Source organism: Bradyrhizobium sp. C9, from assembly GCF_002532045.1.
Lineage (GTDB): Bacteria > Pseudomonadota > Alphaproteobacteria > Rhizobiales > Xanthobacteraceae > Bradyrhizobium.
The window spans coordinates 113209-170879 of the sequence record NZ_NWTG01000015.1; the positions used below are offsets into that span (position 1 = coordinate 113209).

Annotated in this window: 31 protein-coding genes and 3 pseudogenes (2 of these 34 only partly in view); 24 read left to right on the forward strand and 10 right to left on the reverse strand. The window is 63.1% G+C overall.

The features are described from left to right. The 7 genes from CO675_RS26315 to CO675_RS26345 form a co-directional block, all read left to right on the forward strand. Positions 1 to 25156 carry the 3' portion of an LEPR-XLL domain-containing protein gene (locus CO675_RS26315; protein ID WP_158231306.1) on the forward strand. Its footprint begins 5159 nt before the window's first position, so only the last 25156 of its 30315 coding nucleotides appear in the window; its start codon lies off the left edge, out of view; it ends in the stop codon at positions 25154 to 25156. A gap of 30 nt (positions 25157 to 25186) precedes the next feature. Next, positions 25187 to 25984: a SapC family protein gene (locus CO675_RS26320; RefSeq protein WP_097674744.1), complete on the forward strand. Its 798-nt coding sequence runs from the start codon at positions 25187 to 25189 to the stop codon at positions 25982 to 25984. 124 nt (positions 25985 to 26108) lie between these two features. After that, positions 26109 to 27953, forward strand: coding sequence for a GAF domain-containing protein (locus tag CO675_RS26325; protein ID WP_097674745.1), 1845 nt, complete (start codon positions 26109 to 26111; stop codon positions 27951 to 27953). A 13-nt stretch (positions 27954 to 27966) separates the two neighbouring features. Next, positions 27967 to 30114 carry an efflux RND transporter periplasmic adaptor subunit gene (locus tag CO675_RS26330; protein ID WP_143279115.1) on the forward strand — a complete coding sequence of 716 codons (2148 nt, stop codon included), beginning with the start codon at positions 27967 to 27969 and terminating at the stop codon, positions 30112 to 30114. Next, positions 30107 to 32122, forward strand: coding sequence for a preprotein translocase subunit SecA (locus tag CO675_RS26335; RefSeq protein WP_097674747.1), 2016 nt, complete (start codon positions 30107 to 30109; stop codon positions 32120 to 32122). The genes CO675_RS26330 and CO675_RS26335 overlap by 8 nt, the downstream gene beginning before the upstream one ends. Further along, complete coding sequence (locus CO675_RS26340; RefSeq protein WP_198964744.1) at positions 32119 to 32967, forward strand: efflux RND transporter periplasmic adaptor subunit; 849 nt, start codon at positions 32119 to 32121, stop codon at positions 32965 to 32967. Before CO675_RS26335 ends, CO675_RS26340 begins: the two co-directional genes overlap by 4 nt. An 82-nt stretch (positions 32968 to 33049) precedes the next feature. Beyond that, positions 33050 to 33319 (forward strand): cold-shock protein, encoded by a 270-nt coding sequence (locus CO675_RS26345; protein ID WP_097674749.1) that lies wholly within the window; start codon positions 33050 to 33052, stop codon positions 33317 to 33319. 395 nt (positions 33320 to 33714) lie between these two features. Here the strand turns inward: CO675_RS26345 and CO675_RS26350 are convergent, their stop codons facing one another. Genes CO675_RS26350 through CO675_RS26365 form a run of 4 tightly spaced genes read right to left on the reverse strand, consistent with a single transcriptional unit; the run spans position 33715 to position 37397 of the window. Beyond that, a complete protein-coding gene (locus CO675_RS26350) occupies positions 33715 to 35010 on the reverse strand; it encodes a TRAP transporter large permease (RefSeq protein ID WP_097674750.1) in 1296 nt (431 codons plus the stop codon). A gap of 15 nt (positions 35011 to 35025) precedes the next feature. Beyond that, positions 35026 to 35538 carry a TRAP transporter small permease gene (locus tag CO675_RS26355; protein WP_097674751.1) on the reverse strand — a complete coding sequence of 171 codons (513 nt, stop codon included), beginning with the start codon at positions 35536 to 35538 and terminating at the stop codon, positions 35026 to 35028. Between the two features lie 42 nt (positions 35539 to 35580). Further along, positions 35581 to 36612, reverse strand: coding sequence for a TRAP transporter substrate-binding protein (locus CO675_RS26360; RefSeq protein ID WP_097674752.1), 1032 nt, complete (start codon positions 36610 to 36612; stop codon positions 35581 to 35583). A gap of 41 nt (positions 36613 to 36653) precedes the next feature. Further along, complete coding sequence (locus tag CO675_RS26365) at positions 36654 to 37397, reverse strand: GntR family transcriptional regulator (RefSeq protein ID WP_097674753.1); 744 nt, start codon at positions 37395 to 37397, stop codon at positions 36654 to 36656. Positions 37398 to 37495: 98 nt separating this feature from the next. Between CO675_RS26365 and CO675_RS26370 the strand changes: the two are divergent. Next, positions 37496 to 37765 (forward strand): annotated as a pseudogene (locus tag CO675_RS26370) (SDR family oxidoreductase); the annotation flags it as partial. Positions 37766 to 37808: 43 nt separating this feature from the next. Here CO675_RS26370 and CO675_RS26375 read toward each other — a convergent pair. From CO675_RS26375 to CO675_RS26390, 4 genes are all read right to left on the reverse strand, one after another. Beyond that, positions 37809 to 38147, reverse strand: coding sequence for a ketopantoate reductase family protein (locus tag CO675_RS26375; RefSeq protein ID WP_097674754.1), 339 nt, complete (start codon positions 38145 to 38147; stop codon positions 37809 to 37811). A 29-nt stretch (positions 38148 to 38176) separates the two neighbouring features. Continuing rightward, positions 38177 to 38782, reverse strand: a complete 606-nt coding sequence (locus CO675_RS26380) for a ketopantoate reductase family protein (protein ID WP_097674755.1) — start codon at positions 38780 to 38782, stop codon at positions 38177 to 38179. A 99-nt stretch (positions 38783 to 38881) separates the two neighbouring features. Further along, positions 38882 to 39592: a molybdate ABC transporter substrate-binding protein gene (locus CO675_RS26385; RefSeq protein ID WP_097674785.1), complete on the reverse strand. Its 711-nt coding sequence runs from the start codon at positions 39590 to 39592 to the stop codon at positions 38882 to 38884. 40 nt (positions 39593 to 39632) lie between these two features. Further along, on the reverse strand, positions 39633 to 40583 hold the full coding sequence (locus CO675_RS26390) for a tripartite tricarboxylate transporter substrate binding protein (RefSeq protein WP_502693409.1): 951 nt from the start codon (positions 40581 to 40583) through the stop codon (positions 39633 to 39635). Between the two features lie 175 nt (positions 40584 to 40758). Between CO675_RS26390 and CO675_RS26395 the strand changes: the two genes are divergently transcribed. The 3 genes from CO675_RS26395 (at position 40759) to CO675_RS26405 (ending at position 44911) form a co-directional block, all read left to right on the forward strand. Then, on the forward strand, positions 40759 to 41829 hold the full coding sequence (locus tag CO675_RS26395; protein ID WP_198964745.1) for an ABC transporter substrate-binding protein: 1071 nt from the start codon (positions 40759 to 40761) through the stop codon (positions 41827 to 41829). Between the two features lie 123 nt (positions 41830 to 41952). Next, positions 41953 to 44052, forward strand: coding sequence for a molybdopterin oxidoreductase family protein (locus CO675_RS26400; protein ID WP_097674758.1), 2100 nt, complete (start codon positions 41953 to 41955; stop codon positions 44050 to 44052). Between the two features lie 79 nt (positions 44053 to 44131). Continuing rightward, entirely contained in the window at positions 44132 to 44911 is a 780-nt protein-coding gene (locus tag CO675_RS26405) for an enoyl-CoA hydratase/isomerase family protein (RefSeq protein ID WP_097674786.1), read from the forward strand. Positions 44912 to 44971: 60 nt separating this feature from the next. On the opposite strand, the gene CO675_RS26410 is transcribed toward CO675_RS26405, so the two are convergent. Next, complete coding sequence (locus CO675_RS26410; protein ID WP_143279116.1) at positions 44972 to 46270, reverse strand: hypothetical protein; 1299 nt, start codon at positions 46268 to 46270, stop codon at positions 44972 to 44974. Between the two features lie 1210 nt (positions 46271 to 47480). On the opposite strand from CO675_RS26410, the gene CO675_RS26415 reads away from it, so the two are divergent. The 4 genes from CO675_RS26415 (at position 47481) to CO675_RS26435 (ending at position 52195) form a co-directional block, all read left to right on the forward strand. Continuing rightward, complete coding sequence (locus CO675_RS26415) at positions 47481 to 48455, forward strand: ArdC family protein (RefSeq protein WP_097674760.1); 975 nt, start codon at positions 47481 to 47483, stop codon at positions 48453 to 48455. Between the two features lie 87 nt (positions 48456 to 48542). Next, on the forward strand, positions 48543 to 49649 hold the full coding sequence (locus CO675_RS26420; RefSeq protein WP_097674761.1) for a DUF7146 domain-containing protein: 1107 nt from the start codon (positions 48543 to 48545) through the stop codon (positions 49647 to 49649). Between the two features lie 317 nt (positions 49650 to 49966). Further along, positions 49967 to 50899 (forward strand): DUF2493 domain-containing protein, encoded by a 933-nt coding sequence (locus tag CO675_RS26425; protein ID WP_097674762.1) that lies wholly within the window; start codon positions 49967 to 49969, stop codon positions 50897 to 50899. Between the two features lie 984 nt (positions 50900 to 51883). Next, entirely contained in the window at positions 51884 to 52195 is a 312-nt protein-coding gene (locus CO675_RS26435) for a DUF736 domain-containing protein (RefSeq protein ID WP_097674764.1), read from the forward strand. Between the two features lie 210 nt (positions 52196 to 52405). Here CO675_RS26435 and CO675_RS26440 read toward each other — a convergent pair whose 3' ends face one another. Next, positions 52406 to 52636 (reverse strand): helix-turn-helix domain-containing protein, encoded by a 231-nt coding sequence (locus CO675_RS26440; RefSeq protein ID WP_097674765.1) that lies wholly within the window; start codon positions 52634 to 52636, stop codon positions 52406 to 52408. Positions 52637 to 52734: 98 nt separating this feature from the next. Here CO675_RS26440 and CO675_RS41545 point away from each other — a divergent pair, with 98 nt between their 5' ends. The 9 genes and pseudogenes from CO675_RS41545 to CO675_RS26485 form a co-directional block, all read left to right on the forward strand. Continuing rightward, positions 52735 to 53010, forward strand: coding sequence for a DUF2285 domain-containing protein (locus CO675_RS41545; RefSeq protein ID WP_097674787.1), 276 nt, complete (start codon positions 52735 to 52737; stop codon positions 53008 to 53010). 76 nt (positions 53011 to 53086) lie between these two features. After that, positions 53087 to 53548: a DUF2285 domain-containing protein gene (locus CO675_RS26450; protein ID WP_097674766.1), complete on the forward strand. Its 462-nt coding sequence runs from the start codon at positions 53087 to 53089 to the stop codon at positions 53546 to 53548. 119 nt (positions 53549 to 53667) lie between these two features. Then, positions 53668 to 53949, forward strand: coding sequence for a helix-turn-helix transcriptional regulator (locus CO675_RS26455; protein WP_097674767.1), 282 nt, complete (start codon positions 53668 to 53670; stop codon positions 53947 to 53949). A gap of 22 nt (positions 53950 to 53971) precedes the next feature. Further along, positions 53972 to 54538 (forward strand): annotated as a pseudogene (locus CO675_RS26460) (replication initiator protein A); the annotation flags it as partial. A 104-nt stretch (positions 54539 to 54642) separates the two neighbouring features. Further along, positions 54643 to 55107 (forward strand): DUF2840 domain-containing protein, encoded by a 465-nt coding sequence (locus tag CO675_RS26465; protein WP_097674768.1) that lies wholly within the window; start codon positions 54643 to 54645, stop codon positions 55105 to 55107. Beyond that, positions 55104 to 55616 carry a S26 family signal peptidase gene (locus tag CO675_RS26470; RefSeq protein WP_097674769.1) on the forward strand — a complete coding sequence of 171 codons (513 nt, stop codon included), beginning with the start codon at positions 55104 to 55106 and terminating at the stop codon, positions 55614 to 55616. The genes CO675_RS26465 and CO675_RS26470 overlap by 4 nt, the downstream gene beginning before the upstream one ends. Before the next feature lie 194 nt (positions 55617 to 55810). After that, positions 55811 to 56512 carry a lytic transglycosylase domain-containing protein gene (locus CO675_RS26475; protein WP_245452923.1) on the forward strand — a complete coding sequence of 234 codons (702 nt, stop codon included), beginning with the start codon at positions 55811 to 55813 and terminating at the stop codon, positions 56510 to 56512. Positions 56513 to 56762: 250 nt separating this feature from the next. After that, on the forward strand, positions 56763 to 57467 hold the full coding sequence (locus tag CO675_RS40670) for a hypothetical protein (protein ID WP_158231307.1): 705 nt from the start codon (positions 56763 to 56765) through the stop codon (positions 57465 to 57467). Next, positions 57464 to 57671 (forward strand): annotated as a pseudogene (locus CO675_RS26485) (relaxase/mobilization nuclease domain-containing protein); it runs 1556 nt beyond the window's last position. The gene CO675_RS40670 and the pseudogene CO675_RS26485 overlap by 4 nt, the downstream one beginning before the upstream one ends.

Sequence of the window (57671 nt, forward strand, 5' to 3'; positions counted from 1 at the left end):
CACCGCCTCGGTCGCCGGATCGGTCGGCATCAACGTCATCCACAAGTTCGAAACCGAGGCCTCGACGGCCGTCGGATCACACCTGGAGTCGGGCGCGAATACCGACGTCACCGCCAAGGCGAACTTCGATCTGCAGACCGTGGCTGCGGCTGCGGCGTTCTCCGAGGGCGGCAGCGGCTTCGGTGCGACCATCAATGTCGCGGTGATGAACGACGTCACGACCAAGGCGTTCATCGCCGGCGATGCCGACGAAGCCGGCGCCCTGACGGTCGATGCAGAAAGCACCCTCAACCCGACGCCCATCGCCATTCCGCACGCCCCGAGCGGCGCCGATCTGACCCTGACCTCGGTGGCCGTGGCGGGCTCGGCCAGCGGCGGCGACGCTGCGGTCAGCGGCTCGTTCATCGTCAATGTCCTCGATATCGACGTCGACGCGCATATCGGCAGCGGGAGCCACATCAATAAGGGCGGGCTCTATACGGCAAATGCCGGGCAAACCGTCACGGTCAAGGCGATCAATGAGACCGAGATTCGCAGCGTTGCGGGCGCGCTTGGCGTCACGACCGGCTCGACCGGTATCGGTATTGGTCTTGATGTCGAGATCTTGACCAAGCATACCTTGGCCTACATAGGCAGCCAGGCCATGGTGCAGGCCGGCGGCGCAGTCAGCGTGACGGCGACCTCGACCGAGACGATGCTGTCGATCGCCGGGACGCTCGGGGTGGGGGACGATGTCGGCGTTACCGCCTCGGTGGCGATCGCAGACATCCATGGAGACACCGAAGCCTATATCGACGGCGGCGCCCATGTCGACGCCGGCGCCGGCGTGACGGTCGACGCCTCCAGCAGCTTCACCACGACCATGATCGCAGGAGCCGTCGGTGGCGGCGGTGATGCCGGCATCGGCGTGGCGAACACGACTTTGGTGCACTCGGATACTGTGCTGGCCTATGTCGGCCAGTCCGCGAAGGTGAATGCCGGCGGCGATGTCGATATTGCGGCCTCGGCAGGCGAGGATATCATCACGATCGCGGCCGGTATTGCGGTCGGCGGCGATGCCGGGGTCGCCGGCTCGGCGGCAGTCAACGTGCTCGACGAGACGACCAAGGCCTATGTCGGCCCAGGCGCGACCGTCACCACGAGCGTCGGCAGCGGCGGCAACCTGCAGATCAGCGCCAGCGATCCGACCTCGATCGTGTCGGTGGCGGGTTCGCTGGGCATTTCGGGCGGCGTTGCGGCCGGTGTTGGCGCCGATGTCGGCGACATGACCAAGCACACCTATGCCTATATCGACTCGGGCGTGACCGCGTCCATCGACGGCAACATCATCGTCGACGCCGAAGCGAGCGAAAGCCTGATCTCGGTGGCAGCCGGCATCGGCGTGGGTGACGTCGGAGTCGCCGCCGACGCGGGCGTCCACGTGTTCGATCTGCATACCCGCGCCTTCATCGGCGATGATCCGGCCAATCCGTCCGGCTTCGGACCGGGCGACGTGCACGCGACCGGCAGCATCTCGTTTGCGGCCAATGATGCCTCGGACATCAATGAGGTCGTCGGCGTGCTGGCGGCCGGGTCGGTCGGCGTGGCCGCCGGCGTCGGCGTCGACGTCTTCACCAAGGACACCGAGGCCTTCATCGGCGCCGGCGCCAACGTCACTGCCGACGGATTTGGCACCGGTCTGTCGGTCAATACGGGCAGGTTCGATCCCCAATTCGACACCAACGCGCCGACCTTCGACCCGCAGGGCGGGTCGGCCGGCGTCAAGTCAGGTGACGCTTCGACCTTCAGCGACGCGACCAGCAACGATCCCAATGTCAGGGCGAACCTGAAATCGCAGGGGCAGGTCAATACGCCGCAACTCGGCGACATGGATCTGAACAACAATAACAACAAGACGCAGATGAAAACCGAGGACCCGTCGCTGAGCGGCCGACGGTCTGCACCGGTCCACCTCGCGCCGGGCTTCCATGGTCTCGCCGTCGCGGCGACCAACACGGACGCGATCCGAACCTTCACCATCTCATTTGCGGCCGGTTCCGTCGGCGTTGGCGTTTCCGCCGGCGTCGACGTCGTTCACGCCACCACGAAGGCCTATATCGGCGACAACGCGACCATCAACACCGACACGCCGAATGCGGGGCTCGGACCCAGGGCCCAATCCGTGCTGGTTGGCGCCGGCGACGATTTCTATCACCTCGCGATCGGCGTCGGCGTCGGCGTCGGCGGCGTGGGCGTGGCGCCGAACGTCGGCGTCAACGTGGTCGGTGATCCCGCATCGAACCCATCGCCTTCATCTACGGAAGCCTTCATCGGCAAGTCGGCTATCGTCAACGCACTCAACGATGTCGTCGTCGAGGCGACCGCATCGGAAGACACGGTCCTGGTCGGGATCGCGGTGGGCGGTGGCGGGGTCGGCGTCGGCGCCAATGTCGGCGTGATGGTCATCAACGACATCACCAAGGCGTTCATCAATGATGGCGCACATGTCACGGCCCACGGCGACGTCCTCGTTTCGGCGGTCGACGACAGCCATGTCTTCATCTTGTCCGGAGCGCTTGGCGTCGGCGGATCGGCTGGTATCGGCGCCGCGGTCGGCGTGATGGTGTTCGACAAGGACACGCAGGCTTTCATCGGTAACGGCGCGCATGTGGATGCGTTCGGCGGCGGCGGACAAGATGGCGTGTTCACCGGTGACATCACGTCCGGAAGCTTCGACAAGGCGACCAAGAGCGGGGTCATCGTCCAGGCAGAGTCGAGCGAGAACATCCTGCACATCGTGGCTGCGGGCGGCGGCGGCTTCGTCGGCGTGTCCGGCGCCGTCGGCGTCACCTTGATGAATACGGACACCGATGCGATCATTGGCCAGAATGCCGTCATCAACGGGGACCAGGTGGATGCGCATCCGGGTCAGAACGTCTACGTCAGCGCTGCCGATGCGGTGTCGGTACAAACCTTCGTCATAGGCATCGCGGCCGGATTCGCGGGAATTTCCGGTGCGATCGACGTCGGCACGCTGAATGCGAACGTCAGGGCGGATGTCGAGCCCAACGCGGACGTGCATGCCAGTGGCGACATCCATGTCGATGCCCTCAGCCTGAAGAACTTCAGCGGGTTCGACGCCAGCGGCGCGTTCGGTGCGGTCGGAGTCGGCGGGACGGTGAGCGTCTGGTCGATCGGCACGCAGATTCAGAAGACCACGACCGACAATACCGGCACCCAGACCAAGAGTGCGCTGGATGGCGGCGGCAACTCCGCGGACAGTTATGCGACGGGTCAGGTCGACAGCGGCACCGGGCTGGCGACCGGAAGCAGCGGCAAGGGCGGCGGGTTCGGCAATTTCTCGTCGGATGCGACGGGCAACCAGAACACCAATACCAACCGCGTGCATCAGGGCACGCAAAAAGCGATGACCGACCTGGGCAGCAGCGTGCCCACGGGGAGTGCGATCTCGGGCGAGGAAGACGCTGCCCCGCAGCCGAAGAATCAGAATCCCGCAGCGGTGCCGCTGGGAACCACGGCGGTGGTGGAAGGCGGCGCGAACCTGACGGCCGGCGGTGCGATCGGCGTCACCGCGAACGAATCCGACACCATCACCGTCGCCGCCGGCCAGATCGCGGCCGGCATCGTCGGCGCCGGCGCGTCGGTCGCCCTGCTGTCGGTGGCCGACAACGTCGCCGCCTTTGCCAACGGCAACCTCAGTGCGGGCGGCAACATCGATGTCAACGCCTTCCTCAACGAAGGGCTGAACCTGACCGCCATCGACGGCTCGGCGGGCTTCGTCGGGATCGGCGCAGCGGTCGTCGTGATCAACGACAACAGCCTGACCCAGGTGAGCCTCGGCAACGTCACGCAGGCGGGCGACGTCACCGTCAATGCCAGCGATACCCGTAACATCCAACAGCTCACGGGCGAGGTCGCCGCCGGCGGCGTGGCCGCGGGCGTTTCCTTCACCAACCTCAACGTCACCGGTGGCGCGAATGCGATCGTCGCCAACAACGCCCAGATCGGTCAGTCGGCTGGGAAGACGGTCCATTCGCTGAAACTGACGTCGAGTTCGACGGACACAGCGCAAACCGAGACGGTCGCCGTCTCGGCCGGCATCGGGGCGTTTAGCGTCAATTTCGCCGAGGACACCATGTCGCCGTCGGTCGATGCCCAGATCGGCGACGGTGCGAACATCAAGACGACCGGCGACGTCACCATCGATGCCGCCGCGGTCGAAAAGCTCGACACGAACATTGTCGGCGTGGCCGCCGGCGGTCTCGCGGTCGGCGCCTCGATCGCCAAGGCGGACGTCGAACCGCATGTGACCGCCAGCATCGGCAACGGCACGACGGCAGCCAACAACATCTCCGTCACCGCGTCGACCAATCAGGGTGTCGATCCGCATGGCGGCTTTGGCGCCAATGCGGATGGTGCGTCATCGGCGGGCGCCGTGGTCGCGGTGGCCGGCGCCTCGACGACCGCCATCATGAGCCCCGTGATCGAATCGGCGATCAAGGGCCGGGTGAACGCCTCTGGTAGCGTGCAGATCAGGGCGATCGGCAACAATCGCGCCGCCGCCACATCGCACGGCATCGGCGGCGGGCTGGTCGGTGTCGGCGCGAGCATTTCGGAGGCCGATATCAAGGGTTCGACCACGGCGCATCTGGACGGCGAGGTCCGCGACGATACGGGCGGCCCCGGTGCGGTCAACCTGACGATCCAGGCGCTCGACACCGACACGGCGAGCGCGTACTCGCAGGCCGTGGGCGGCGGTCTCATCGCCGGCACGGATAACAGCGCCACGGTCAGCATGACGCCGACCGTGCACGGATACATCTCCACCAACGGTCTGATCAGCACGAGCGGCAACATCAATGTGACCGCAACGGAGAACCCCGAGGGTGATGCCGTCACCAAGGGTGTCACGGGCGGCCTGATCGGCGTCGGCGCATCAAGCGGCACCACCACGATCAACCCGGACGTGCTGGCCTACATCTCCGCCGGGACCGTGCACGCCGGCACGCTCGGCACAAACCAGATCAACGTGAAGGCGACCGCCGCGCCGCCAAGCGTCAATGTGCCGACCTACACGATCACGTCGATCAATTCGGCCAACGACACGCTGCATGTGGTGGGCAACGGGCTCAGCACCGGCGACGTCGTCACCTACGACAACGAAGGTCACACGCTGATCGGTGCCACAGCGACCGGGACCGGTACGGGCAGCCTGGAGACCACCTTCACCGATCCGACGACGATCGACAAGAATACCGGCAAGCCGTCGATCGTCATCCGCCCATACAACGTCATCAGCATCGGCGTCGACGACCTGGCGCTCGGATCGATTTTCGACGGCGCCGCCGTCAACGCGGATACCGACACGATCACATTCCAGACGCCGCACAATTTCCAGAGCGGCGACGCCGTGGTTTACGAGCCGGGCGCCGGTTCGCCGGTCATCGGCGGCCTCACGGCCGGCACCACGTATTACGTGCGCGTGATCGATGGCTTCCGCATCAAGCTCGAGACGACACAGGACCGCGCCCTCAATCCGCAAAATTACCTGACGACGTTCAATCCCTCGCTGATCACCGGCGGCAACACGATCAACGTCGCCAACAACTTCACGGATAAGGAAGCGGTCACCTACGAAGCGCCGCCGGCCGAGACGTTCAGCAGCAAGCAGGTCGACAGCGGCACCAGCACGATCAAGTTCCTCAACGACGACGGGACGCCGCAGAACCCGTTCACCAATGGCGAGGTCGTCAGTTACGACAACAGCTCGTCGACCACGACGGGCGTGATTTTCGACAACTCGACCACGCTCAGCGTCACGTTCAACCAGACTGCGACGCTCGGCGTCACGTTCGGCAACAACGGTACGCACGACACGATCACGCGCACTGACGGCAAGAACTGGGTCGATTTCGGCTTCATCCCGGGCGAGCAGATCACCATCACCGGCGCCGGCAACAACAACGGCACCTTCACGATTGCCGACAACGGCGTCACCAATTCGACACTGCAGCTGACCAGCAACGGCTCGTTCGCACACAAGGTCAGCACGACGTTCACGTTCAGCAACAACGGTACGCACGATACGATCCAGCGCAACGACGGCGGTAACTGGCAGACCAGCGGCTATCAGCCGGGTCAGATCATCACGGTCGCCGGAAGCGGCAACGACGACGGGACCTACACCATCGCGGCCGGCGGCGTCGGTGCTTCCACGCTGGTGTTGACGTCGAACGGCTCCTTCGCCCACGCCAACACCGCGCAGCTCAGCCTGGGCAACAGCGGCAGCCACGATACGATCACGCGTGCAGACGGCGTGAATTGGCTCAATCTCGGCTATGCCGCCGGGCAGCAGATTCATCTCGCCGGGGCGGGCCTCAACAACGCTACCTACACGATCGACGCGAGCTATACGGGCGGCGCGATGTTGGTGCTGACGACCAACGGCGCCTTTGCGCAGGTCGACACGGTCAGCGTCACCTTCGGCAACAACGGGACCAACGATACCATCAAGCGTGCCGATGGGCTGGACTGGTCGACCCTCGGCTATGCCGTCGGGCAGCAGATCGTCATCAGCGGCAACGGCGACAACAACGGCACCTACACGATCGACGCCGGTTTCGCGGGCGGCGACACGCTGGTGTTGACGTCGAACGGCACGGTCGTTGCGGAAGGTCCCGAAACGAAGACGTTCGCAAAGCCCGACACGGTCAGCATCACGTCCGAAACCTTCGCGAGCCCGGTCAGTCCGCCCCTCGTGGCGAAGTCGATCTCGGTGGTCTCGCAGCCGGTCGAGACCAAGACGATCGGCTTGGGCCTCGCCACCATCACCCGCGCGGACGGCGCCAGCTGGCTCGACGCAGGCTTCTCGGCCGGGCAGCAGATCCACATCTCCGGCGCAGGCAGCAACGACAATACCTACACCATCGCCGACCATGGGGTGACCGCGTCGACGATCGTGCTGACGGCATCGGCCGGCTCCGTGACGGCGGAAGGGCCGGAATTCAAGACGATCAACATCGTGAAGGACGCCAAAGGCAATCCGGTGCCCGACACGATCACGCGCACCGATGGCGGCAGCTGGCTGTCGGCGGGCTATGCGCCCGGTCAGCAGATAACGGTGTCGGGCGCCGGCAACAACAACGGCACCTACACGATCGCCGCGAACGGTGTCAGCGCCTCCACGCTGGTGCTGACGGTGAGCGGATCGCTGATCCCGGAAGGTCCTGATGTCAAGACCATCAGCTCGCAGGGCGCAGCCATCGGCGGCCTGGCTGCCGGCAAGGATTATGTGGTGGCCAACGTCAACACCGGCACCGGCACGCTGCAGCTGTTGTCGACCGAGGTGGTGGCCGTCAACTTCACCCGCCACGACGCGCAAAACGACAATGGCAACGATACGATCGATCGAACCGATGGCGGCAGCTGGATCAACGACGGGTTCTTCGCCGGCGAGACCATTTCGATCACCAACACCGCCGGCAACAACACGAATTACACGATCGCTGCCGGCGGGGTCGGGACGACATCGCTGACGCTGACGGTGAAGGACACCGTCACGGTCGAACACGATGCGGCCGCGAGGATCGACAACACCACGCCGATCACCTTGTCCCAGCCGGCGGCAGGCGGCAGCGTTACGCATACCCTCGTCAAGGCCGGCGACCTGCCGATCGGCGGGCTCACCAGCGGCCAGACCTATTACGTCATCAATCCTGGCAACAGCACGACCTCATTCCAGTTGGCGTTGACGCCGGGTGGCGGCGCGATTGGCCTCACCGTGGCACCGGGAGCGTCGAACAACCACAGGATCGGCCCGGAAGGCATCGACCTCAATGCGTCCTCGGGATTGCAGGAGCTGCGCATCGATATCACCGGCGGGCCCGGCGTGGACGGCCAGCAGCAGCTGCTCGGTCCCGGCGGCGTGCCCTTGAATGTCGTCTCGCCGCCCTCCGGTGACGGCATCTCTTCGGCGGTCGGTAACGGATCCGGCGGCGGCTTCGTCGGCGTCAACACGAACCACGGAACGCTGACCGAGAATCCCACCGTCACCGCGTATGTCTCGGCCGGAATCGCCACCGTGGGCGGCGACATTTCGATCATCGGCAGCTCGATCACCAACTCGACCGCCAGCGCCAAGAACGACACCGGCGGCTTTGTGGGCGTCGGCGACTCCACGAGCGAGAACGACCAGGCTCCCACCACGATCGCCTACGTCGACACCGGGACGCACATCGTGGCCGGCGGCAACTTCACGCTGACGGCGAATTCGTTGTCGCAGGCGACTGCCGCGACGCGATCGATCACCGGCGGTTTTGTCGGCGTGGCCAATGCCACGGCGAATTCGACTATCGATTACACGACAAGCGCGACCGTCAAGGCGAACGCCGACGTCCTCGCGGGCAACACGATCAATGTGGCCGCCGACACCAAGATCGGAGATCCGAATACCGGCAGCGGCCAGTCGACCAACGCCTATGCCAGCGGTATCGGCCTCGGCGGCGATGGACACGCCCATGCCAACAACACGATCGGGCACCTCAACCCCGATAACTCGATCAGTCCGAGCAACACGACGGCCGACGTTGCTGATGCGGCCTCCCTGTCTGCCCGCGCCGTCCGGGTAGCGGCGACGGTGTCACGGATCAAGTCCGTCGCGCACAGCGAAGGTTATGGCGCCGGTTTCATCGCCATCGGCTCCGGCAACTCGAACATCAATATCGTCACAGCGAACAAGGTGTCATTGGACACTGCAGCTGCCGTGACCGGCTATGAAGGCGTCGATTTCATCGCCAACTACGATCACGTCTACACCGAGGCAAATGCATTCGGGCGCGCCACCGGGCTGTTCGGCGACGTGCACGGCGATTCCTTCAACAACACGCGTTTCGATTCGCAGATCTTCGGCGCGAAGGGCAGCCAGCCCGGCGTGACCGGAGCGATCGTCACGGCCGGGCCGCGCGATCCCAGCGACCCGCTGCTTCCGGGAGATGGCGGTTACACCGATCATCTGGCGTTCCGGGTCACGACCGCCAACGGCACCGATATCAAGGTCACCGCACCGCATGACAGCAGCAAGCGGTCGCTCGCGACCGGCGGCGACAGCGGACACGGCGGTCCGGACAACGACGGTGAGCGGCCGTCCATCGACAACGACTTGATCGATTTCAGTTCCGACGTCGTGATCCTGTCGGGCCGCTCGCCGGAACTGACGGTCACCGACAACGGCGCCGGCGGCGTCACGGTAACCCGTGACGTGAACGTCCCCGTCACGATCGACGACGCCGGCAAGAAGATCATCGTCGGCAATATCGTCAACAAGGACCCGGGGCAGGTATTCTTCAGCACCGGAAAGGATACGACCGGCGCCTTGGCGGGGTCGATCAAGCACAGCGCAGGCACCGGCCTCTGGACATTCGTCGACACCTTCGATCACGTGCGCCTGCTCAATCTCTCGCAGTATACGCTGCAGGTCGGCGGCATCAGGGTCGTCAACACGACGGTCGAGCCTTTGGTCGATATCCAGAACACCAGCTCGCTCGGGCTGAGCTTCAACATCAAGCGGACGGTGAAGCCGACGCTCGTCGATGTCGAGAGCTCCAGCGCCGCCGCCCCCGCGATCGTGCTCGACGGCCAGATCGAAAACCCGATCGGTACCACGCGCATCGTCAGCCTACACGGCGACATCCGCTCGACCGCCAGCCGTACCGACGCGGACAACGATCCGAGCCACCCGAACACCGCCGATCTTCTCGGGCAGCTGATCCGCACCAACATCCTCGATCTCGAGACGCCGGACGGCAACATCGGGCAGGATCCGGGCGATCTGTTCGGCCAGACACCGGTTGCCGCGAACCATCGCATCAACGTCGATATGGTCGACAGCGCGAACGTGCCGGCGGCGACCGACTTCCTGTCGGCGCGCGTCAGCAGCGCCGATGGCTCGATCTATCTCGGTCTCAACCAGTTCTTCACCGGCGAGCTGGTGCAGTACAGGACCGTAGGCGGCGCGACGGCGCTCAATGGACTGTCGAGCGGCGACTACTACTACGTCATCGCGTCCGACCTGCAGCACGTCCAGCTTGCCAGCATCAACGATCCGCACACCGCCCTGAAGATCAGCGCGGCCGGCCCGTTGACTGATACGCAGTCACTGACCCCGGCGCAGCGCTTCACCGTCGTGGCCGGCAATGCCGCGAACGGCAATGCGCGCGACGATTTCGCGTATCTCGACGTCAAGGCTCGCTTCCGCGACAATAACACGAGCGTGATCATCGACGCCGTCAACACCACCGGCGACGCCAACCTGAAGCTGTGGGGCAGCGTCAAGGAGACCGACGTCAGCGGCGTGGACGTCGGCAACGGAGGCGGCAAGATCGACGGCATCGACGTCGTCTATGGGGGCCACATTCCGCCGCCGCTCGCGAACGCCGAAGATCACTTCACGTTCTTCAACACGCCGGACACCACCGACGGCGGTCCGCTCGACGTCGGCATGTTCGCGCTTGCCAAGGCGAACGCCACGCATATCGACAGCATTTACGTCGTCAAGGCGCTGACCCAGGACGGTCATCTCTACCGGCCGGGCATCTCCTCGGGCCACAACATCATCGTCACGGCGGCGGAGCCGACCGCGGGTAGCCCGAAACTGATCTATGTCGAGGCGATCACCAACCTGGCCGGCGGACCTTATGATCCGGTTCCGGTACCGGCCGGCGGCGACCAGCATCACATCGACATCCTGACCAACGCCTCGATCGCCGAGGCCGAAAAGACCGGCGATCTCCGCGTCGGCCGCATCATGTCGACCGGCAAGGATGCGTTGCTGCCGAACCTCGATCCGCTGCTGCCGACCGGCAATTACGTGACCCTGAAGTCGCCCGGACGGATCATCGACGCGGTCAACGACGGGCTCGGCGCGGATGCCGATGTCGGCGGCATCAACATCACGCTGATCGCCGGCGACAGCGAGATCACCGGCGATCCCGCTCAGGACAAGTCGGGCCAGGGCGGCATCGGTACGCCTGACAATTTCCTCGAGATCAATGTCAACGAATTGCACGGTGCGCCGCTCGGCGTGCTGACTGCTTTCGATACGGATTCCGGCAGCAACACGCAGGGAATTTTCATCACCGACGTGGTGCGCGGAGCAGAAGCGAAGACGCTTCTCGGCGGCGTGGAACTGGTCAGCGACCTCGAGGTCGGCCTCGTCGAGACCAAGGGCGACGTGTCCCTGGCGACCCAGAGCGGCTCAATTCTCGATGCGCGCGCAGGCGGCGTCGGCGGCGACACCGCCAGCATTGTCGGCAATACGATCGACCTGTTCGCCGACGGCGGCAATATTGGCAACGCGAACGGCGGCAACGATCTCGAGATCGACTCGCAGGCCTATGTCGCGGGCGGCACGATCGGTGCGCGCGCGACCGGGGCCATCTACCTGACCGAAAGCAACATCGTCGATCCGGCGCTGCGGGACGCGACGCCGCCCAATCCGGCGCTCAGCGCCAATGTGGTACTGCTGCAGGCGCTGGGCCTGGGTCTCGGCGACGGCACCGCCAGCACGGGCGGGGTCGACCTGCGCTTCACCGTGCGGGAGACGCCGGCGCAGGGTGAGGATCTCAACCTGCTCGGGTCGGGCACGGTGCTGTTCCTCGAAAACGCACCCGAGTCGATCGGCCATGGGTTGATCAACACCCCGAACGGCTCGATTCTGCTGCGGGTCGCCGACGACGTCACGACCGACGCGAACTCGCAGATCCTCGCGGCGAAGAACATCGACATCTACGGCGACTTCTTCCGCACCGGCGAGATCTCGAGTGGCATTGCGGAGTTCGATGCAACCGACCCCGGCGACGGCACCGTCATGCACCTGCGGGGCGTGATCGCCCATGGTGCGGTGACGTTCGCCGCCGACGGCACGCCGGCCGGCAACCTGACACGCGTCTTCGGCAATACCGACAGCGATCAGATCTACTTCGACCAGACCTTCCTGGGCGGGCAGAGCGGCGACGCCGCATCGCAGATGCCGGGCACCCAGAGCCAGATCATCCATGACGGTCCAGGGCAAGGGTTCGGCACCGCCGCGGTACTGTCGGTCAAGTATTCGAGCGGCATGACCCGCGTTTACGGCAGCAACCTGCCGACACCGGCCGGCCAGTTTGCTCCGCCGGCCATCACGGTGGCTGCAACCGCGACGAACAACCTCACGTTCACTCCGAACAGCAATGGCGACACGATCGCGCGGTCGGACGGCAAGAACTGGAGCGACGACGGCTTTGCGGTCGGCGATGCCATTTCTATCATCGGCTCGCTGATCGACAGCACGGGCAACAACAGCCACACCTACGTCATCACCGCTCTCACCGGGGCACTGATGACGCTGAGTGCCAAGAACGTGCTGCAGAAGCAGACCCTCCACGACGACGTGAAGATCGAGAAGGACGACGGAGAGGACTTCTTCGTCGTCAACCAGCTGCAGTCGATGAAGATCACGCAGGAGACGGCGGCCGGCGTCACGACTGGCGACACCTTGACCTTCGACGGCCAGGGCGGCAGCGACACCTACGTCATCAATACGACCGGCTCGCATGGCGGCGACGCCACCGGCGATCTGCGCAACTACGTCATCAACGTGCTTGACAGCGGCGATCCGACCGACGGCGTCGACAATCTGGCGGTCTACGGCAAGGATAATCCGGGGTATGTCGGGACCGACGACGTCTTCCTGCTGCGGCGCACGACGGGAATCGCCCAGGAAAGCCCGGCCCTGCCGTCGCTCTACAAGGACGACACGGCGTTTGTCGCGGTGCTGGACTATGATCCGAGCCTGCTGACCGGCACGCTGGACCAGGCGCAGGCGTCCGACCCGAATGCCAATGCTGCCGTGCGCTCGCAATCAGTGCAGCGCGTCAACTACGACAGCGCCATCAACGGCCGCCTGGCGGTCTATGGACTCGGCGGCAACGACTACTTCGCGGTGGACGATAACGCGGCACCCACGACGCTCGACGGCGGCGCGGGCGACGACACCTTCCAGATCGGCCAGATCTACGGCTTGCAGCGTGATGGCAGCCAGCCGCAGACCCCGCAGCCGGTCGGCGACACGTATGGCGGTTCGGTGGTCGGGGCAGCGATGCCGCCGCCATTGACGGGAACGGCGGGGCTCGATGGCTTCCCGCAACTCGCCAATTCGCTGACGCCGCAGAGCATCTACGGCACGGTGGCGACGACGCGCGGCTGGCTCAGCGCCGGCGCGACATCGCCGCTGGTGGCGGAAGGCGGCACCGGCAACGACACGTTCACGGTCTACAGCAACCAGGCGCCGCTGCGGCTCGAGGGCGACGAGGGCAACGATCTGTTCACGGTGCGCGCGTTTGCGCTGGCCGAGACCGACCCGATCAGCCACGACATCGTCTGGGTCGACCCGGTCCAGATGATCGCCAAACCGCTCTTGACCAAGGGCTTCTCGACTGCCGCCGAAACCGACATTCGTACCGGCGGCGGCGACAACCAGGTCCAATACAACATCAACGCGCCGGTCTCCGTGGATGGCGGCAGCGGCTTCAACAAGCTGGTCATCCTCGGCACCGAGTTCGCCGACCATATCGTTGTGACGGACAAGGGTATCTTCGGTGCCGGCCTGACCGTCACCTACCAGAACATTCAGGTGCTGGAGGTCAATACGCTCGAAGGCGACGATACAATCGACGTGCTGAGCACGGCGCCCGGCATGGCGGTGCGCGTCGTCGGCGGGCTCGGCAACGACACGATCAACGTTGCGGGCGATGTGGCGGGCGATGTCGTCTCGCGCGACATCAACGGCACCAGCAGCATGATCAACAACCGCGTCACGTCCGCCGATCTGGCCTATAACGGCCTGGTGGCCGATGGCATCAGCCTCAGCGTGGCGCGGCCGGAGCAGGGCCAGGTCATCATCGACCAGAACGTGACCGGCGACCAAAGCCCTGGCACCACCGAAGTGACCGAAGGCCAGACTGACGACATCTACGGCATTCGCCTCGGCCACGCGCCGGTGTTCGGAGCGCATGTCTACGTCACCGTCTCGGCAGCGATGGCGGAGCAGGAGGCTCATGGCAACAACGGTTACCTGGGCGCGGGCGACATCATCGACAATCAAGGCAGCGGCGAGAGCGTGTGGCTTGCGACCAGCCAGGTCGGTCCGGGTGTACTGGTGGCGCCGGCGGCATACGACCGCGACGTCATGATCGACGGCACGCTGGTGCATGTCCCGGCACGGGCGCTGGTGCTCGAATTCGACAGCTCCAACTGGAACCAGGAGCAGATCGTTCACGTATGGACGCCGAACGACGGTACTCCCGAGGGCGACCGGACGGTGGCGATCAGCCACACGGTGCTGAGCGACGACCCGTCGTACAACCATGCGCTCGTCAGCAACGTCGAGGTGAACATCCACGACGTGAACTTGCCGGCGGTCAAGGTGACGCAGCTAGATCCGTTCAGCTCGGGCGGCCTGCCGCAATATGCGGGCAAAGTCGTCGACAACAATTCGATTGCGCTTGAGGGCGATGCGACGACCGCGGTCGGCGATCTCTATGCGATCGAGCTGACCAAGGCGCCGGTCGGCAATGTGACGGTGACCGTCAACGCGCAGGACGGCCGGGCCACCTTGAGCTCATCCGACCCGCGCTTCGTCCAGGACCTGCAGGCCTACTCGGACCAGCCGGGCGCCTATCACATCGTCTTCAACTCGACGAACTGGAACAAGCCGGTGCTGGTGTCGATCAACGCCATCAACGACCAGTCTCCGGAGAACCCGAGCGACACGCAGATCATCCAGTCGATTTACGCCCAGAAGACGCTGCCCGTCACCTTTGCGCAGAGCGCCACAGGCGACACGATCACGCGAACCGATGCGGGCGGCAGCTGGCTGTTCGACGGATTTGCGAAGGGCGAGCAGATCACGATTACCGGCGCCGGCGCCAACGACACCACCTATACGATCGCGAGCCTCGACTCGAAGACCCTGACGCTGACGGTTGCGAACACGGTCACGGCCGGCAGCTTCACCAAGACGTTTGCCATCAACGGCGTGCCGAACACGACAGACAGCGAATACAACAGCGCCTCGGTCAACAACGGGCTGGACAGCACGCAGTCGATCTATGCGCGCATTCTCGACGACGAGACGCCGGGCGTCTTCCTGCTGGAGAGCGGCGGCAGCACGCTCGTCACCGCGCAGACTGCTTCGGATCCGCCGACCACGACCGGCGACAGCTACAAGATGCGGTTGACGGGCGTGCCACTGGCGCCGGTCAGCATCGCGATCGTGACTGACGGTCAGACCGACATCAACGAAAACGATGCCACGATCACGTTGACCAAGATCGGCGGCAAGCAGCCGACCAAGCTGTTCACCGGCAATATCGTAATCAGCGGCAATACCATCACCCTGGGCACCGGCTCGGAATTGCTGAATTTCATCAACGACGGCTTCCTGCCCGGGCAGGAGATCCGCATCCTCGGCACCAACCTGGTCACCACCGACTATCAGATCAGCAGCGCCGACAACGCCGTTACCGCGAATTCGATCACTCTGACGAGCGCGCCGACCGCCGGCACCTACAATGTCGCCACGATCGACTCGCTGCAGGACGCAGGCATCTACGCCTCCGGAGCGACCAACGTCGCCTACGCGGTCGGCAGCATGCCGTTCCTGATGTTCACCGGCGATATCACGATATCGGGCAACACCATCACCCGCAGCGACGTCGGCAGCTTTGTGAACGACAATTTCGCGCCGGGCGAGATCATCGAAATCCTGAATTCGAACAACATCCAGCTCGGCAGCAATGGCGCGCCTTCGTCGCCGGCGTTCTTCACGATCGCAGCGGGCGGCGTGACCGACAAGACGCTGACACTGACGGCGGCGGTCACACCCACCGCCGGCACCTACACGGGCGCCAGCATCAACAAGATGCTCGACACGCTCACGCGCAAGGACGGCACCAGCTGGCTCGACAACGGATTCCTCGAGGGCCAGATTGTCGATATCCAGGGGATCGGCGGTATCGATCTGATCGAAAAGATCGACCTGATCACCGGCACGACCGCCAAGAAGCTCGACGTCATGGTGCTGACCGACCATCCGGCGGCGCCCGGCGGTGTCGTGCCCTATAGCGGCCGTCCGCTCGGCGGCGAAGGCACCGTTGTGACGGCAGCGAACGTCACGGTCACGCAAGAGGCGGCGGTCGTTACCTTCGCGCCGCCGAAGGCGAAGCCGGATGCGAACTATCCCGATACACCCGATCCGGTCAATTACCCCGGTCTTCCCGTTTGGTACCAGATGGTCACCGTGCCGCTGATCGGCGACCCCTATTTCGACATTCAGCCGGGACATCAGAACCTGCGCGCGTTCCCGAAGATGGCGCATTTGCTCGACGGCATCCAGGGTCCGCTGTCGGTAGAGGGCGGCACGACCGCCGAGAACGTGTCGCTGGTGCCGGCGGTGCTGCTGCCGGGCGAGGCCAACGGGCCGTTGTTCAATATCCCGCCGCAGCCGCCCGAGTCGCAGGCGATCGACACGCTGAACATCTACAATGACGGCTCACTGGCGGGCGAGAGCGGTACGCTGACCTCGACCGCGCTCAACGGCTTCGGGATGGGCACTGGCGTGCTCGATTTCACCCGGCTGGCCGGCAATGGGCCGACCTTCGGCGAACCGCTGATCTATCCGCTCGGCATCAGCTACGGAACGATCAGCGTCAACCCGCAGACCGGACAGTTCACCACCGATGGCAGTCATTCGACGATCGAGGTGCTGAACATCTTCCTCGGTAGCGGCAACGACAATCTCAACGTGCAGAGCACGCTGATCCCGGGTCCGGACTACAACGCGGACGGCACGGTCGGCATTGCCGCCGAGCATGGCGGCATCACGACCATTCATGGCGGTGGCAATGCGCCGTTGCAGGTGAATGCCAATGTGCCCGCGTTCGATATCGCGCCCGTCGCAGGCCAAGCCGGAATCTACACGCTGTCGCGCGAAGACCTGCAGTCTTGGGTCACGGCAGGGTTCGCCATCGGCCAGGAGTTCATGCTGAGTATCGACGGCGGCACGACCGGCGCGTACACGGTGGTGGCCTTCGGTAGCGTGGCGCACGGCGCGAACAGCGTGCTGACCTTGCAACAGGTCGCTGGTCCGGCCACCACGACCGGCACCGGGCTCAGCGGCACGATCTCGGTGACCGACTATCTGCAGGTCAACAGCGGCCAGCAGATCGGCACCCAGACGACCGGCAGTTTCGACGTTTCGACTGCCAACGGCTTCGCCCGGATTGCCCGCGAGGACGGTTCGCCGTGGGCGTCGCTTGGCTTCGTCGCCGGACAGACGGTCTCGGTGTATCTGCCGGGCGGAAACGGCAAGCCCGTCAATATCGGCACGGCGACGATCGTCGGCTTCGATAACGGCAGCTCCGGCACCTATGGTCCGGGCTATGGCAGCGTGCTGCTGCTCAGCGGGATATCGCTGACGTCGACGACGAACGTCACGGGCACCGTGGCGGTCACCGGACGGTATCTGGTCTCCAGCGCGGCGGCCGGCCCGTTCTCCGTTACCACGAGCTCGATCACCCGTAAGGACGGCAAGAGTTGGTCCGCCGACAGCGGTTTCGTGATCGGCCAGGCGGTCGCGCTCGGCGGTCAACCGGGAGCCTGGATGGTCACCGGGTTCGAGAACAACGGCGCGACGCTGGACCTCAGTGGCGGCGATCTGACCAAGCTGCCCGCGATCCAGACCGTTGCAATGATGCGCGTCGGCGGCGACGACATCACCGTCAACGGCAGCAGCGACTTCGTCAACGGCAGCATGACCGTCAACGCGCCGGTCAACACCGACCCGGCCGGGACGCAGGATCGCATCGTCCGCGGCGACAGCAAGGCTTGGGACAGCGATAGCGGCTTCGCAGTCGGCCAGCAGGTCACCGTCACTGCCGAGTTCAGCTTCCCGAACGTCACCTTCGCGCGCAGTGCGGCAGGCGATACGATCACCCGCAACGACGGCGGCAACTGGTCAACGGACGGCTTCGCAGCCGGCCAGACGATGGTGCTGTCCGGCACCACCAGCACCAATGGCAGCCTGACCAACAACGGCAGCTTCACAATCGCCGGGGTCAGCACCGACGGCAAGACGCTGATCCTGACCGCGGCGAACACGGTGGTCCCGACCGTCGGTTCTGAACCGATGACGGTCGAGCTGACCGGCGATTTCCTGGTCACCGGCTTCGCCACCACCAAGACCACCAACGACACGCTGTTGCTGGCCGGCTCGGGGCAAGCCGGGCAGACCGCCATCCTGCCGCGGCAGCCGAACGTTCCGATGACCGTCAACATCGGGTCGCCGCTCGTCGTCTACGGCGACACGACGCAGGACGGCGTTTGGTACGCCGGCAAGTCGTACCAGGCCTCCTCGCTCGGCAAGTTCAGCGGCAAGCCGATGCCGCACATGGACAACCAGGCGTTCACGATGACGACGCCAGGACCCGGTGCGACGAATCCGAGCGATACTGTGAGTGTGACGCTTGGTACGTTCGACACCGCCGACGGCACCTTCGGGACCATCACGCGCGCCAGCGGCAGCTGGGTCACCGATGGCTACAAGGTCGACGGACTTGTGACGATCGACGGCGTCGCCGTCGGCGAAGTGAAGACGCTGAACGCTCTGACGCTGACGCTCGGCGGACTGACGCCGGCGTTTGCGGGCACCGGCACGGCAACGCACACGGTCAAGGAATGGAACACCGCGTCGATCAGGCTGCCCAACAACAGCCCGTTCGACCCTGGCTTCGTCACTGAAGGGCTGATCACGCTCGGCGCAACCTATAACCAGATCAGCTTCGCACGCAGCGGCTCGGGCGACACGATCACCCGGCTAGATGGCGGTAGCTTCATCACCGACGGTTTCGCCGTCGGCGAGACCATCGCGGTGTCGCAATCGACTTACAACAACAGCAACTTCACGATCACCGGGGTCAGCCTGGACGGCAAGACGCTGACGCTCAATGCTGCGAACAGCGTGATCCCGACACCGGTCGGCGGCAGCGAGAGCGCACGCATCACGATCGATATCGGCACCGTCGCCAAGGTTGGCTCGGAGTATCCGGTTACGTTTGCGGCCAACCCGGCCGGCGACACGATCACCCGCACCGATACCGGGAGCTGGATCACCGACAATTTCGTCATCGGGCAGACGATCTCGATCACCGGCACAGCGAAGAACGACGGCAATTACGAAGTGGCGGGAGTGACGGCGAAGGTCCTGACCCTGACTGCCAAGAGCGTCGTGACTGCCGAGACCGACACGGCGGCGATCAGCGGCCGTGCCGACAGCAAACAGATCTCCGGCCTCACGTTCAGCGGCAATACGCTGAGCCGAGCCGGTGGCAGCTGGCTCCTCGACGGCTTCCTGCCGGGCGAACAGATCACGGTCGCGCTGACCGCTCACAACAACGGCACACTGACGATCCAGAGCATCAGCGCCGACGGCAAGACGCTGACACTGACGACCAACGTCACCACCGAGACGAAGGTCACGGCTGCGATCGGTTGGGGCGCGCTGGCGAAGCACGACACGCTCGAGCTGATCGACCTGCAGCCGGGCTTCCTGGCATTCCTGCACGCGAACGCGGCCTCCAGCGGCGACGGCCAGGTGAACCTGACCAGCACGATCGTCGAGCGCAACCGGCTCGGGCAGAGCGCCGACTTCTTCGTGTTCCCGTTGGCGAACCAGTATACGTTCAATGGCAACGATGTCATCGACGCGCACAACCTGTTCGCCGGCCTTCCAGACGGACAGTTGCCGACAGTCGGCATCACCGCCTATGGCGGCGCCGGCGACGACACCATCATCGGCAGCCAGGCCGGCGACCATCTCGCCGGCGGTTCGGGCAACGATACGATCCTCGGCGAGCGGGGCCAGGACCACATCTACGGCGACAGCGGCTTTAACGTCGATGTCATCACCCGCGTCCTGACGGTCGCACAGGCCGCCGGCAATTCCGGCGCCCCGGACCTCGACCCGCTGACCCCGGGTGCCAACAACCTGATCTACGGCGAGGCGCCGGGTGTCGGAGTGACGAGCTCGGATGTCTTCGGTGACAACAACGACGTGATCTTTGGCGCGCTCGGCGACATTACGCAGGCGACCGACGGCGCCCGCGACACCACAAAACCGTTGACTCTGGTGCCACAGCGCATCGAGACGACGCTGCTGGCGCGCGTCATCAGCAGCCAGTCGCGGCAGGTCGGCGGCAACAACACGGTTTACGGCAATGGCGGCGACGACATCCTGATCGGCGGTCCCGGCAACGATGCGCTCGACGGCGGCACGGGGCGCGACCTGGTGTTCGGCGACAATGTGACGTTGACGCGCGGTCTGATCGGCAGAACTTCCGGAGCAGGGCTGCTCGGCAACTACGCCAACCTCCGCTTCGAGACGCTGAGCGGTACGCAGATCTACAGCACCGGCGCGGCCACGGACACGGCAGCGGCCGGGCTCGACTACGCCAACGGCGTCCCGCAGGCCGATCCGCGCGGCCACGCCAACTGGGGCGACTACCAGATCACGATGTACGACCCGGTGCCGGGTGGCTCGAATTCGGTGGCCGTGGCCAACAGCTACGGCAACGATTACATCGCCGGCGGTCCCAACGACGACATGCTGTTCGGCGAGGCCGGCAACGACGTGATCCAGGGCGACGGCTCGATCGACTATGTCGCGCATCTGATCAAGGATCTCGGCAATGGCATCATGGCGGTCGATCCGACCGACACGAAAGGCGGGCGCGTCGGCGTGACCGGTATCGGTCTTGGCACCAACATCGCCGGCAATCCGTTCCGTGACGCCAACAACGCGCTGAATCTCCGCCCGTCGTTCGACGGCGCATCAGATGGCCAGGACTACATTGAAGGTAATGCCGGCAACGACATCGTGTTCGGCAACCAGAACCAGGACGATCTGGTCGGCGGCAGCTCCGACATGTTTAGCCTGAAGAGTCCGACCCTGCGGCCGGACGGCTCCGACCTGATCTTCGGCGGCTCCGGCAACGCGATCGCGCTCAATGCGGCCGGCGACGCAACCGTCGATACCAGCAACGGCGGCATCAACATCACGACGAACCCGAACGGCCACGCCAACGACGCCGACAACATCGTCGGCGACAACGGCGACATCATCCGCCTGGTCGGCGTCAACGGCATCGTCGCGCCCCCGGTCGGATCGGCGGTGGTCGCCAATCTCACGATGAACGCCTACCTGACGACGACCGGCCTCCCGACCGTGGTGCAGAGCTACAACGGCTTCCTGCGCTTCAACTACGATAGCGGCCCCCACGATCCGGCGATCACGCTGTCGAAGGTTACGACCGGTGGTGGCGTGGTGGCGTATGACGATACGGTCAAGATCGTCGTGCGGGCGGTCAGGCTGCTCGACTACTCGCCGGGCGGACCGGATTTCAACGGCGCCGACCCGCTCAACCCGGCCAATGCCCACGGCGACATCGGCGCGGCCGACGAAATCCACGGCGAGAGCGGTGACGACGTCATCTACGGCGAGGTCGGCAACGACTGGCTGTATGGCGAGGGCCAGAACGACACGATGATCGGCGGCTACGGCAACGACTGGATGTCGGGCGGCACCGGCGACGATGGCATGCTTGGCGACGACGGCCGAATCTTCGTGAGCCGCAACAGCCTCAGCGCGACCTCCTCGGCCGCCAATTACAATGTCGGCCTCGGCGAGCCGCTCTATGGCGTGACCCCGCTGCTGCCGACCGACGGCGACCCCAAATACAGCAACGGCAACGCGCTCAACGAATACATCTACACGCCCGGCAACATGCAAACCGACACCATCAACGTCAGCGGCGTGTTGAAATATTCGGTCGACATCACGCCGTTCAGCGCCGATCCGAACTGGAAGGGGACGCAGCCGACGGGCGACGAGTTCTCGTACGCAGGCGCCAAGCCGAACGAGCCCAACTCCGACGGCAAGACGACGATGCACTACGACGACATCATGTTCGGCGGTCTCGGCAACGACGAGATGCATGGCGGCTCGGGTGACGACGCGATATCCGGCGCCGAAGCGCTGCCGTTGTCCTATGCGCCGAAATACGCGGCAGACGGCACCCCGATCGGCCTCTACGAGATCGATTACTACCATCCGTTCAATCCGGGCAATGTGCTGGCCTTCAACCCCACTGACCCGGATGGCAAGTTCACGCATCCGAAGATCGCGGGGCGCACCGGTGAGTTCGCGCTCTACGACGAAAACGATCCGCTGCGCGAGATCCTGCTCAACGCGGATGGAACAGCCTCGAAATGGGCGGCAGGCGCCACTCCGACCGGCGCACAGTTCTTCCTGAACTTCAACCAGAACTCGGGCGTGTACGTGCCCGGCGGAACGTCGCAGCAGAACGGCGGCCAGACCGTCACCTACGGTGCGGCCTACAACGACGGCAACGACGCCATCTTCGGCGACAACGGCAACGACTGGCTGGTCGGCGGAACCGGCAGAGACCATATGTACGGCGGCTGGGGCAACGACCTGCTCAATGCGGTCGATGACCAGACGGTGAATGGCGGGCTCAACAACGTGCCGGTCACGCAGCCGACCTATGAGGACCGTGCCTATGGCGGTGCCGGCAAGGACGTCCTGATCGCCAATACCGGCGGCGATCGCCTGATCGACTGGGTTGGTGAATACAACTCCTATCTGGTGCCGTTCTCCGAGTTCGGCATGGCCACCGTGAGCCGAACATTGCAGCCCGGCCTGCAGAGCTTCCTGTATGCGGAATCCCTGAGCGACGGCATCGACCCGACCCGCTTCTCGGATCTGAACGGCGGCGCGACACCGCCATTGCCGACCAAGAACGACCCGAATCCCGGCCGCAACGGCGAACCTGCCGGCGAGCTCGGTCTGGTGCTGCAGCAAGATAGCGCGTGGCACGGCCAGACCGGCGCACCGACCGATCCGCAGGCCGGCAATACGCCCGGCACGCAGCGCGACGTGTTGCGCAGCGCAAGCTTCACCGGCAACAGCTCGCCAACCGGCATGTTTGTGGCAGCGGGCAGTTGGAGCGTCGCCAGCGCAGCCTATTCGAACAGCCTGAGCACGGTGAGCGGAGACAATATCACTCTGTTCGATCTCGATGCCTGGCTGCCGACCTATTACGAGGTATCGGTCACGGCGAAGGTCGGCTATGGCGGCGCGAACCAGAACACCTATGTCATCTTCGATTATCAGGCGCCGGACAACTTCAAATACGCCGGCATCGATGTCCTCAATAACCAGATCAAGATCGGTCAGCGGACAGCGTCGGGATGGACCGATCTTGCTACCCTGAGCGTCAAGGGCCTGGGCACCAACAAGCAGACCGCTTTCATGCTGGCCTCGAATTTCGGGACCGCAACGATCAGCTTCAATGGCTACTCGGTCTCCTATACGTTCACGAACCCGCTCAATATGGGAACGCTGGGCCTCGGCACCAACAGTTCGCTGACCAACGTCACGTCCTATTCGGTGCAGAAGCTCCCGTTCACTCCGACTTACTCGGTCCTGGAGGACTTCTCGGACGGGGTTGCGAATAACTTCGTGCCGCAGAACGGAACCTGGACTACGACGAGCGGCACGAGCGGGCGCTATTTTGCGGTACCGCCTGCAAACGACGTCGCGCTCACGACAAGGCAGCTTGCCGTGGCACCGCTGTCGTATGTGGAATATTCGGCGACGGTCAACGCCAGCAAGGCGGGCACATCCGCCGGCTTGATCTTCGATTACACTTCGTCGAACGACTTCATCTATGCCGGCATCATTGCCGGCACGAACCAAGTCGTGCTCGGACACCGCAGCAACGGCTCCTGGTACGTCGATGCGGTTGCGACTGCGACCATTACCGCCGGCACCGACTACAGCCTGCTCGTCGCGCTGAGCGAGACCGTCGCCAACAACGTCAACGTGGTGCTCAACGGCAAGAGCGTCCTCAGCTTCAACTACAACGGCCTCGTGCACGACGGCAGCGTCGGGCTCTACGCGCGCAACGGCAACGCCTCGTTCGACAACGTGCTGATCCGCGGCGACGACGTTGCCTATGCGCGCGGTGGCACGCCGCAGTCAGCGGCGCTTGCGGCGCCTCCGTCAACGGATGTCGCCACGGTGAGCGCCGATCAACTCAGCGCTCTGGTCGCGACTGCGAAGCAAGTGTGGACCGATGCCCTGGGTCCGGCTGATCCGCGACTCTCGGTGCTTGATCAGATCACTGTGTTGATCGCCGACCTTCCGGATCAGCTGCTCGGCGCCACGACCGGCAACACGATCGTGATCGATAGCGACGCGGCCGGATGGGGCTGGTTCGTCGACCCGACGCCGGGCGACAATAGCGAGTTCACGATTCGGTTCGCCGACGGCGTGTTTGGGGCCTCTTCCTTGAGCCCGGCGGCCGGTCGGATGGACCTGCTCACCACGCTCGTCCACGAGATGGGCAACGCCATGCGGTTTGCCGAAGACACCGGCGACGATGTTGCAGGCAACACCCTGCTGGCCGGCGAGCGCCGTCTACCCGAACCGACCCAAGAGAAGGCACTGCCAGCCCCCACCGCTCTGCTGCAGAGCGGGATCATGGCGCAGCAATCGGCTCACCCTGTGGTGGCGCTGCCCGTGGGAGCAACGTTCGGCACGCCGGCCACCGCGACGGTGGCGGAACCCGTGGCAGCGTTCGCAAGCACCAACGTGCCGCCTCCGGGTGCCACCTTGCCCTCTAACATTATTCTCAAACCCGGCTTCGAGACGCGGCAACCCGAAGCTACCGATCTTGGTGGAAATTTCGTCTCGCTGTCCGCAAGCCTGGTTGGCGGTCAGGGAGCAAGTGCGGTGACGGAGAGTGACTCGTCAGCATCGGCACGTCACTCATCGCGGACTATCGACAAACCGAAGGAAACGGCCAGCATAAACTGGAGTAACGATCTCGATGCTGTCGAGCATCTGTCCTCCGGACCCTCGAGCGGCTCTCAGGAATGGCTCGACGATTTCCTGAACCATCTGGGACAAGACAAGACCCAGTGGAATCCAAACGCGGGTATGCGCGTACGTCCAATCTCAGCGAATATTTCAGGGCCCGGCTGAGGCCTACAGTAGAGGCGGAGGAGTAGAGTTATGACGACCCAATTGTTGATTTATGAAACTGTCGTTCCGCTGACTGCGGCTCGCCATCGCGGCTGCGCGATCGAGACGAAGAGAAACTATGAGTTTAGCAGCAAGACAAATTCGGTGCCTTTGATGGCAGTCGAGTTTCCGCAGGCTGCCTCGGAGTACGCGATCGTCTTTGCAGGCACCAAAGAAAGCATCATGCCCGCCGTGATCCTCGGCGTACGGGAAAGCGAGAACCTGTTCCTGTCGCGCGACGCCAAATGGGACGCCAAATACGTCCCCGCCTTCATCCGCCGCTATCCATTCGTGTTCTCGACCAGTGCGGACGGAGAGCGGCTGGTTCTTTGTGTCGACGAGGCCTATTCGGGGTTCAATCGGGAGGCCCGAGGACAAGAGCTGTTCGATGATGACAACAAGCCGACCCAGTATGTCCAGAACGTCCTGACCTTCCTTCAGGAATATCAGGCGCAGTTCAACCGTACCGTGGCGTTCTGCAAGAAGGTTCGCGAGCTCGATCTACTTGAACCGATGCAGGCGCAAGTCGAGACGACCGCCGGCGAGAAACTGTCGTTGGCCGGCTTTATGGCCGTGAACCGGGAGAAGCTCAAAGCTCTCTCCGGCGAAAAGCTTGCTGAGCTTGCCAAGACCGACGCACTGGAACTGCTCTATCTCCACCTTCAGTCGATGCGGAATTTCCAGGCGCTGCCGTCACGTCTTTCCGTCATCAAGGGGGGAACGGGAGAAGCGTCGTCCGGGGACGACGCAACGTCCGATCAGCTGAACGGGGCAAGGGCATCCGCCTAGCACTGGCCCGCGCCCTGCCGTGCGCCCGGTCTCTGTGCCACGGCAGGACGCTTTCTGGTGCACGCTGCGATGCCGCTATACGGGTGGCATCGCGGCGGCAAGCTCGACGGGGCCCTAAACAGCAATGACAACTGCGTCACCGATCTATTCCTTTGCCGAGGACGCGTCCCGCGCCGAATCGGTGGCTTGGGCGAAATTTTCTGCGGCGAAAGACAGCGCGGAATTCTGCGCCAGTTGGCTAACCATCCTGTGCATGCAGGTCGAGCGTGCCGGCGGTGGCCTGCTCTTGCTCGGACCCGACAAGGATGGTGCTTACGTTCCCGCTGCGGTATGGCCGCATCCTGGCCTCGATATGCAGCATCTCAGCCCGGCTGCTGAACGGGCGCTGACCGAGCGGCGCGGAATCGTCGTACCGACGGAAGGGCGCGGCGCCTTCATTGGTTACCCCATCGAAGTGTCCGGGACCCTTCACGGGGCCGTGGTGCTCGATATCGGCCCGGGATCCGAGGCGGCACTGCAGCGCGCTCTGCGGCTCCTGCACTGGGCGAGCGCCTGGCTCATCGATCAATTCCGCAAGGGGGCGCTGGAAGAGCGCGAGGCGCGGCTTACGCGAATGGGGATCGCCATGGATATTGTGGCGACCGCCATGCAGGAGCGCTATTTCTCGGCGTCCGCGCTTGCGGTCGCGAACGAACTGGCCGGACGGCTAGCGTGCGACCGGGTCAGCATAGGTCTCGAGAAATCCGGCAGCACCGAAGTAAAGGTGATCTCCCATACCGCGACGTTCGATCCCAAGATGGATCTCGGGCGGCGGATCGGTAATGCGATGGACGAGGTGCTGGATCTCGATGTCGCATTGGTGTTTCCGCCCCGCGACGACGTGGAGCGGGCCGCGCTCGCCCATGATGAACTTGCCCGCGAATATCGCGATATTGCAATTTGCTCTGTGCCGCTCGTCGATGGAGGACATGCGACCGGCGTCCTGACCCTGGAACGAACCAAGGGCGAGCCATTCGATGGAGCGACGATCGAGCTTTGCAAAACGGTCGGTGGGTTGCTTGGGCCGATCCTGACGCTCAAGCGCGAAAATGAGCGCAACCTGCTGCAATATGTCGGCGCGGCACTGCGCCATGGTGCCGAGGTCCTGTTTGGACCACGCCATCCCGGCGCAAAGCTGATTGCACTGCTGACGCTCGGATTCATTTTGTTCTTCAGCGTGGTCAGCGGGACATATCGCGTTGCGGCAAAAACCGTCATTGAGGGGGCCGTGCAGCGGATAGCGGCTGCACCATTCGACGGATTCATTGCAGAGAGCTTCGTTCGGGCCGGCGACACGGTGAAGGCCGGGCAAGTGCTCTGCAAGCTCGACGACCGAGAGCTCAAGCTCGATCAGGCACGGCTATCGTCGGAGCGGGAGCAGCTCGAGCGCAAGTATCGACAGGCACTTGCGGCACAAGAGCGCTCGACCATGACGATCCTTCAGGCGCAGATCGAACAAGTCGACGCGATGCTGTCCCTCACCAAAGACAAGCTGTCGCGCGCCACGTTGGTCGCTCCGTTCGACGGTATCGTCGTTGCCGGCGATCTACAGCAGCTATTGGGAACGCCGGTCGAGCTTGGCAAGTCGTTGTTCACGATCGCGCCGCTGGACAGTTACCGCGTCATATTGCAGGTGGAAGAGCGCGACATCTCCTATCTGAAGCTCCAACAGCAAGGAGAGCTCACGCTTTCAGGCGTTCCGCATCGGCAGATGGAGTTCTCCGTCGAACAGATCACGCCAGTGTCGACGGCCCAGGACGGTCGCAATTTCTTCCGCGTCGAGGCGCGGCTGCGTGACTCCTCCGAGCGGGTACGGCCTGGTATGGAGGGGGTCGGCAAGGTCGAGGTCGGTGAGCGGAAGTTGATCTGGATTTGGACGCACTATCTGGTCGACTGGGTACGCCTCACCCTCTGGAAGTGGCTGTTTTGATCGTGGGATTCAGATGAACGCGCCATTGCTCAGCAGCTGGTGGTACCGCGTTGCAACGCGAAGACCGAAGCTGCGAGCGCATGCGCGATTGCATCGGCACCTCTACCGGGGCGAGGTTTGGTACCTGCTGCAGGATCCGGCCTCCTCGCGCGTGCACCGGTTCACACCATCGGCGCGACTGGTGATCTCGCTGATGGACGGAAATCACACCGTCGAGCAATTGTGGGAATTGGCGAACCAGCACCTCCGGGATGAGGCGCCAAGCCAGGACGAACTCATCCACCTGCTGGGCCAATTGCATTCCGCGGATTTGTTGGAAAGTGACGTCACGCCCGATGTGGCCGAAGCGTTTGCCCGTGGCGAGCGCGAGGAGAGGGCACGCCATTTCCGTTCCTACGCGAACCCGATGGCGATCCGGATTCCGCTGTTCGATCCGGATCGGCTGCTCACGCGCTGCAGCGGGCTGCTACGCTTGATCTGGAGCGGTTGGGGCGCGCTGGTATGGCTGGCGGTGGTGTTGCCGGCATTCGTTCTGATTTGGCCGCATTGGCCCGAGCTGACCCATAACTTCAGTGATCGGGTCCTCGCCGTCGACAATCTTCTGGTCCTTTACCTCGTATTTCCACTGATCAAGGCGTTGCATGAATTGGGGCACGCTTCCGCGACCAAGGCGGGTGGCGGTGAGGTCCATGATCTCGGCATTATTCTGCTGGTCCTGTTACCCGTTCCCTACTGCGATGCGTCGGCAGCCACGGTGTTCAGATCCAAATATCGGCGCGCGCTGGTCGGTGCCGCCGGCATGGGAGTTGAGCTTTTCGTGGCCGCGATCTGCTTCTATCTCTGGCTTCTGATCGAGCCGGGGCTGGTGCGCGCCGTCCTCTTCAACGTGATGCTGATCGCCAGCGTCTCCACCCTTCTGTTCAACGGCAATCCGCTGCTGCGTTACGATGCCTACTATATCCTGGTCGATCTCATCGAGATGCCGAACCTGGCCGCGCGATCGGCGCGCTATTGGGGATATCTCATCGAGCGTTATGTGCTCTGCGTTCTGGACGTGGAAAGGCCCGACGGATCGCGCGCGGAGCGCATATGGTTTGCCTTCTATGGCTTCGCGTCGACGCTATACCGGATCATGGTGACGATCATGATTGCCTTGTTCATTGCGGGGCAATTCTTCTTTATCGGTGTTGTGCTCGCGATCTGGGCAGTGGCGGCCATGGCGATCTTTCCGGTCGTCAAGGCGGTGCGTCACCTGCTGGAAAGTCCCCGGTTGCGCAAGCATCGGGCGCGTTCCCTGGCCATTTCGGGGAGCCTGGTTCTCGGCCTCGCGGTTGTGCTGTTCGCCGTTCCCATGCCCTACCATTCGCACGCCGAAGGCGTGTTGTGGCTGCCGGAAGAGGCAATGGTCCGGGCAAGCGCGAACGGGTTCGTTCGTGAACTTCTGGTTACGCCCGGAACCGAAGTCGTTCGCGGAGACCCGCTGATCCAAAGTCAGGATCCGACGCTGATTGCGCAGTTGCGCAGGAGCGAAGCGAAGGTCGCCGAGCTGGAAGCCGAATATGCCGCCCAGTATGTCACCGACCGCGGCAAGGCGCAGGTCGTGCACGATAAGCTTACCGCCGAGCAGGCAAATCTCGCGCTCGTTCGCGAGCGAGCGGCCGAGCTCGTCACGCGCGCTCGCAGTGATGGCGTGTTCATCGTACCGCAAATGGTGGACATGCCCGGTCGCTATTACCGGAGGGGAGAGCTGCTTGGCTACGTCGTCGGGAAAACGATGCCATTGGCGCGCGTCGTGGTGCCGCAGGAGGCGGTCGATCGCGTTCGCCTCACCACCGATCGCATCGAAGTCCGGCCGGTTGACCGGCCGCGTCTGAATCTGGAAGGGCGCGTGCTACGAGCGGTTCCCGCAGCCGGCGAATATCTTCCGTCCGCCGCGTTGGGCGTCGAGGGGGGAGGAGATATCGCAATCGATCCGCGTGACACCAAGGGTCCCAAGACTTTGCAGCGGACTTTCCAGTTCGACATCGCGCTTAACGGGCTCGAGGCGGTGGGCCATTTTGGTCAACATGTCTTTGTGCGGTTCGATCATCACATGGAGCCGCTTTCGGTGCAGTGGTATCGCAGCATCAGGCTGCTTTTGTTGACGAATTTCCATGTCTAGGCCCGACATGCAGTTGGATCGCCGCGAACTCGCGATCAGCCGCCCCTATCCGGAGCGGGCGGAATACGAACCCGCGCTGCACGACCGGATCGCACAGGGCCTGGTCAACAGCCTGATCAAGCCCGCGGTCGGCCGGATTCGAGACCCGGCACGCGCGTTGCGCGCAATCGTCGCGCACGCGTCACGCTACGAACGTGCGTTGGCCAGCGCAAGCGACGACGATTTGCGGCAACGGGCGGGCGGGATGCGTGCAGCATTGCGCCGGCAGGGCTTTGTGCCTGAGCTGGTCGGGCTCTCATTCGCCTTGGTGCGTGAGGCAGCAACCCGTACGATCGGCCAGCGGCACTATGACGTTCAGTTGATGGCGGGATGGGGATTGCTGCAAGGCAAGTTGGTCGAGATGGCGACGGGCGAAGGCAAGACGATTGCCGCGACGCTGCCCGCGGCAACGGTTGCGTTCGCTGGATATCCGGTGCATCTGATCACGGTCAACGACTATCTCGCCAACCGCGATGCAACGGAGTTGGCGCCGCTCTATCAGTTTCTGGGCCTCAGCACGGGCGTCGTGGTGCAGGGCATGTCCAAGGCCGAGCGCCGCCAGGCTTACGCTAAGTCGGTGACTTATTGCACCAACAAGGAAGTCGCGTTCGACTATTTGCGCGATCGGGTCGCTCTGTCGCGCCGTGGCAGCAGATTGCATCTCTCGCTCGAGAAACTTCGCGGCCATCAGGAGCGGGACGAAGACCTTGTCCTGCGCGGTCTCCATTTCGGCATTGTCGACGAGGCGGACAGCATTTTCATTGATGAAGCCCGTACGCCTCTGATCCTGTCGTCGTCGGTCGGAACTGCAGAGGAGAAGCTGCAATGCGAGCAGGCGCTTGAGTTCGCCGCGCGACTGACCGCCGGAGAACATTATGACGTCGATCAGGCCGAGCGATCCGTTCTGTTGACCGCCGAGGGGCGGCGCGAACTCGGCCGCCTGGCTGGTGATAAGCTTGGTGTCTGGACCTCGTCGCGCGCCCGCGAAGAGCTTATGAGTCAGGCGCTGACGGCCATCCATCTGTTCAAGCGCGACCAGCACTATGTCGTTGTCGACAGCAAAATTCAGATCGTCGACGAATCGACGGGACGCACGATGCCGGACCGCTCCTGGGAGCGTGGTCTACATCAGCTGATCGAAGTCAAGGAGAGCTGTGAGCTGACGGATCGCCGCGAGACCATGGCCCGCATCACCTACCAGCGTCTCTTCCGGCGCTACATCAAGCTGGCGGGAATGTCCGGCACCGCGCAAGAGGTCGCCCGCGAGATCAAATCCGTCTATGGGCTCGATGTGGTGCGCATTCCGTTGAATCGTCCGTCGCAGCGGACCGTTGCGCCCCCGCGGATTTGCGCAAACCGGGCCGAGAAGTTGAACGTCATCGCCGATACGGTTGCGCGTATTGCGGTTACGGGTGGGCGGCCGGTGCTGATTGGTACGCGCTCTGTTGGGGCATCGGAGGAGATCAGCGCCGTGTTGAGGCGGCGCGGTATCGAACATGCGCTTCTGAACGCAAAGCAGGACCAGATTGAAGCCGAAGTGGTCGCCCGGGCCGGCGAGCCGGCCCGGGTCACCGTTGCCACCAACATGGCGGGACGCGGCACCGATATCGGCCTCGGGAACGGCGTCGCCGATTGTGGCGGGCTTCATGTCATTCTGACCGAATACCATGACTCGCGGCGCGTCGATCGCCAGCTGTTCGGGCGTTGTGCGCGTCAAGGGGACCCCGGTAGCTGCGAGGCCATCGTTTCGCTGGATGACGATATCTTCATGATCCATGCGGCGACGGCGGCTCAGGTCATCCGTAAGCTCGTCGGCGCGAGTGTCGACGTGCCGCTCGGCATATATCAGGCGTTGCGCAGTTTCGCGCAGTTTCAGGCCGAGCGCCGCCACGGCTACGTGCGGGTTCAGAACCTGCGGCTCGATCGGCGGCTCGATCGTCTGCTGGCCTTCTCGGGGAGAGGCGAATGAGGATGGTCACTGTATCCAGGCTCGGCTGCGGCGCGTTGATCTTTCTCGCGTTAACTATTTCAGGGGGCATTGATGCGCGTGCGCAAGACCGCAACGCCGAGGGTCAGTTCGATTGCCTGATCCAGCCAAAAATGGTGCTCAAGCTCGGGACGTCGGTGCCGGGCCTGTTGAGCGAGGTGCTCGTCGATCGTGGCGACGTGGTCAAGAAGGGCGATGTGCTCGCGCGCCTCGAGTCGGGAGTGGAGCAGGCCGCGGAGGCATTGGCCAAGGTCCGTGCCGAGAACGATGCAACGGTTCGTTCCAGCGTCGCCAAGCTTGAGTTTCAGCGACGCAAGGACGACCGGGCGAAGCAGTTGCGCAAGAGCGACTCGGTCACGGTCGCGGTTGCTGACGAAGCCGAAACCGGCGCGCGCGTTGCCGAACAGGAGCTCGATGAGGCGAGGGTGAACCTTGCTGTGTCAAAGCTGGAATTGACTCGCGCCATGGAAATCCTCAAGCAGCGCACGATCCGCAGTCCCATCAACGGCGTGGTGGTGGAGCGAACTCTGGGGCCTGGCGAATACGTATTCGACCAGTCTCATATCATGACGGTCTCGCAAATCGATCCTCTGAACGTCGAGGTTTATGTTCCGCTCCGTCAGTTCGGCAAGATCCGCGTTGGCGCTTCGGCTGAGGTCTTCCCGGAAGATCCAGTCGGTGGAAGGTACGCTGCCACTGTGACCGTGGTCGACCAGGTCTTCGATGCCGCGAGCGGGACCATCGGTGTGAGGCTCGAGCTGCCCAACCCGAATTACGCAATTCCCGCCGGGCTCAAGTGCCGTGTCCGACTGCCTGGAATAGGATAGGACAGGTAGCCGTCGAGCACGGCGTCGTGCCGAGAGTTGCCGCTTCGCGTAAGCTCGCAGAGCCAATTGGGAGGATCGGAAGATGCTGGAGGGGACGATCAAGACCTATCACAATGACCGTGCATTCGGCTTCATCCGGCCTGACGCTGGCGACAGGGACATCTTCTTTCACTTGAAGTCGCTTCCACCTGGTGTCGTACCCGCAGCAGGCGCGCGGGTTAGCTACAACCTTGCTCCCGACCAGCGCACAGGAAAGCTGCAGGCTGTGAGCGTCAAGGTGCTCGTCGACGGACACAATTCCCAGATTTTGACGCGGTTCGTGAAGTTGCAGCGTTTGCCCAGGCGATCTTGATCTTCGTGGCAGGCCCGACAGGTTCGAACCTATGAGTTGCCGCTAGGCCTTACAAAAACGGGCCGGGCCCCTTCCACCGCGGCTATGCGATCAAGTCGGCGCGGGAATCCAAATTAGGATCCGGAAGGGCGGCTAGACGCTCGGCCGGCGATCGCGAGCGTGCCACTGGCCTTCAGGAATGGCGACGCGAGGGAGGGGCCGATCTGCTGCCCGTCGTCGGATATCCCTCATCCGCATCACGACCCCAGAGATCAAACACCGCCACCGCGCGGATCGGCGATGCCGTGCCATCGCGCCATTTCATCGGCAGGTCGACGAAGGCGAATTGTCCCTCGCCGAGCAGGGCTTCCAGATTGCACAGGCTGCCGATGGCACTTCCACGGATTCCGCTTGCCTCAGTGCAGCACCTGAAGCAGCCGCGGCAGCCAGAGCGAGATTTCCGGCAGATAGGTCACGCACATCAGGACGAAGAACATGACAGCGTAGAACGGCCAGATCTTGCGCATGACCTGCTCGATCGTGACCTTGCCGACCGCGCAGCCAACAAAGAGGATCGCGCCGACCGGTGGATGGCACAGGCCGATGCCGAGATTGAGCAGCATGATCATGCCGAAATGGACCGGATCGACGCCGAAGTTCTTCATGACCGGCAACAGGATCGGCGTGGCGATCAGGATCGACGGCGCCATGTCGACGAGCGTGCCGAGCACCAGCAGCAGCACATTGATCAGGAGCAGGATGACGTACTTGTTATCGGAGATCGACAGGAAGAACGCGGTCATCTTGGCCGGCATCTGCGTCAGAGCCATGATGTAGCCGACGCTGGAGGCGCAGGCGATCAGCGTCATCACCATCGCGACGGTGCGTAGCGTGCGATGCAGCAGCACCGGCAGGTCGCGCCAGCGATAGTCGCGATAGATGAACATCGTGACGAAGAAGGCCCAGATGCAGGCGATCGCGCCGGCTTCGATTGCGGTGAAGATGCCGCCGAGAATGCCGCCAAGGATGATGACGAGGGTGATGAGACCCCAGGAGGCATCGACGGCGATCCGGATCGCGTCCTTCGCCGGCACGGTCTGGCCGTGCGGGTGCTTCTCGCGATAGGCGACGGCAAGGCACAGGATGATCAGCGAGAAGCCGAGCAGCAGCCCCGGAAACACGCCGGCCATGAAGAGGGCGCTGATCGAGATCGTTCCGCCCGTCGCAAGCGAGTAGAGCACCGCATTGTGGCTCGGCGGGACCAGGAGCGCCTGCACCGACGAGCTGATCGTCAGGTTGGTCGCGAACACGCGCGGATAGCCGTTTTTTTCCATCTGCGGGATCATCACCGAGCCGATGGCGGACGTGTCGGCGACGGCCGAGCCGGAAATGCCGCTCAGGAACGTTGTCGCCAGCACGTTGACGATCGAAAGGCTGCCGCGCAGCCGCGTCAGTCCGACCAGCACGTCGGCAAACGCGACCAGGCGCCGGGCCATGCCACCCTCCGCCATGATCGCGCCGGCCAGCACGAAAAACGGGATCGTCAGCATCGCGACCTTGCTGACGCCGTCGGAAATCTTCAGCATCACCGCTTCGAGGGGAATGCCGATCCACAAGGCGCCGACGATGGCCGCCATCGCCAGCGAGTAGGCGATCGGCATGCCGATCACGAAACAGAACAGCATGGTCGCAAGCAGAATGAGGATATCCATCGTGGCTTCTCGCGATCAATCGGAGGAAACGTCGCGGTGCGATGCGATCGGATCGGGCGGCGCACCCAGGAAAATCCGTTCGATGATGAACAGCAGCAGACAGGCACCGCCGATCGGAATCGGAAGATAGGTGACGCCGACCGAAAGCGACGGGAAGTCGGCGATCGTGTTGTACCAGGTCACCTCGACGAGCCGGGCGCCCCAGATGATCATGAACAGCGCGATCAGGCCCATCAGCAACTGGACGACAAGGTCGGTCAGGTTGCGCAGCGGGGCGGGCAGCTTGTTGGCGAAATATGCGACGTTCATATGCAGATTGAGCCGATATCCGGCGGCCGCACCGATGAACGTCACGACGATGGTGAGCAGCACCGCGAGAGGTTCTGGCCAGGATGCGGCACTGTTCAGGACATAACGCGTGAACACGGCCCAGGGGATGACGGCCGAGATCAGGATCAGCGCCGCTGAACCCGTGATGACACAGGCAAGATACAAATAGTCCATCGCGCGGCGATACGATCCGGCCATGTCCGTTTCCCGTACGACGTCGATTTCCCGTGTGGCGCGGTATCAGGCTGACTGGATACGTCCGATCATCTCCTGATATTTCGGGCCGTATTTGTCCCACACCGGCTTGACCGCATTCTGGAATGGCGTCTTGTCGGCGATCTCGATGATCTCGCACCCGGCAGCCTTCGCCTTGTCCATCGCCTGCTGCTCGTAGGTGTTCCAGAGCCCGCGCTCTTCCAGCTGGGCCTCGCGCGCAAGCTTCCGGATCAGCGTCTGCTCATCGGCAGAAAAGGCGGACCAGGCTCGTTTCGAGAACACCAGCACCTCGGGAACGATCAGGTGCTCGGTGAGCGAGAAGTGCTTCGCCGCGGTATAGTGATTGCTGAAGACGTAGCTCGGCGGATTGTTCTCGGCGCCGTCGATGACACCGGTCTGCAGCGCGCTGAATACCTGGTCGTAACCCATCGCGACGCCGTTGCCGCCAAGCGCGTTCATCATGTCGATGAAGATCGGATTGCCGATAACGCGGAACTTGAGGCCCTTGATGTCGGCGATCGTCCTGATCGCGTGCTTGGTGTTGTAGAGGCTGCGTGCGCCGGAATTCATCCAGCACAGCGCGACCAGTCCGGCATTCGGGCTCGCCGTGATCTTGTCCAGCAGCTCCTGGCCGATCGGGCCATCCATCATCCGCTCGGCATGCGCCATGTTCTTGAACAGGAAGGGCATGTTGACGACGTTGATGTCGTCGACGATCGGACCGATCGAGCCGGCGCTGACGCGCAGCATCTGGATCGCGCCGATCTGGGTCTGCTCGATGGTCTCCTTCTCGCCGCCGAGCTGCATCGAAGGGAACATCTGCAATGACAGCCGGCCGTTGGTCGCCGCCGCCAGCTTCTTGCCGAGGTTTTCCGTCGCGACCACCGTCGGGTAGCCCGGCGGCTGGACGTCCGAGGTCTTGAAGACCGCCTTCGACTGGGCGAGGGCGGTCTGCCCCGAAGTCGCAACCACCGCGCCAAGGCCGGCGCCGAACTTGATGACGTCGCGACGGTTGAGCCCGGTGCGGCGGTGCTGCGATCGATCTGTACGATTCATGTCATATCCTCCCAAAGTGCCTGGCCGGAGTCCGGCCGCGGTCATGCCGGCTGGCTCTGCTCGTCGAAGAACTCCGGATTGTTGTGCTGGGTGGCCGAGATGTCGGCCAGAAGCCGTTCGAGATGTCTGGTCATCGCGGCTCCGGCCGATGCCGGGTCGCGCGCCTCGATCGCGGCCATCACGGCCTCATGCTCGGCGATGACTTCGGCCATCCGCCCACGCTGCGGCAGCGTGAGCCATCGGAAGCGGTCGACGTGAACCTTGACCTGCAGGATCAGCTTCCAGATGCCGGGGTGGCCGGCAATTTCGGCGATGGCGGCGTGAAAGGCCTCGTCGGCCTGATGGAATTCCTCGCGATCACCAGCCATCTCGGCCTCGCGCTGGCGTTGGAGGATCGCGTGCAGGCTGAGGGTCTGGCTGGCGCTGGCGCGCTCGGTGGCCATGCGGGTCGTGGTTTCCTCCAGCGACCTGCGGACGATGATCGCCTCCGGAAGCGCGGCGAGCGGGATGCGCGAGACGAAGATGCCCGATTGCGGGAAAATCTCGACCAGGCCCTCGTCCGACAGGCGAAGGATAGCTTCCCGCACCGGGGTCCTGCTGACGCCGTATGAGCGCGCGATCTCGGCCTCGATGATCGGATCGCCGGGCTTGCGCTGCAGCGAGACGAGTTCGGCGCGCAGCTCGGCATAGATCCGCGCCGCCGCCGTCGCGGTCCGTGGACGACCGGTGCGCCGGTGACCGACGGGGTTACGGAGCTCCGGCTTGTTAGGCGCGCGGGCGGGCATTCGTGCTCCCAGAATTAATATATTAGTATATGAAGTCATGATGGAAGGCAAACCAGCATCGCGCGCATCCCGGGAGGTCATATGACCGACTTCGCGTCGAGGTCGGGCGGTCCGGCGTCAACGCCATCGCGCCGAGCATTGCGGAGACCGCGTTGACCGGCCCGTTCAAGCAACGGCCGGAGATCTACAACCTCTATGCCGGCCACACCGTGTTGAATCGCTGGAGCAGCGCCGACGAGGTCGCCACCGCCGCCGCTTATCTGGCGTCTGATGCAGCGAGCTATGTCAGCGGCAGCACGCTGTTCGTCGACGGCGGCTGGACAGCGGTCGATGGACCGCCGACGGGTCTCACGCAACTCGCGCGCTAGAATGGGATGAGTTTGTTTCGATCGAGCCACGATCGCTTTCGAATCATGCCTTGCGGCCGTTGGTATCGATCGACAGCGCCTGGGCAATGAATTTGTGCGTCGGGGTCGGTACGCCGAGCTTCTCACCCATGCGCACCAAAGCGCCCGAGAAATAGTCGATCTCGAGCGGTTTGCCGGCGCGCCGGTCAACCAGCATGGACGTGATCATGTCGCGGGGATTGGCGTCGGCGGCCTTCATGATCGTCGTGAAGTCGGTGGGCTTGAACGGCACGCCGGCCGCGAGGCCGACGGCGATCACTTCGCGCACGGCATCCTCGAACAGGGCGCGGGTGCCGGGCGTCTCGCGCATCGGTCCGTACGATGCATTCGTCAGCGTCATCATGCCCGAACTCGGTGCGAGTGATGCAAACTTCAGCCAGACATTGTAGCAGATCTCTGGTGTGAGCACGGCATCGAGGCCGGCCTCCTTGCACACGTGCTGGAAGGCCTCGAGGTGCGGATTCGCTCGCCATCCGGCTCGCCGAACTCGATGCGGCCGGGTTGCGCCTTGTGCTCGATCACGCAAGGCCGCGCGATGTGGCTCGAGATGCGCACGACGCCCGGCACCACGTGCGCACGCGGCAGGTGCGCCCTGATGAGGTCCGGCCCCTCGATGCCGTTCTGCAGCGAGATGATCGTGGTGCCCTCCCGAACCGCGGCCTGCAACGCTTTCGCCCCGCGCTCGGTATCGCCGAGCTTAGTCGCAAAGAGCACCATCTCCGGCGGCTCGGCCTCGGCGGGATCGGCGACGGCCTTCACGGGCTTCACCGTGTGATCGCCGCTGATGCCAATGATCTGCAGCCCATCCCGTCGCATCGCATCGAGATGCGCTCCGCGCGCCACGAACGTGACGTCCTGCCCCGCGGCCGCCAAGCGCCCACCGTAATAGCCGCCAATGCCGCCGGCACCCATGACCAGAATTTTCATGGTCTCTCCTCGCCATGCCGCGAACGGCAGAGAAGTGCCGATCGGCAACATCCCTGCCAATCCCGGCCTCAAACTAGCACATTGGAACCGGATGCATCGCGACCAAATTGCCGTTGGTCGGAGCCGCTTGAGCCTGGCTGTCCCTGGTGCTTACGACGTGAGACCGGAGACGAATCCAGCCCGGCTACGCAACTCCGAGGCTTCCGGAGACGTCAGCAGTGCGATCAGGCGTTGCGCCTGCGATGCCGCCGAGGCCTGTGTCGCAACGGCAGCCGTATACATGGTCGCGAGCCCGTATCCCGGCGGCAATGTGCCCGACAGCACCACGCCCTGCGTGCTGATGATCTCGGTCGATTGCGTGCAACCGATCGGCCGCCGGTCATGGGACTCGGCGAGGTGCCGCATGGCGGTCGCGCCGTTCGGATAGATTCTTAGCCGGTCGGCGACGACATTGGCGAGATCGAGTTGCGCCAGCACCTTGGCGACATGAATTCCGGCGGTTGCTGCCGTGGTATCGGGCACGAAGATCGCGTCTGCAGCGAGCAGTACCGCGCGCAGGCTGGCTGCGTCCGCAGCGCTCGCCGGCGGATCGCCGGCGCGGACGGCGAGGGCCGTTTCGACGCAGCCGATGTCGGTAATCGAGTTGCGCAGAACCAGCCCTTCTTCGGCAAGCTTGGCGATCAGCGCAGCGGTCAGGATGACGATGTCGGTCGGAACGCCGGCACGCAATCTGTCGGCCATGGCGCCGACTGCGCCAAAATCACCGGCAATGCGGGAGCCGCCTTCGGCTTCAAACGCAGGCTCCAGGCTGCGCACCAAGCCTTGTGCTGCTCCGCCGCTCAGGATGTTCAACGTCTTCATTTGCACCTGTTCCATCACCACGGCCTTGGCCGCGACGTGTCTATTCGTTCTTGTCGAGTCTTTTGACGACGTCCGCCCACTTCACGATATCGGCGCGCAGAAATTTGTCGAAAGCCTCCGGGGTCATCGTCATCGGCACCGCGCCCTGTTCGGCCCAGAGCTTCTCGACCTCCGGCCGCCGGACTGCTGCAGTCACGGCCATGTTGAGTTTCTCGATGATCGGCTTCGGCGTACCTACTGGAGCCATCAGGCCGAGCCAGATCGTCGCCTCATAGCCGGAAACGCCCGCCTCGACGACCGTGGGAACGTTCGGCAACACCGTGGAGCGGGTCTTGCCGGTTGTTGCAAGCGCGCGCACCTGGTTCTCGGCAATATTCGGTGCCATCGCCGGAACGGCATCGATCATCATCTGGACCTGGCCGCCGATGACGCCGCTGCGGGCCTCGCCGCTGTTGCGATAAGGCACATGCACGATGTTGATCCCGGCCATGGCTTTGAACAACTCGCCCGCCATGTGATACGGCGTTCCCTGACCCGACGAAGCATAGTTCAGCCTTCCGGGCTCCGCCTTTGCGAGGGCGATGAATTGTTGCAGCGTCCTGGCCGGTACGGCGGGGTGGACCACGATCACCAGATCCGAAGTGTTCAGCGATGCGACCGGCGTCAGGTCGCGCATCAGCTCATATTTGCGCTGAGGCACCAGCGATTCATTGGCGGTCTGGGTGTTCGACATCATCAGAAGGGTGTAGCCATCGGCCGGCGCCTTCGCGACCTCGAGCGTGCCGATCACGCCGCCGGCGCCGGTGCGGTTCTCCACCACGAAGGGCTGGCCGAGGTCTTGCTGCAGGATGCTGCCGATCTGGCGCGCCACGACGTCGGCCGGCCCGCCGGGACCAAAGGGAACGATGATCCTGACCGGCCGCGCAGGGTAATCCTCGGCGTCCGCATGTCCGCTTGATATCGACACGGTCAGCAATGCCGCGACACACATCAAGGCGTACCGAAAGCCCGCCATTGATCGTCTCCTCCAACTTTAGTCTTCTTTCTTGACCAGAAGTCTAGCTGCAACCTGAAGCATCTGTCGACGACAGACATCGTCTTCGCGCATCGGAATAAGGGCGCAAGGACGGTGTACTCGAACTTCGCCATCGCGTGCGGGGAATCAAATGAGGAAACATCCTGGGCTATCGCGCCGCGATGTGCTGAAAGGCACCGGCGCCGTGCTGGCGGGGACCACTTTTTCAACGCGCGTGATCGCCGCCGCGCCACCTGCGGAACCGGTGACGCCGACCTTGATCGAGGCGGCGAAGAAAGAGGGACAGGTCGTCTACTACACCTCGACCGATCTGCCGGTCGCCGAGAAACTGGCGAAGGCGTTCGAAGCGAAATACGCGGGGATCACCGTGCGTGTCGAGCGCACCGGCGCGGAGCGTGTGTTCCAGCGGGTCGGCCAGGAATATTCCAGCAATATTCACGCGGTCGACGTCGTCAATTCCTCCGACGCCGCGCATTTCATCGTCTGGAAGCGCGACGGCATTCTGGCGGCCTATGTGCCGGAGGAGGTCGCGAAATACTATCCGCAGGAGCATCGCGATGCGGACGGTCAGTTCGCAAGCTTCCGGGTCTGGCTGTCGATCATTGCCTACAACACCAATCTCGTGAAGGCCGAGGAGGCGCCGAAGAGCTTTGCCGATCTGCTCGATCCGAAATGGAAGGGCAAGATCGTGAAGGGGCATCCCGGCTATAGCGGCACCATCATGACCGCGACCTATCAGATGCAGCGCGATCTCGGCTGGAGCTTCTTCGAGAAGCTCGCCAAGCAGAACATCATGCAGGTGCAGTCCTCGACTGATCCACCGAAGAAGCTCGACCTCGGGGAGCGCGCGGTCATGGCCGACGGCAACGAGTACAACATCTTTCAGCTGAAGGAGGCCGGCCGCCCGGTCGAGCCGGTCTACGCCAGCGAAGGATCGCCGATCATTGTCGGCCCCAACGGGATCTTCAAGGACTGTCCGCATCCGAATGCGGCAAGGCTGTTTCAATCGTTCGCGCTCGGGCGCGAGGGGCAGCAGCTCAACGTCGAGATCGGCGGACTCAGGTCGGTCCACGCGCAGGCCCAGGAGAAGGCCGGGCGCAAGCCGCTCAAGGACATCAAGACGATGAAGGACGACCCGGCGGCGGTGGAGCGGGAAGGGGAATCGATCAAGGCGCACTACACCCGCATCTTCCGAGTCTAACGGACGGAGTGGGCCGGTGGCCGAGCATCTGGGCGTTTGCCGCATGGCTTATGCGCGGTTTTCGCTCCGATTGGGTCAATAAAGCCTCTCGGCGGAGAGGACGTTTGATGTTACCAATTTGGCATGAACCAGCATGCCAAGATCGACATCCGCCATTCCACCTGCCCCCACGACTGCCCCTCGGCATGTGCGCTCGACGTCGAGGTGATCGAGGGACGCTCGATCGGCAGGGTCCGGGGCTCGAAACAGCAGACCTATACCGCCGGCGTCGTCTGCGCCAAGGTTGCGCGTTACGCCGAGCGGATTCATCACGCCGAGCGGCTGATGCATCCGCTGCGCCGGACCGGCCCGAAGGGCTCCGGCCAATTCGCGCGGATTTCCTGGGACGAGGCGCTGGACGAGATCGCGGCGCGGTTCGATGCCGCCGAGCGGGAATTCGGCGCCGAGTCGGTCTGGCCGTACTACTACGCCGGCACCATGGGGCTGGTGATGCGCGACGGCCTCAACCGGCTGTCGCATGTGAAGAAGTATTCGCGCTTCTATGGCACGATTTGCTCGACCATCGCGCGCATCGGCTTCGCCGCCGGAACCGGCAAGATCGCCGGCGTCGATCCGCGCGAGATGGGCGTCTCCGACCTCGTCGTAATCTGGGGCACCAATCCGGTGAACACCCAGGTCAACGTGATGACGCATGCGTCGCGCGCACGGAAGGAGCGCGGCGCCAAGATCGCGGCGGTCGACGTCTACAACAACGAGACCATGAAGCAGGCCGATATCAAGATCCTGCTGCGGCCGGGCACCGACGGCGCCTTCGCCTGCGCCGTGATGCACGTGCTGTTCCGCGAGGGATTTGCCGATCGCGATTATCTCGCGCGCTACACTGATTGCCCCGACGAGCTGGAGGCGCATCTGAAGACCCGCACGCCGGAATGGGCGTCGGCGATCTCGGGCGTGCCGGTCGAGGAGATCGAGGCGTTCGCGCGGCTGGTCGGGACGACCAAGCGCTCCTTCTTTCGTCTCGGTTACGGCTTCACCCGCAGCCGCAACGGCGCCGCGCAGATGCACGCTGCGCTGTGCATTCCCGCGGTGACCGGCGCCTGGCAATATGAGGGCGGCGGCGCGTTCTTCAACAATGCCGGCATCTGGCGCTTCGACGAATCGATCATCGAAGGCCACGACGCGATCGATCCCTCGACGCGGGTGCTCGACCAGTCGCAGATCGGCCGCATCCTGACCGGCGATGCCGAGGCACTGAAGGGCGGCGGGCCGGTCAAGGCGATGCTGATCCAGAACACCAATCCGATGACGGTCGCGCCCGAGCAGGCGCTGGTGCGGCAGGGATTTGCCCGCGAGGACCTGTTCGTCGCGGTGCATGAGCAGTTCATGACCGAGACGGCGCAGATGGCCGACATCGTGCTGCCGGCAACGATGTTCATGGAGCACGACGACCTCTATTACGGCGGCGGTCATCAGCACATCTCGGTCGGCCCGAAGCTGATCGATCCGCCCGGCGAGTGCCGCTCCAACCACGAGGTGCTGCAGGGGCTCGGCCGCAGGCTCAATGCCGTGCATCCCGGTTTCGACATGACGCCGCGGCAGCTGATAGACGCAACTTTGAAGAAGAGCGGGCACGGCGATATCGAAAAGCTCGAGGCCGATATCTGGCGCGATCTGCAGCCGGATTTCCGCACCTCGCATTATCTCGACGGCTTTGCCCATGCCGACAAGAAATTCCACTTCAAGGTCGATTGGGGCAAGGTCCCGGTCGGCGCGGGTGGGTTGATGGGCGCGTGGGACAAGATGCCCTCGCTGCCCGACCACTGGACGATCATCGAGGAACCCGACGCGCAGCATCCGTTCCGGCTCGCGACGTCGCCGTCGCGCAGCTTCCTCAACACCAGCTTCAACGAAACGCCGTCGTCGCAGGCCCGCGAGGGCGCGCCGACCGTGATGATCCATCCTGACGATGCGGCCGGCCTGTCGATCGCCGATGGCGACGCGGTGACGCTCGGCAACATGCGCGGCGAGACCACGCTGACCGCAAAACTGTTCGATGGCGTTCGCCGCGGCGTGCTGATCGCGGAATCGATCCACCCGAACAAGTCCCATATCGGCGGGCGCGGCATCAACATGCTGACCGGCGCCGAGTCCGTCGCGCCGCTTGGCGGGGCCGCATTCCACGACAACAAGGTCTGGATCAGGAAGGCGTCCGCCGCCGCCTAAATCCTGCTTGCAGTCGGCGCCGATCCTGCCGCAAATGTCGGCTGACAACGGCACACAGGCAAGCAAACAGGCGGGAAACATGACCGACAACAGCGTTCTTCTCGAAAAGCGCGGGCAGGCGTTCTGGATCACCATCAACCGACCGGACAAGCGGAATGCGCTCAATGCCGGCGTGATCGCGGGCATCGCCAGGGGCTATCGCGAGGCGCATGACGACAAGGACGTGCGCGTCATCGTGCTGACCGGCGCGGGCGACAAGGCATTCTGCGCCGGCGCCGATCTGCAGAACAGCGGCGCGGCGTTCTCGATGGATTTCTCGCGGCCCAATGTCGACTATGCCGATCTGCTGCGGCTGTCGCAGAACGCGACCAAGCCCGCGATCGCGCGGGTCGGCGGCGTCTGCATGGCCGGCGGCATGGGGCTATTGTGCATGACCGACATGGCGATCGCCACCGATGGTGTGATCTTCGGCCTGCCGGAGGTGAAGGTCGGCGTGTTCCCGATGCAGGTGCTGAGCCTGCTGCAGTCGATCGCTCCCGCACGCCTCATCAATGAATGGGCGCTGACCGGCGAGCCGTTCGATGCGAAGGCTGCACAGGCCGCGGGTCTTCTCAACTACGTCGTGCCGGCGGCTGAACTCGACGCCAAGGTCGATTGGCTGATCGGCCGCATCGTCGACAAGTCGCCGACTGCGATCCGACGCGGCAAATACGCGATGCGGGCGATCGCCTCGATGTCGTTCGACGAGAGCATCGCCTATACCGAAAGCCAGATCGCGCTACTCGCGATGACCGAGGACGCCAAGGAGGGCCTCAAGGCCTTCGGCGAGAAGCGCAAGCCGACATGGACCGGGCGTTAGGCGGAGGCCCGGCCGTCCGTTCTCTTTTCTCGGAAGCGCGCGCCGGCATGGATGAGAAAATCAAGCGCGTCGGTTGCTCGAAACGATTGAAGAATGAGGAGCGGCCGTGTGACCTGACGAGACGGTCGTTCTGGCTCGCTCCTCGCGTCGCTTCTTGGCGGCCACGATCAGTTGTTTCCGCGTGCGTTTGGCGTAGGTGGGTAGTTGTAGTCTCGAGCGATGGCGGCCTGCGGCACGGAGTTCGGCGTCCGTAAGATCGCTGTCTGCGCCTTCGGTGAAGCCGCCGTGGCGAAAGGACGTAAATGAGAGCTCGTTCCGAAGTCCCGCTGCTATGATTATCTTTTTAACGACATGCCGAAGGTAGCGCAGATCGTTGCGTTCGGTGATCCACGGGAGAGGAGTAGACGATCTGCGATGAGCATGATCACGGCGAAACGCCAGTCCTGAGGCGACTGAGTTTTTGAGAGCGTCAAGTTCTGCCATCAGCTCGGGGAAGAGCGACACACCGCTCTCATCGAACAAGGGCCACCAGGCCTCTTCGCCGTTCTTTGGATGCACGATCCGCACGCTGTTGGGGCGCTCTTTCGGCCGATAGTGCTCGATCTCGAAGACTCCGAATATGTGTTCCTCGCGCTGCAGCCACTCCCAGGTCAACAATGCAGCGGTTGCGATCGAGTGGTATCCCAGCCTCTTTGCGGCTTGCCTGAAGGCGACAAGCTCTTCCCAGATCGCTGTTGACGTCTCTTTCACTGCCTGACCCGGGGCGCGCGACTTTAAGCCCATCCGAGAGAATGGATTGACCAGGGGCACTTTCGCCTCTTCAGCGCGCTGGCCAACAAACCAGGCGCGTCTGCAGGCAGTCATGGCTGCATTTGCGAAACGTCGACGCTCGCGTTTGACGATGTTTCCGTCCACGTCCTTGGTTTCCACGACGAGCAGATTTGCGTAAACTGCATCGACAAATGCTTTGGTGAAATCAGTAATCTGTTTCGAACCCGCGCGGGTGCCGTCGTTCAGTTCGTGGTTGGCGAACAGCGCCAGGCCTTGGCCATATAAGCGTTGGGTCTTGAAGTCGATTTCACGCCATCGGTGGTTTGCTTTGAAAACGCTGACAAGCCAATCAAAAGTCCCGGGCGCAGGAGATGCCGGGACCATGTCGGTCAATCCGCCTGATCGCCAGCTGTCGAAGGCAGGCAACAGAACATTCTCTGCTCTGTTGATGGCGGTTGCATAGTCTTCTCCCAAGGCTTCAGCTGTGACAGGGCAGCCTTCATTGCGAGCCCACGTTGGTGGCTCGAAGAAATAACCGCGTCGACCATTCTTCAATGACTTTAGTCTGCAATAGCGCGGAAGCTTCATTGTAGCGCAACCTTAACGTCTTGCCAGGGAGGCCAAATCCTCGCCTTCTGATCTGTCCAAACTGGTAGTTCTACGGGGCGCGGCAAAATCATCAATCGCAGCTCTTGACCAGACCGGTTGCCGCGCCCGCCCAATTCCACGATAGCTGATTGGAGGCGGCGCCTCGCCGCGGCCTACCGCTCGCGCGAGTTCATGGGTATTTGCGAAATCCAAATAGGCGGCGGCCATGTCGGCAAGCATGAGTGCAGGCCAGGCACCGATGAGTGGATAACGAGCAGGAAGAGCGGTGCGGGATGTCATAGGCGTTAGCTCGCGCGTCAATGCTGCAACGATCTTGGTGCCGAATTCAGAAGAATGGCGTCATCATTTCTGGAGAGGATCCTTCTTCGTGCATCGCCTCGGAAAGCACCAATCGGGATATCCAAAGTCAAATTCGCCGCTCCTTGTGGCTTTCTGGCATGCCCTCCAGCCATATGGATGCTCACTCGGAGCACGAGAAGGCAGCGAGGAAAAGAGCCATCAACAACTGGTGCGGCAATCGGCGGGCCTTGAGTGCGAAAAAGTGCCGGGCATCGATTGAGCGAGTATTCAGCGGCGCTTCAAGTCATTGACGCCCCTGCTTGAGGTTTTGAAAATATTTGATGGCAATTCGTCGAGAAACTTCGGCGGCGTGCGTAGATAATCCGCTCGTTGAGAGGCACATGATTCTTGCGGGCTATCAGCTTAAATTCCGACAAGTTCTATCGCTGATCCGACGTTTGGGGCTCCTAGCAAGCGCTCTTTTGTCGGAATGGCGGGACCGTCTGACGGTAGCTGCTCCCATCGACGAGATCCGTCCCGGGGGACAGATTGGAATTACAGAGCCTGAGTACCGAGCGCTACTACTGCAGACTGGCTGACGATGAACCCTCTCCTCAGTCAAGCAGCAACCCAGCAACTGACAGGTTCAGTTTTAGCTCGCGAACGATTGTGTCGGTCCGACTGGGCGTCGCCCTGGCGGGCCGGGCTGTCGGCTGCGCTGAAACCCCGGGCCTCGCCGGGTTTTCACCCTTTGGGCTTCCATCCCTGACGCGATAGAGATACCGGAGACATCAACCTGCGCCGCGGAGGTGGGGAAGACGGACATAGAGAGGGAGAGTGCGGTCGCTGGAGGCCGTGACGGGTTGAAAGTTGCGAGAGAGGCTCGCGGCGCCCGTCGCGGAGACCCGCGATGTCCAAATATCATCCCTCGGTGCGCGCCAGCCAGAACCGGGTGAGCCTGTACGACGAAATTACCGGCAGAATCATCGCCGAGCTGGAGGCCGGCCATGTACCTTGGGTTCAGCCTTGGGACGCTGCGGCTGGGACAGTGCCGCTGGCCATGCCCGAGAATGCCGCGTCGCATCGCCAGTACAGCGGTGTTAACATACTAATACTGTGGAGTGCGGCCCGGGAGCGCCGATTTTCAAGCCAACGCTGGCTGACCTATCGTCAGGCGCTTGCAATCGGTGGTCATGTCCGCAAAGGCGAGGAGGGTACTACTGTCGTTTATGCCGATCGCTTCATCCCATCTGATGAAAAGCGCCGTGTGTCCGAGACCGGCGAGGAGGCGCAAGCCGTTGCATTCCTGAAGCGCTTTACTGTCTTCAATACCGATCAATGCGTACTCCCAGCGGAAATTGTGACCACTGCACCGCCGCGGCGGCCTGGCATGATCGAGCCGGCGCTCGAGGCTTTGATCAGGACGAGTGGTATCGATTTTCGCATCGGTGGTAATCGAGCGTTCTATGCACCGTCGGAGGACTACGTCCAGGTGCCGCCGCCAGCGGCCTTTTTCGAGCCGATCAACTGGCACCGCACTGCGCTCCACGAGCTTGGCCACGCTAGCGGTCATGCTTCCCGTCTCGACCGCGACCTTGGTGGTTCCTTTGATACCAAGAGATACGCCTTCGAGGAATTGATCGCCGAACTCTGTGCCGCATTCTGCTGCACATCACTTGGCATCGCGCCTACCGTGCGGCACGCCGACTATATTGGCTCTTGGCTCGAGGTCCTGCGCGAGGATAACCGCGCAATTTTGCGAGCAGCGTCGCAGGCGAGCAAGGCAGCTGACTATCTGCTCGGTTTCCTTCCTGAAGTCACGGCAGCCCCATCGGCCGGCCAGGCCGGCGCGAATGAAGGGGGTGGCGTCATGAGACTCTGCTGACGGACGAGAGGAAGAGGGCGCGAGAAACGCCATGACGGGTTGGAGACCGAGAGAGAGGCTCTCGGTCGCTCGTCGTGGTGAACTCAGATGACAGAGACTTCCGAAAGAGCAAGGCGGTTTCGCTCTCGTGATATTTCCGAAGATAGAAGGTGGCCTGATGCTTCCGAGCTGGCGCATCGTCTGTCGCGTGACGCCGAGGCGGTTTGTCGACACTATCTCTCCAATGGCCGGCGCCAAGGACGTTATTGGGTAGTGGGAGACTGCAGAAACACTCCCGGTCGATCCCTGTTCGTACGTTTGAACGAAACGCTCCAGGGACTTGCAGGCAAGTGGACGGATGCCGCCACCGGAGAACATGGTGACCTTCTCGACATCATTCGGCAAAGCTGCGGATTGGTTCATTTTCGGGACGTGGCAAAAGAGGCGCGACGATTTCTCAGTATGCCGAGGCCCAATCCCAAACCGACATCGATTCCTGGTCGCGGGACGATCCGAGCCAGATCCGCGGAGGCCGCACGTCGCCTGTTTGCCAAGTCGCAGCCGGTTGATCGGACCATCGCCCAACTCTATTTGCGAGAACGCGGTATCGAACCCGTCCATGACGAAGGCGCGCTCCGTTTCCATGCGCGATGCTATTTTCGGTCCAACGAAGACTCGCAGATCGAGGTCGGGCCGGCGATGATTGCCCGAGTGACCGATCTTGAGGGCCAAATCACAGGTGTACACCGCACCTGGCTTCATCCCTCGGGGCGCAGCTTGGCAGATGTCGATGCGCCGCGACGCGCATTGGGCAATCTCTTGGGCAACGCAGTGCGCTTTGGGGCGGTTGATGACGTCCTGGTGGCGGGTGAGGGGATCGAGACCATGCTGTCGCTCCGCTGCGTATTGCCGACCATGCCGATGGTAGCAGCCCTTTCGGCCAATCACCTTGCGGCCCTGCTGCTTCCATCGTCGCTTCGACGGCTTTACATTGCGGAAGATGCGGATGCAGCCGGAAGGGTCGCTGCGACGAGCTTGACGACCCGGGCTGAAGCCGCAGGCATTGAAGCGCTCACTTTGTCGCCGAGGCTCGGCGATTTCAACGATGACCTACGCGCCATGGCCGCCGGGGAACTTCGAGCAACGTTGTGCGAGCAATTCGTTCCAGAGGACGCCGTCCGCTTCTTTTCTTTGGCTGCGAGCAAGCCGGGATAGTGGCGGCGAGTTCGGTCCCGATATCTTTCTGCCGATCGGTTCAAGCTCGGTGTTGCTGGAAGCGGTCGCCCCCGGCCTTCTAGAGGGCGATCGGACAGCAAGCGCACCGACCCGGCAATGGCCGCGCCCGGCTATTTTCCGCCGGCCCTGCGGGCCTTTGCATCGCGAAGCAAAATAGCCGGGTCTTGGCCATCCTCCGCTCCGCTTCGGCCCCGTCGGCTTAGGGCCTCCGGGGTTCTGGTCCGGTCCGCGTGCCGTCTAGTGATCGCCACGAAGGCCGCGATGGGTGCGGCCGATCCGGCAGAGGACCTCTCACCATGACGACCGACCATGACGACATCGAGTTCGAACCCCGCCATAACTCATCACCGACCGACCACATTCTTGGTGAGCTTCAGCTTTACGGGTACCGTCCCTTCCACGGCGAGCCCGACCCAAGGCCGTTGCCCGAAGGTAGAGCGATCGCAGGCGCCGTCGTCGATATCTTCGACGCCTTCGTGGCGACTTTAAGCGACACTCGACTCGAGCCCGATCTGGAAGACCTGCTCTGGTCGACCGTCAATCTCTTACACCGCGCGGTGGGCCGCATCGAGCACGGGCTCGACGGCAATGAGCAGGCGCAACAGATGAGCCAACGCGAACAGAACGGCTCGGAAGTGCAATCGGTCGAGCTCGAAAGGCTGACCGCCGAAGGCATCTCACTGGTCGAACGCCGCAATGCCATGGAGCTATTCCGCGACCTGGCCACTGAACAATTCGAACTTCACACCGGTTCACCCTGGCGTCCTCGTGCCGGATCAGTGGTCAGCCATCGCACGCTCACTGCGGCGATGATCGACAGCCGCGACTTTCTCGCCGCCAGGCGTCGTGCGGAGGCCGAAGTGATGCTGCCACCGGGACCCCGGGTCGCCCTTACCGGCGGACTTGATTTCAATGATCATCGCCTGATCTGGGATCGCCTCGACAAGGTCCACGCCAAGCACCCGGACATGGTCCTGTTGCACGGTGGATCACCGAAAGGTGCCGAACTGATCGCTGCCAAATGGGCGACCAACCGGAAGGTGCCTCAGATTGCATTCAAGCCCGATTGGACCAAGCACGCCAAGGCAGCTCCGTTCAAACGCAATGACGCAATGCTCGCACTGCTGCCGATCGGTGTCATGCACTTTCCTGGCACCGGGATACAGGACAACCTTGCCGACAAGGCCAAGAAGCTCGGCATACCCGTCTGGACGTTTGGCGGCGCTTAGGCGCCGCCCCCGGGCATCCGTCCGGGCGGACCGAGCTTGATTAGCTCCGTTTGATCGACTTCACTGCTTCGTTTTACATACTGTTCATCGGGCAAAGCGCGTGCTTCCGCGGTCGTGGTGGTGAGGAACGCTTCCTCCTGCTGAACGACGCCCGGGCCTGCCTCCGGCCTGTGAAATGGTCCTGTCACGGCCACGAGCGGCTAGCTAGGCTGTCGAAGCTTGAGGAAAGGTGTGGCTGATCAGATCTTCGGAAGTGGGTTCTCCGCACCGCTTGCGGAGAATAAGCCAGCCATTCTCCGCATCTGCAGAGAGAATATCCGCAGATGCTCAAGGGCCATTCTCACGGATTGGATGTGACGGCTGACGGCGGATGCCGTGCTTACGCCTCGCTTCGGCCGTTCAATTTGACCGATGACCTCCAGGCGCTTTTGAAGTCGATCATCTCGCCGTCCTTTGCGTCGTCTGGGGGCCAGCGAAGGTTCGGCTCAGAGCACGACGTTGTGAAGCCGAAAGCCTTGGTTATCCGATGACGGGGGCGAGATCTCTGGGGCAGGCCACCCTGACCGGGCCGCAATGCTGCGCGCGAGAATGCGATCGGTATCGCAGGCGTTTGCCTGAGCATGTCTTTCGCGCCGTTGATACGTAGTCGTCCGTTTCCGATCGACCAAACCGTGCCCTTGTGCATCGTCGGCACCGGTTGCCACGCTTGTCGCCGTCAGTTCTTTCATGGCGCGTCCAACACAACCTCGATGGGCTGATCAGGCCCGAGGGCCGGCCAAGGCCTCGATCGCCTTCCCGCAACGGCTGCACCTGCTTTTTTCCCCTGCCGCGAAGAGGCGGCATTCCTCGCGAGACAAAAAAGCAGGTTATCGCCGTCCTCCGCTGGCGCTGCGGGCCTTCAGGCTGCGGGCCGATCGCTCCCCGGGCCAAGGATCGCCATCGAGGCTGCGATGGGCGCGGCCCGAGCAACAAACGGAGACTATCATGGCTACCATCGGCACCTTCACCGCTTCGGACAACGGCTACATCGGCTCGATCAAGACCCTGACGCTGAATATCAGGGCACGGTTCGCAGCATCCGAGAAGGATAACGACAAGGCACCTGATTACCGCATCTTCGCCGGCGCGACCGAGTTCGGCGCTGCCTGGAAGAAGACCGCCCGTGACAGCGACCGCGAATACCTCTCGGTCAAGCTCGACGATCCGAGCTTCCCGGCTCCGATCTATGCTTCGCTGGTGAAGGTCGAAGGCGACGACGGCTTCACCCTGATCTGGTCGCGCCGCAACGGCGACTGATCGCTGGCGATCACCAGCCCCGCCTCTTCGGAGGCGGGGCCTTTTGCTACCGCGGGTCTGGCTGACGGCCAGGGTTGTAGCGTAGCGCTGCGCTTCAACTTCAGCTCGCAGGACAATGACCATGAACATGATGCCCCTGTCCGAACGAGAGCGGCCCGTTTCGGCGGCTTCCGCGTGCATGCGTCGCTCGGCCAGGAGATTGGGCCGCGCCTACCTGGCACGACCTCGCTTTGCCGTCCGTTTTAGGAACTCATCAGGCTCGACGCCGAGCTTATCGGCTAGGCGGCCAATGACCTTAATGCTGACGTAGTAGACGCCCTTCTCAAGTTGGCTCAGATAGCTCCGGCTTATCTCAGCCTCCAAAGCAAGTTCGTCTTGAGACCATCCCTTCGCATTGCGTAGACGACGCAAGTTGGTGGCGAATGTCTCCCGCAGATCCATGCGAGGAAAGATGCCGCTTGTTCAGTATATTGCACCTCGATATACTTAACAAAGCGCAGTCCCATGAACTGTTACACAGTAGACCCCGCGACCGTAGAATGACGCAGACCCCACCGCTCGATCCGAACGTGGCTGATCTAGCTCCCACTGGACCAGTGCTAACGTCCTACGACGACCACCACGTCGTGACGTACATTCGCCTTCTACAGGCCGAAGGCGAGGGCGCGGACTGGCGGGAAGCGGCTCGAATAGTGCTGCATATCGATCCAGATCATGAGCCAGACCGCGCCTGGAATGCATACCGAAGTCATCTCTCGCGCGCGAAGTGGATGACGGAGCAGGGGCGTCTGTTGCGCAGCTCGGGGTCCAACTAGAAGAAAATCGTCGTTCGAAACATTTGTCCAGAAACCGTCGTCTCTTGCTGAGACGTGGTCACTCCGGGAGCACCACGTGGTGCCAAACCAGGGACTCCTGCAACGGTGCGCCGGTGACGGCTGGCACGCGGTCCTGCGCATCGGCGTGGTTGACCACTGTGTCTGGTCGAAAGGGCCACCAGCTGCCGGCGCTCGCTATACCGCCAAGCGACCATTTGACGCCGATTTCAAACAACGCGCGTTTGCTGCGCGACGGATGTGGCAGGCGGCGGGCCCCGCTTTTCGCGATCTGTCAAAGCAAAGGCGCGAACGCCTGAGCGAGGCTATGCGCGCGCTCGATGCAAAAACTACCGGCAGCACATATCACGCCATCGCAGAGACATTGTTCGGCAAGAAGCGCATCCCAGAGCGCGCCTGGAAAACGCTCGATCTGCGCAATCGGACCGTGCGTCTGGTGCAAACCTGCGTCCCATTGGTGTGTGCTGGTTATCGCCGAATTTGCGCCTGGACGCAAACACGGCTGGCGCCATCCACCTAGGGGTATCGAAAATCACCCCCTCAAACTTCGGCATCCCCCTCCGAGGTCGCACTTCTCCATGATGACCCGACACACGCCGGCGCTGCATTCGCGGTGCCCTGTCATTCTGGAGCTTTCAAATGTCCGATCCGATGGCCGGTCTACCACCGCGGTTCCTGCGTACACCGGAGGCCGCGCGTTATCTTGGCCTGTCCGGTCGTACGCTTGAGAAGCACCGGACGTATGGCACCGGGCCGACTTATCGGAAGATCGGTGGTCGCGTCGTCTATGCACTGGACGATCTGAAGGCCTGGGCCGATCTCGGTACCAAAACGTCGACGTCTGATCCTGGCAAGGGGACTGTACTGCCGGCCAAGAAGCACCCGCTGCTGCGCCCTTATGCGGGCCAGGAACGTCGCTGATGTCAGCGCAAGGACAGTGATCATGCGGCGCAGACACTATTCCGAGCGCGATCAGCTTGAACTCTTTCGGGCGCTGCCCGGCGATGTCGTGCCCCGCGATATTGAGGATCTCATGGCTTATCGGTTCTTCTCGCTTGCAAGAGCGAAGTGGATCGTGCCGATCGAGTTCCACGCGGACGCAATCGCAATTCGCGTTGCCGTGCCGGAGTGCGGCATGGCGACCATCTGGGATGCAGATGTCCTGATCTGGGCAGGCTCCCAAATCGTTGAAGCTCGCGACGCAGGCTTGAAGACCTCGTGTCTGATGGCCGCAACGCCATACCGGATTCTGACGTTTGTCGGCCGCGGCACGCGTGCGCGAGACTGTGACGGCCTGAAGGCCGGTCTCGACAGGCTGCCGCCAGTGACAATACTGACCTTAATCCGTCAGCCGGCGGAGCAGCGACGGCATCGCTCGTGTTGGATCAACGAGTGGAAGGAAACCGCCGATACAAACGGACGTCCGCTCGGGCTCGAGGTGATCCTGCCGGGTTGGTTGTGTGCAGGCGTCATCGATGATGCGCTCGTGCCCGCGACCGATCGCAGCTACCCCGCTGGCCGCGCCGGCGTTCACGATCGGGCTCCGTCCCTGCACCTGTCCTTTGGCGAACGGCAAATACCGCGACCTTGTCTCCCGGGCCGAGGAGCCATCGCATGAGCGATTTCACGCAAGTGGAAGTGTTCTGGCTCGAGAAACGCATCGAAAATCGTATTCGGTTCGGCCGTATCGTTGAGGACCAGAAGATCGATCGTCACCGGCGCGTCCTGTCATTTGCGCCCGGCAGCATCTTTGCCTTCGTCCGTTGGACGTCCAATGACTTTGGAACGGTCATCTCGCGGGTCGATATCTTGCGCGCGGTCGCGTCAGGACAGCGCTGCTCGACCGTGCCGTATGTGAAGCCCGGCGGAGAGATTTTGCTGCGGCTCTCGGGTTGGCCGAAGGTCGAACGGGTGCTGCAGATTGTCGACGCCATCGAAGCGCTTGGCATCAATCCGGCCGACGTCGCTCCTGAACATTGGCATCACATCCATAACCGTCTGTCCGTCAATGAAAATCCACGTTCCTACACGAAGGCGCGCCACCAAGCCTGGCTTCACCGTCAGAGGGTAATGCGATGAAAGGCCACTTGAAGACGTTGACTGCAACGTTTGGAGCCGCTGCTGCGCTTGTCGCGAACACGATCCTAGAGCCGTTTCCACTCTACATCTGGAATGCGTCCGCGAGCGTGCCAATCGGTCTCTATCGGTTGCACCCGGCAAAACGCTTCGGTGTCACCGATCTGGTCGCGATTCGGCCGCCGGAGCCGCTTGCGACCTTTCTCGACTTGAACGGCTATCTGCCCGCGGACGTCCCCATGCTCAAGCGGGTATTGGCGCTGCCCGGGCAGACGGTCTGCAGAAGTGGGCTCACGATTTCGGTCGATGACATTGCAATGGGCGAGGCACGGGACCGCGACGGACGCGGTCGGCCCCTGCCGAAATGGCAGGGTTGTCGCGTCGTTGGCGAAGGCGAGCTCTTTGTCATGAACTGGCAATCCGCAGACTCGCTGGATGGCCGCTATTTCGGGTTTTTGCCGGCATCGGCCGTTCTTGGGCGTGCGCTCCCGGTGTGGACTTGGGAGGATTGACCGTGCCTGTATTGCAAGTCAGATCTGCCATTCCGCTGTTCGGCCGAGTGCTGCACCATTCCTCCGTCCCGACCAATAATTGCGCGGCCGTCGCGCGCAGCGGCGGTCCAGGGCGGCCGACGGGCCGGCGCGAAGCGGCTTTACCCTGGACGGGCGCGAGCACGGCGGCACTCTCGCATTTGTTTGAGAGGAGCTTGCGCGCTGTCGTACCGTTGTTCGTAGCGCTGACCGTGAGTAACGCTCCCGCTGAAGCCGAAACGCGGCCCGCGGAGCGTGCAGCGAGTTATCGAACTAGCGATCGATCTGCGGATTTCATTGAGCAGGCCTCGCGCCGCTTCGGCGTGCCGATGCGCTGGATACGCGCAGTCATGGACGTCGAAAGCTCCGGAGACGTGCATGCGAGATCACCGAAAGGCGCCATGGGGCTGATGCAGATCATGCCGGGAACGTGGGCAGAGCTACGTCTGCGGTATGACCTCGGCAACGATCCCTACGATCCCCGTGACAATATTCTTGCGGGTACCGCGTACCTTCGCGAACTGCGTGACCGCTACGGTGCGCCGGGCTTCCTTGCGGCCTACAACGCGGGACCTGCTCGCTACGAAGGGCATCTCGCCGGCCATCCATTGCCTGCTGAGACGCAGGCCTATTTGCAGAAGCTCGTGCCGATCGTCGGCCGCGACATTGCAGCATCTAGCGCAATCGCGAGTTCGCGGTCACCCGGGGGAACACTCTTCGTTGTGCGGTCTGAAAGCTCAAAGACCGCAGCCCAGCGGGAACTCAGGCGGCCGACAAACTGGGCTCCGACGACCGCTTCCGTCAACGAAATCTCGGCCATTGTGCCACAGGCAACAGGGTTGTTCGTCGCGAGATCTGATGCGGGAGGCATGCGATGAAAGTATGTGCAAGCTGGCATGGTTTGGCGTGCTCTGGAGAAGAATGGACGGAAAGGCGAGGGCAGTGGGGAGGCACGCCCACACGCCCAAACAGATGGTCGGACGCGAACACGTTCAGCTTCCCCTCGTCGCTGAAGAAGCGTCGGAGGGGGGCGGCGGGCGCCGTCGGATCGCCGATTTTCGCGGCTGTCAAGCGGCCTTCGGGAGCTGAGTTCCTGGCACTAGTGCTAACGGCCGGGCGGGCGGAGGGATGAAGATGCGCGCGCCAGTCGATTTCGAGCTCGCCGGCGGCCAACCGGTCACGCCATTTGCGCAGCGCATAGGGCGACAAGGACAGCGCCGCGGCGTATTCGCGTACGCCCATGCCACTCCAGTTCATCGCCTCAACGTGCATCGCCCAGAACGCCTGCATGGCGCGATTGCGCACGTCCGTGGTCACGCCAAAGCGTCATCGCTGACGTCTTCGCAGCCCGTTTTCTCGCTCTTCGCGGCGCAATTCCGTCTGATATTCCGCGAGTTTCCGTGCGGCCTCCTCGCCGACGAGCTGCTTCAGCCAACACCGAAACGTATTCTCCGTGAGACATTGCTGACGACAATATCTGCGGATCCCAAGACCGCTTCGACGCCACGCTTCGATGTGCAGCAACCACCACCCGCGTCGCGCCTTGTTCTGGAAGTGTTTCGGTCCCACCGGAGAATCTCCACAGCGGCGGAGAACCCGAAATGGAACGACATCACACGAGGAGGAAGGTGTGCAGAGACCAGGCGGTTACCGCCCGCCCGATTAGGCGAGATAAAAGGGGCTCGCCGGTCGAAACCGCAAGCCATTGACTTGGCTTGGGTCCTGACGTGCCGGTCGGTCGGGGCGCGTGCCGCGCCCAAGATTTTCGCCGGAAGATTCAAACATGTTTTCGGCACTGTAGGTGTCGCTGCGTTCTTCGAGGTCCGGCCATGACTGCAGGCGACAGCGACCTACGTATCCGGCCTGGACGTATCCGCAGTACCCGCGCGCCGAAGCCCAAGAGCTTCATCAACCAGGTGCTGCGGGCGGCGAAGAAAGCTGGACACACCTCGGGCCAGACCGCGGCCGGCAAGCGTTCTGCGGCCTATGTGCGCTCGACGTTTGGCCGCGGTCGGCTGTCCTTTAGCCACGCCAGAT

Bases quoted from the DNA above. Each gene is read 5' to 3' on its own strand.
- CO675_RS26355 (WP_097674751.1), bottom strand. From the start codon at position 35,538: ATGGCCGGATCGTATCGCCGCGCGATGGACTATTTGTATCTTGCCTGT.
- CO675_RS26400 (WP_097674758.1), top strand. From the start codon at position 41,953: ATGAACCAGCATGCCAAGATCGACATCCGCCATTCCACCTGCCCCCAC.
- CO675_RS26465 (WP_097674768.1), top strand. From the start codon at position 54,643: ATGAGCGATTTCACGCAAGTGGAAGTGTTCTGGCTCGAGAAACGCATC.
- CO675_RS26330 (WP_143279115.1), top strand. From the start codon at position 27,967: ATGAACGCGCCATTGCTCAGCAGCTGGTGGTACCGCGTTGCAACGCGA.
- CO675_RS26340 (WP_198964744.1), top strand. From the start codon at position 32,119: ATGAGGATGGTCACTGTATCCAGGCTCGGCTGCGGCGCGTTGATCTTT.
- CO675_RS26385 (WP_097674785.1), bottom strand. From the start codon at position 39,592: ATGAAGACGTTGAACATCCTGAGCGGCGGAGCAGCACAAGGCTTGGTG.
- CO675_RS26405 (WP_097674786.1), top strand. From the start codon at position 44,132: ATGACCGACAACAGCGTTCTTCTCGAAAAGCGCGGGCAGGCGTTCTGG.
- CO675_RS26420 (WP_097674761.1), top strand. From the start codon at position 48,543: ATGACAGAGACTTCCGAAAGAGCAAGGCGGTTTCGCTCTCGTGATATT.
- CO675_RS26395 (WP_198964745.1), top strand. From the start codon at position 40,759: ATGAGGAAACATCCTGGGCTATCGCGCCGCGATGTGCTGAAAGGCACC.
- CO675_RS40670 (WP_158231307.1), top strand. From the start codon at position 56,763: ATGAAGATGCGCGCGCCAGTCGATTTCGAGCTCGCCGGCGGCCAACCG.
- CO675_RS26435 (WP_097674764.1), top strand. From the start codon at position 51,884: ATGGCTACCATCGGCACCTTCACCGCTTCGGACAACGGCTACATCGGC.
- CO675_RS26345 (WP_097674749.1), top strand. From the start codon at position 33,050: ATGCTGGAGGGGACGATCAAGACCTATCACAATGACCGTGCATTCGGC.
- CO675_RS26380 (WP_097674755.1), bottom strand. From the start codon at position 38,782: ATGTTGCCGATCGGCACTTCTCTGCCGTTCGCGGCATGGCGAGGAGAG.
- CO675_RS26415 (WP_097674760.1), top strand. From the start codon at position 47,481: ATGTCCAAATATCATCCCTCGGTGCGCGCCAGCCAGAACCGGGTGAGC.
- CO675_RS26365 (WP_097674753.1), bottom strand. From the start codon at position 37,397: ATGCCCGCCCGCGCGCCTAACAAGCCGGAGCTCCGTAACCCCGTCGGT.
- CO675_RS26455 (WP_097674767.1), top strand. From the start codon at position 53,668: ATGTCCGATCCGATGGCCGGTCTACCACCGCGGTTCCTGCGTACACCG.
- CO675_RS26425 (WP_097674762.1), top strand. From the start codon at position 49,967: ATGACGACCGACCATGACGACATCGAGTTCGAACCCCGCCATAACTCA.
- CO675_RS26325 (WP_097674745.1), top strand. From the start codon at position 26,109: ATGACAACTGCGTCACCGATCTATTCCTTTGCCGAGGACGCGTCCCGC.
- CO675_RS26375 (WP_097674754.1), bottom strand. From the start codon at position 38,147: ATGATGACGCTGACGAATGCATCGTACGGACCGATGCGCGAGACGCCC.
- CO675_RS26350 (WP_097674750.1), bottom strand. From the start codon at position 35,010: ATGGATATCCTCATTCTGCTTGCGACCATGCTGTTCTGTTTCGTGATC.
- CO675_RS26335 (WP_097674747.1), top strand. From the start codon at position 30,107: ATGTCTAGGCCCGACATGCAGTTGGATCGCCGCGAACTCGCGATCAGC.
- CO675_RS41545 (WP_097674787.1), top strand. From the start codon at position 52,735: ATGACGCAGACCCCACCGCTCGATCCGAACGTGGCTGATCTAGCTCCC.
- CO675_RS26360 (WP_097674752.1), bottom strand. From the start codon at position 36,612: ATGAATCGTACAGATCGATCGCAGCACCGCCGCACCGGGCTCAACCGT.
- CO675_RS26390 (WP_502693409.1), bottom strand. From the start codon at position 40,583: ATGTGTGTCGCGGCATTGCTGACCGTGTCGATATCAAGCGGACATGCG.
- CO675_RS26320 (WP_097674744.1), top strand. From the start codon at position 25,187: ATGACGACCCAATTGTTGATTTATGAAACTGTCGTTCCGCTGACTGCG.
- CO675_RS26440 (WP_097674765.1), bottom strand. From the start codon at position 52,636: ATGGATCTGCGGGAGACATTCGCCACCAACTTGCGTCGTCTACGCAAT.
- CO675_RS26410 (WP_143279116.1), bottom strand. From the start codon at position 46,270: ATGAAGCTTCCGCGCTATTGCAGACTAAAGTCATTGAAGAATGGTCGA.
- CO675_RS26470 (WP_097674769.1), top strand. From the start codon at position 55,104: ATGAAAGGCCACTTGAAGACGTTGACTGCAACGTTTGGAGCCGCTGCT.